We start from the raw sequence: 46921 nt of genomic DNA, 5'->3' as shown, positions 1-46921 counted from the left end.
GCGGCGCGGGCCTGCTCGACGGCACGGGCGACCCGTAAGGCGTCGGCGGTGGCGCGGACCTCGTGCACGCGCACCGCCCACGCGCCGGCGTGCGCCGCGAGTGCGGAGACGGCGGCCGTGGCGGCGTCGCGCTCCCGCGCGGGCGGCGGCGCGCCCTCGGGGCCGGCCAGCACCCGGCCGAGGAACCGCTTGCGGGAGGCGGCGACCAGCACCGGGTGGCCGAGGTCCAGCAGACTGTCGAGGCGGGCCAGCAGGGCGAGGTCGTGCTCGGCGTCCTTGGAGAAGCCGAGTCCGGGGTCGACGACGACGCGGTCCGGGGCGACGCCGCCCGCCAGGACGGCCTCCACGCGCGCGTGCAGCTCGTCGGCGACCTCGGAGACGACGTCGGCGTAGACGCCCTTGACGTTGCCGCCCTCCAGGAAGCCGCGCCAGTGCATCACGACGAACGGGGCGCCGGTGGCCGCGACGACCGGGATCATGTCGGGGTCGGCGAGACCGCCGCTGACGTCGTTGACGAGGACCGCGCCGACGGCGAGGGCCTGCTCGGCGACGCGGGCGCGCATGGTGTCGACCGAGACCGTGACGCCCTCGGCGGCCAGGCCGCGCACCACCGGGACGACCCGCCGCAGCTCCTCGGCCTCGTCCACGCGGGCGGCGCCGGGGCGGGTGGACTCGCCGCCGACGTCGACCAGGTCGGCGCCCTGCGCGACCAGGTCGAGACCGTGCTTGACGGCGGTGGTCGTGTCGAACCAGCGGCCGCCGTCGGAGAAGGAGTCGGGGGTCACGTTCACGACTCCCATGACCGCGCAGCGGTCCCATGCCGGAAGGCCCGCCACTCGGCCGCGCCCGCTCTGGTTGCTCATACGTTCAGCCTAGGCCCAGCAGAGGAACGAGGAGGCCCGCGGCCCAGCGGCAGGACGGCACTCCGGCCACCCCGACAAGCCCCGAAGCCGAACCCCGACCGGAGCCCGGCGAGCCCCGAAGCCGGGCCCAGGGCGGAGCCCCGGCCAGCTGTCGGCCGGAGCTCGGCGAGCCTCGAAGCCAGCCGTCGGCGGAGCCAGGTCAGCCCTCGGCCGGAGCCCGGCCGGACCTCGGCTGGCCCCCGGCCGGAGACGGGCGGGAAGCGGGTGGAGCCGCGGCGCCGGAGGGGCGGCAGGGGAGAGCGCTCGGCACCGGTCGTGCGGCGCGGACGCTCCGCTCGGCCACCGTGCGCACGCCGGCCGTGGGCGGGGGCGTACGGCGGGGTGCGCCCAGTCGGTGCGGGGCGGGTCCGGAGGACGTCCGGGTACGGGTCGCCCCCGGCGCCGGAGGGGCGTCGGGGGCCTGGGTGGGGTGGGGCGCTGGTCGCGCCGTGCGGGGCTGAGAGCCGGTTATCCCGTGCGGGACCGAGAGCCGGTTGCCCCGCGCGGGGCGAGGGCCGGTCGTCCCGCGTAGGCGGGGGCCGGTCACCTCGCGTGGGCCGAGGCGGCGGTGGCTCCGCGTGGGCCGGGGAGGGCGGTTATGCCGCGCGGACGTCGCGTTCGGTGATCGTGTGCGGGCACGCGGTGCGGGCGGCACGGCGGCGGCGCAGGAAGCGCGGCATCGGCAGGGCGAGGTCGACGAAGCCCTCCGCCTGCATGGTGGCGAAGCCGATCCGCGGCAGGTCCGAGGAGGCGCGGTAGACGATGTACCGCGGCTCCCAGCGGGGCTGGAACTTGGCGTTGAACTTGTACAGCGACTCGATCTGGAACCAGCGGGAGAGGAACACCAGCAGCCCCCGCCAGGCCCGCAGCACCGGCCCCGCGCCGATCTTCTCGCCGCGCGCCAGCGCGGAGCGGAACATCGCGAAGTTCAGCGAGATCCGCTCGACGCCGAGCTTGGGCGCGGCCTGGAGCGTGGCGACGATCAGCAGTTCGTTCATGCCGGGGTCGGCCGAGCGGTCGCGCCGCATCAGCTCGAGGGAGGCGCCGTCCGGCCCCCAGGGCACGAAGTGGATGATCGCCTTCAGGTCGCCGTACTCGCCGGGCTCGTCGTCCCGCTTGTGCGCGGTCGCTATCAGGCAGTCGCCGTCGGAGGGGTCGCCGATCCGGCCGAGCGCCATGGAGAAGCCGCGCTCGGTGTCGGTGCCGCGCCAGTCCTCGGCGGCCCGCCGGACCCGCTCCAGCTCGGCGTCGCCGAGGTCACGGATGCGCCGCACGCGGGTTTCGTAGCCGGCCCGTTCGATGCGCTTGACCATCTGGCGGACGTTGCGCATCGCGCGTCCGGCGAGCGAGAAATCCGCGACGTCGACCACCGCCTCGTCACCGAGTTCCAGGGCGTCCAGACCGGTCTCGCGGGTCCACACCTCGCCGCCGGTCTCGGAGCAGCCCACGACGGCGGGCGTCCAGGAGTGGGCCTTGGCCTCGTCCATGAAGCGTTCGATGGCGCCGGGCCAGGCCTCCACGTCGCCGATCGGGTCGCCGCTGGCGAGCATCACCCCGGAGACGACGCGGTAGGTCACCGCGGCCTTGCCGCTGGGGGAGAAGACGACCGCCTTGTCGCGGCGCAGCGCGAAGTGGCCCAGCGAGTCGCGGCGGCCGTGCCTGGCCAGCAGGTCGCGCAGCCGGCCCTCGTCCTCCTCCGACAGCCGGGCGGCCGGGTGTTCGGGGCGGAAGGCGAGGTACGCCGTGGTGACCGCGGTGAGCCAGCCGAGGGCGCCGAGGGAGTAGGCGACGGTCCAGGAGGTGTTGCCCTGGTAGTCGACCGGGCCCTCGAAGCCGACCAGGCCGTAGAGCACGTGGGTGAGCCGGTCGGCCAGACCGGGGTTGCCGACCACGCGGTGCGGGTGGGTGCTGACGATGAGCATGCCCAGCGCCACCGAACCGGCGCTCATCAGCACGAAGTTGGTCAGCGCCCGCCACCGGCTGCGCGGGTCGGGCAGGGCCGAGAACTCCTTGCGGTGCATCAGCAGCGGCGCCAGCAGCGCGAGCGAGATGACGACGCCGATGACGGAGTGCCGGTAGCCGAACTCGGCCGCCGCGCCCGCCGGGAGCAGCACCACGGCGGCGCGCCAGGCCCGCCGCTTGCGCCGCCTCAGACCGTGCGCGAGGAGCAGCAGCAGGACGCCCGCGCTGAGCGAGAGCGCCGCCACGAACGGTCCGAAGGACCCCGGCAGCACCTCGACCATGGTGTGCATCCGGCTGTGCCGGAAGCGCGGGAAGACGGCCGCGGCGATGTCGAGGAGGCCGACGACCGCGCAGGCCCTGCCGATCAGCGTGGGGACGACCTCCGGCCGGGGCCCGCGGAGTATGCGTCGCATCCGATCTGAGCGGCCCGGAACCCCGTCCGACATTTCCCCATCTACCCTGACAGACATCGCATCCCGTAGTTCTGCGAGAGACCTTGAATCCGGTGCCGATCGGGCATCCGGCGACATTGCGCCCTCTAGGACGGTGTCTAGGGGAGAGAGGTTCACTCCTCGTCGGAAATCCGGTTCAAAGGCCGGGGAAAGCTCGGGGCAAGTCCGCGCCAAGAGGCGGGGGCGGCCCAGGGCGCGGAGAGCAGGCAGGAAAGAGCGCCCATGGGTCTCACGAGCAAGAAGGTGCTGGTACTGGCGATCGTGTTCGCCGTACTGCTGTTCATCGCCACGGTGTGGCTGTGGCCGCGGCTGGCCCGCCGCAACTGGCTGGCCGTCGGCGGGCGGGTCGGCATCCTGCTGGCCACCCAGACGGCGCTCTTCGCCTGCGTCGGTCTCCTCGCCAACCAGACCTTCGGCTTCTACGCCAGCTGGGCGGACCTGTTCGGGCAGGAGACCGACCAGGGCGTCGTCATAGACCACGCGGCGGGCGGCGGCACGGGCGGACCGCTCCAGGTGGTCGGCACCCAGCAGGTGCAGGCGACGAACGGGTCGCGGCCGCAACTGACCGGGCAGATCCAGAAGGTGGACATCGTGGGCCGTACGACCCACATCGCCTCGCCCGCGTTCGTGTACCTGCCGCCGGAGTACTTCCAGCCGCAGTACCGCACGCGCGCCTTCCCGGCGACCGTCGTCCTCACCGGCTACCCGGGCACCGCCCAGGCGCTGATCAGCAAGCTCAACTACCCCCGTACGGCGCAGAGCCTGGCCAAGAGCGGCCGGATGCAGCCGATGATCCTGGTGATGCTGCGGCCGACCGTGGCGCCGCCCCGCGACACGGAGTGCGTGGACGTCCCGGACGGGCCGCAGACCGAGTCCTTCTTCGCCAAGGACCTGCCCGACGCCCTGCTCGCCCACTACCGGATCGGCAAGAAGCCGGGCGGCTGGGGCATCGTCGGCGACTCCACCGGCGGTTACTGCGCGCTGAAAATCGCCATGCACCACCCTCAGGTGTACGCCGCCGCGGCGGGACTGTCGCCGTACTTCAAGGCGCCGATCGACCCCACGACGGGTGATCTCTTCCACGGCCGGCGGAATCTGGAGAATCGCGCCGACCTGATGTGGAGCATCAAGCACGCGCCCGCTCCGGACACTTCACTGCTCGTCACCAGCAGCAGGCACGGCGAGAAGGACTACAAGAACACCCTGAAGTTCATCGACGCGGTCAAGGCGACGAACAAGACCCGTATCTCGTCGATCATCCTGGACAGCGGCGGGCACAACTTCAACACCTGGAAGCGCGAGATCCCGGGGACGCTGCAGTGGCTGAGCCAGCGGCTGGGCGAACGCTGAAAATGATCTTGAGGGAAGTGGCCGGCGGAAAGGACGCCGGAACTCGGGCGGAACTCGGACGGGTGGCGGGCGTACTGAGGGCGGAACTCCTCATGTCCGGTGAAGATTTCGGTACGGCCGTCTTTTTGCGGGCCGGGCACCCATGTTTCGCCTACGCGCGGTAAGTTTCTGGCCATGCCACGTGGACGTCACCGCCATTCCCCTCCTTTGCACAGGCTGTTGCCGCCCTCGGCGATCGCCGGCGTCTCCCTCGTCTGCGCCGTGGGCCCCTGGGTGTTCACCGCGCCCGCGCTGCTGCGGGTCCTCGCGGCGGCGGCCGCGGTGACGGCGATCGGCGGAGCGATCATCATGCGCCGCTGGGACGCCCAGGCGGGCCGGCAGGTCGCCGACCTCACGCGCGCGCGGGCGAGCGACGAGTGGCGCTTCGAGGAACGGGTCGCCGAACTCGAATCCGATCTGGAGGAGTCGCGGGAGCTGCGCGGCCGGCTCGAACAGAAGCTGCGGGCCAAGCGGACCGAACTCGCGGGCCTGCGCAACGAGCACGCGGCGCTGCTGCGGAGGTACGCCACGGCGGAGACCGAGCGGGCGAGCGCCCTGGAGGGGCGCCGGCTGCTGGAGATCGAGGCGGCGCCGGACGCCCGGGCCCTGCCGGCGGCGCTTGCCGCGTCCGCGGTGTCCGTCCCGCCCGCGGGGCTCGTCCCGTCCGCCAAGACCGGCTCGTCCGCCGCGTCCGGTGCGGCCGCCGCGTCCGGTACGGCGCGGACCGACGCGCCGGAGGGCGCGAACGCCGTCGCCGCGACGGCCGAGACGTCGGCGACCGAGACGTCGGCGACCGAGAAGTCCGCGGGCGAGACGTCGGCGGGCGTGGCTCCCGCGGTGTTCTCCCCTGAGGGGGTCAAGCTGTTCCAGCGGGCGCAGGCCGCACTGGCGCGCCTCGGCGCGGACGGCGGGCCCACCGAGCCCACCGAGTCCGCGCAGGAGCCGGCCGCCGAGCCCGTCGCCGCGGCGGACACCGAGGCGACGGCCGAGGCGAGCACCGACGCGACCGCCGAGTCCGTCGCCGACGAGACCACCGAGCCGGCCGACGAGCCGAGCGCCGAGCCGGACACCGATCCGAGCCCCGAGCCCGGCACCGAACCGTCCGCCGACGTGGCCCCTGACGCCTCCGAAGCCTCCGCCGCGCCGTCCGCCGACACGGCCCCCGAAGCCCCGGCCGCCCCGCCGGTCCCCAGGGACGGCATCGCCACCGATGTATCCCCCGCGCGGGAGGGCGACGAGGCCGACGAGACCGACGTGGTCCAGGGGCGGCCCGAGGCCGCCGACGGGCACGAGCCGGCGGCCGGCCGGCCCGCGCAGCGGCCCGCCGGGCACTTCACCGTGCCGACCGCCGTGGCCGTCGTACCGCCCACGCCCGTGCGGCGGCCCTCGGTCGAGGGCGGGTTCGACTTCTTCGGCACGAAGAACGGCGCTCAGCCCGCCGCCCTGGAAGCCGTGCAGAACGAGGACCTGGCGGACGTCGTGGGTCAGGAGGCCCTCGCCCTGCACAAGGCGGAGGCCGAGTCGCAGTACCGTCCGGCCGACGCCGGGACGCGGGCCGTGGGCCAGGTCATCGACCTGACGGCGCACGACGAGACGGAGCAGATCGACGTACAGAACCTGCGCAGCGCGGCGTCCTGACTGCCGGACTGCCGGACTGCCGGACAGTCGGACACGGCCCGTGCGTGGGTGGCAGTGGTGAGGGGCGCGGCCTGCGACGGCCGCGCCCCTCACCGCTTCCACGGCGCCTGCCCGCCGTACCCCTCACCGTCGCCCGGGTGCGCCGGAGCCGTCCTCGGCCGTCATCCAGCGGTCCGGCCGGGCCCGCCGGCGTCCCGTCCGGAGCGCTCGGCCTGGTCGCGGAGCAGCCGGGCCGCCTCGTCGGCGTCCCGCAGGCGCGCCGTGACCGTCTTGTTCGCCCCGGTGTCCACGTGCACGTCGGCGACCCGCCACACCCGGTGCCACGGCCCTCGGGTGAGCCGTACGCTCTGCACCTTGGCGTGCGGCACCAGGGCGAGGCGCCGGCGCAGCAGTCCGTGCCGGGCGGCGAACACCGTGTCGGTCACGGCAATCCCGTCCCCCCGCCACCACACCGGCGCGCACCACCGGGCGCGCCGCGGCGGCCGGGCCAGGTCGGCGGTCCGCGGCACCGTCACGCCGGGCAGCACCCGGGCGACCACCGCCTCGGCGATGTGCCGCGGGGCGACCGGGAGCAGCACGGAGTTCGAGGAGCCGGCCACGTCCAGTTCGACCCGGACCCAGCCGAACCGCCGCCACAGCAGCGGTTCCACGATCCGCACGGTCTGCACCCGGCCGGGCGGCACCGTCTCGTGGGTGCGGTCCAGCAGTCCCCGGTCGATGCGCAGCCCGTCGGGCGACTCGCTCACCGTCCAGTCGTAGGCGCCGAGGAAGCGCCCCGCGCTGCTGGTCACGGCGCCGCCGAGCAGCGGCACGGCGGCGGCGAGCACCGTCCACAGGCTGTGCGTGGCGATCCACAGCAGCGGCGGCACCACGACGGCGGTGAGCAGCGAGCCCCAGGTCGCGCCGATCAGCAGCAGTGAGAGCGCGATCACGCGCGCGGGCACGCGCACCAGCTCCCGCGCGGGCGCCTCGCCCACCTCCTGAGCCGTGTCGGGGGCGAAACCGGCGGCGCGGGCGAGCAGTTCGGCGCGCAGGGCGCACGCCTCGGCCTCACCGAGGAAGGCGAGTTCGTCCTTCTTGTCGGCGCCTATGACGTCGAGCTTCAGCTTGGCCACGCCCGCGACCCGGGCGAGCAGCGGTCGGGTGACGTCGACGGCCTGGATGCGCTCCAGCCGGATGTGCGCGGTGCGGCGGAACAACAGGCCGGTGCGGATGCGCAGTTCGGCTCCGGTGACCGCGTAGTGCGTGAACCACCAGGACAGGAAGCCGTAGAGCGCGGCGGCCAGGACGAGCGCCGCGAGCCCGAGCAGCAGGGTGGTCGTCGTCAGCCGGGTCAGCTGCCGCTGCGTCTGGTCGGGGTCGTGCACGGCCCAGCCGGCGAGGACGGTGACCGGCGCCCAGGCGCGCCGCAGCGGCGTCACGGGGTGCAGCCGCCGCTCGGTCACGCCGGCCGGCTCCTGCACGGCGCGCTCCCCGGCGAGAACCTCGCCCGCGGCCGTTCCGTCGTCCGGCGTCGTCACAGCCCCGCCGATCGGGCCTCGCCCAGCTCGGTGAGCCGGTCGCGCAGGCGTTCCGCCTCGGCCGGGTCCAGGCCGGGGATGGTCGCGTCGGTCGCGGCGGCGGCCGTGTGCAGTTGCACGGTGGCCAGCCCGAACCGCCGTTCGACCGGCCCGGAGGTCACCTCGACCAGCTGCATCCGCCCGTACGGCACGACGGTCTCCTCGTGCCACAGCACGCCCCGGCTGATCAGCAGGTCGTCGGCGCGCTCGGTGTACCGCCAGGAGCGCCAGTTGCGGCCCAGCAGCACCCAGCCCCAGGCCGCCGCCGCCACCGGCGTCAGCGCGCACGCCGACCAGAGCGGTCCGGCCGTCATACCGAGCGCCACGCCCGCGGCCACGGCGATCAGCCCCAGCCACACCACCAGCAGCAGGCGCCGCATCCGCAGCAGGCCCGGCGGCAGTGCGGTCCACACCGGCACGCCCCCCGCCGCCCGGTCCTCCGCCCGGCCCTCTTCCACGCTCCCCGTTTCCATGGGGCAAGCGTACGTAGGGGAAACTGGGGCCATGACTCCTACGACGGAGACCATGGTCGGGATCGGCGGCGCCGCGGAGAGCACCGACATGGTGCTCAACATCGGGCCTCAGCACCCCTCCACACACGGCGTGCTGCGGCTGAAGCTGCTGCTGGACGGGGAGCGCATCAGGCGCGCGGAGCCGGTGATCGGCTATATGCACCGCGGCGCGGAGAAGCTGTTCGAGGCGCGCGACTACCGGCAGATCATCATGCTGGCCAACCGCCACGACTGGCTCTCCGCGTTCTCCAACGAGCTGGGCGTGGTCCTGGCCGTGGAGCGGATGCTCGGCATGGAGGTCCCCGAGCGCGCGGTGTGGACGCGCACGCTGCTCGCGGAGCTGAACCGGGTGCTCAACCACCTGATGTTCCTCGGCTCCTATCCGCTGGAGCTGGGCGGCATCACGCCGGTCTTCTACGCGTTCCGGGAGCGGGAGGTCCTCCAGAACGTGATGGAGGAGGTCTCCGGCGGCCGGATGCACTACATGTTCAACCGGGTCGGCGGGCTCAAGGAGGATCTGCCGGCCGGGTGGTCCACGCGCGCGCGGGCCGCGGTCGCCGCGGTGCGCTCCCGGATGGACGTCTTCGACGACCTGGTGCTCGGCAACGAGATCTTCCGGGGGCGTACGCGGGGCGTGGGCGCGCTCTCGCCGCAGGCCGTGCACGCCTACGGCGTGAGCGGACCGATCGCGCGCGCCTCCGGGGTCGACTTCGACCTGCGGCGCGACGAGCCGTACCTCGCGTACGGGGAGCTGGCGGACGTGCTGAAGGTGGTCACGCGGGGTGAGGGCGACTGCCTGGCCCGCTTCGAGTGCCTGCTGGAGCAGACCCACAACGCGCTCGACCTCGCCGACGCGTGTCTGGACCGGCTGGCCGGGCTGGCGCCGGGCCCGGTCAACCAGCGGCTGCCCAAGGTCCTCAAGGCGCCCGAGGGGCACACCTACGCGTGGACCGAGAACCCGCTCGGCATCAACGGCTACTACCTGGTCAGCAAGGGCGAGAAGACCCCGTACCGGCTGAAGCTGCGGTCCGCGTCGTACAACAACATCCAGGCGCTGACCGAGCTGCTGCCGGGGACGCTGGTGGCGGACATGGTGGCGATCCTCGGGTCGATGTTCTTCGTGGTCGGGGACATCGATAAATAGGGGATAAGTAGGGCCAAGCAGGAACATAGGGACAGGGGGCAAGCGGGCCGGACGCCCCTACGAGAGGCCCGGTACCTCCGGGAACAGGTCCGGCAGCTTCAGCCGGCCCGGGTTCCCCTCCGGTCCGGCCGGCTGGAGCAGCCAGCCGAAGTCGCCGAGGCCGCCGGGCGCGGTCAGCTCGGCGGCCTCCCCGGCGCTCGCCAGCGCGCGGACGTACTGGGCGGGGTCGGTGGAGGCGAGCGTGAGCGGGGGGCGTACGCCGGTGATGCCCAGGGCGTGCAGTGCCGCGCGCTGGGTGAGCACGCGGGCGTGCGCGGGCTCGGGAGCGTGGGCGGCGCACGCGTCCAGGGCCACGTGCGCCGTGATGTCGCGGGCGCCGTCCGGCACGGGCGCCGTCTCGCGCCCCTCCCGGAAGCCGGTCAGCGTCCCGAAGGGCGGCCGGGCCGCGGCCGTGTGGGCGTAGTCGACGGCGACCGCGAGGCCGTGCCGCAGCCGGGAGACGGCGCCGGCCCAGGCGGTGTCCCGGAGCAGCCCGATCTCCGCGCGCAGCCCCGGCTCGCCGGGCAGCGGCCACCACCGCGCCAGCCAGTCGGCCGCCGCCCCGGTGACCGGCTCCCCGAGCCGTTCGGCGCCGTCGCGCCGTACGAGCACCCGCCGGGGCACGCCCGCCGCGTCCACCTCGGCGACGTCGACGGGGACGTTGTCCAGCCACTCGTTGGCGAACAGCAGTCCGGTGACGCCCTCCGGGGGCTCGGACCGCCACTCGATCCGCTCGTCCAGGCCGTCGGGCCGGCCGGCGATCTCGACGGCGTAGACCCGCGTGCGGGCGGCCACCTCGGCGGGCAGTGCGCCGAGCACCCCGGCCGCAAGCTCGCCCCGGCCGGCCGCCATGTCCACGAAGCCCAGCTCCGCCGGCCGCCCCAGCGCCCCGTCCACGCGGCACAGCAGCCGCGCCACCGCCACCGCGAACAGCGGCGAGGCGTGGACGGAGGTGCGGAAGTGCCCGGCCGGTCCCTCGGGCCGCCGGTAGAAGCCCGCGGGCCCGTACAAGGCGTCCTGCGCCGCGTCCCGCCAGCCGCGCCACACCCGCGCCGTCGCGCCGCCCGCCCGCCGCGTCCCGCCCTCGTCCACCGTGTCGTCCGCCACGTCGCCAGGGTAGGCGGACGAGTGATCACAGCCTCCACCTTGCGGAGTACGAGGGGTGGGCGGGGATCGGACCTCCGGTTGACCCGTGCACCTATCGGGTGTCCCTACTCTGGGTTACGTGCAGCGTCTCTATGACTTCCTCCGCAGACACCCGATGTGGGTCGACGGCTTCTGGGCCCTTGTCCTGCTCGGGCTCTCCATCGTGAGCGCGGCGGCTGTCGACGGGGCGCCGAACCACCACGGATCGCTCGCCGCCGCTGTCGCGATCTCCGTCGTCCTGTGCCTGACCGTCGCGCTGCGCCGCCGGGCGCCGGAGCGGATGGTGCTGCTCGCGGCGGCGGCCGGACTCGCGCAACTCGCCCTGGACGTCGAGACGATGGCCGCCGACTTCGCGATGCTGGTGATCGTCTACACGGTCGCCGCGGTCGGCGCCCGCTGGGCCTCCCGGTTCGCGCTGGCCGGCGGGATGTGCGCGGCGGCGCTGGCGCAGATCCGCTGGCCGGAGCAGAAGGCGAGCACGTTCGGCGAGATCGCGCTGGCCGTCTTCCAGACGGTGCCGTTCGCGCTGGCCTGGGTGCTGGGCGACTCGATGCGCACCCGGCGCGCCTACTTCGCCCAGCTGGAGGAGCGCGCGGCCCGGCTGGAGAAGGAGCGCGAGGCGCAGGCCCAGGTCGCGGTCGCCGCCGAGCGCGCCCGGATCGCGCGCGAGCTGCACGACGTGGTCGCGCACAACGTGTCGGTGATGGTGGTGCAGGCCGACGGCGCCGCCTACGTCCTCGACGCCTCGCCGGACCAGGCGAAGAAGGCCCTGGAGACGATCTCCTCCACCGGCCGTCAGGCGCTCGCCGAGATGCGCCGCCTGCTGGGCGTGCTGCGCACCGGCGAGCACCAGGAGGGCGGCGAGTACGTCCCGCAGCCCGACGTCGAGCAGATCGAGGAGCTGGTCGAGCAGTGCCGGAAGTCCGGGCTGCCCGTCGACTTCCGGGTCGAGGGCACCCCGCGCCCGCTGCCCAGCGGGGTCGAGCTGACCGCGTACCGGATCGTGCAGGAGGCGCTCACCAACACCCGCAAGCACGGCGGGCCGAAGGCGGGCGCGAGCGTGCGGCTGGTGTACTTCGACGACGGCCTCGGCCTGCTCGTCGAGGACGACGGCAAGGGCGCCCCGCACGAGCTGTACGAGGACGGCGGCGTCGACGGGCAGGGGCACGGCCTGATCGGCATGCGCGAACGGGTCGGTATGGTCGGCGGCACGCTGGACGCGGGACCGCGCCCCGGCGGAGGCTTCCGCATCAGCGCCCTGCTGCCGCTCAAACCGGCGCACTGACCGCCGCCGCACGCCCCCTGTTGACACCTGTCACGCCCCCACCGCACGCCCCCACCGCACGCCCCGGGCGGCCGGTCGCCCGACCCGCCACCTGCTCGACGGAACCCATGGACCATGGACAGGGAAGAGGACCCCCGATGACGATCCGCGTGATGCTCGTCGACGACCAGGTGCTGCTGCGCACCGGATTCGGGATGGTGCTCGCCGCCCAGCCGGACATGGAGGTCGTCGCCGAGGCGGGCGACGGCGTCGAGGCCCTCCAGGTGCTGGCGGCGACCGCCGTCGACGTGGTGCTGATGGACGTGCGCATGCCCAAGCTGGACGGCGTGGAGGCCACCCGCCGCATCTGCGCCGGGCCGAACCCGCCCAAGGTGCTGATCCTGACCACCTTCGACCTCGACGAGTACGCCTTCTCCGGGCTGAAGGCGGGCGCCTCCGGCTTCATGCTCAAGGACGTGCCGCCCGGCGACCTGCTCACCGCGATCCGCGCCGTGCACAGCGGTGACGCCGTCGTCGCGCCGTCCACCACGCGCCGTCTGCTCGACCGGTTCGCGCCGATGCTGCCCACCACCGACCGGACCCCGCAGCACAAGGAGCTGCAACGGCTCACCGAACGCGAGCGCGAGGTCATGACCCTGGTCGCGCAGGGCCTGTCGAACGGCGAGATCGCCGCCCGTCTGGTGCTGTCGGAGGCGACCGTGAAGACGCACGTGGGCCGCATCCTGACCAAGCTCGAACTGCGCGACCGGGTGCAGGTGGTGGTGCTCGCCTACGAGACGGGCATCGTCCGCGCGGGCGGCGGCCGCGGCTGAACGGCCGGCGGCGCCGGGGTCAGGAGGCCCGGCCGCGCCGAAGCCGGGACGCCCGGCCGCGCCGGCGTCTACAGTCGCCCGCATGCTGCTGTGGATCAACGGTCCCTTCGGGGGCGGCAAGACGCAGACCGCGCACGAGATCCGGCGCCGGCTGCCGGGCAGCGTCATCTGCGATCCGGAGCACGCCGGCTTCGGCCTGCGCCGCATGTTCCCGCCGCACCTGCGCGGGGACTTCCGTGAGCTGACCGCCTGGCGGCAGGGCGTCGCGGAGGTCCTGGACCTGGTCCTCTCCCGGCACGACGGCGTGGTGATCGTCCCGATGACCGTCACGGACCCCGGCCACTTCGCCGAGACCGTCGGACGGCTGCGCGAACGGGGCCACGACGTACGGCACTTCACCCTGCTCGCGCAGCGCGAGACCGTACTGCGGCGGCTGCGCGAACGCGGCTTCGGACACCTCCTCCAGTACGTCGCCGGCAAGAACCCCGGCCCGGCGCGGGAGAGCTGGGCCGTGGGGCAGCTCGACCACTGCCTCCGGCAGCTCGCCCTGCCGGAGTTCGCCGAGCACCTGTGGACCGACCACTCGACCGTGCCGAGGACCGCGGAGCGGATCGCGGTCCTGTCCGGACTGACCCTGCGGCCCAGCACGGAGGGGGCGCTGCGGACCCGGCTGCGGCAGGCGGGCGTCGGCATCCGGCACATCCGCTTCGACTGATCGCCTCGATCGCCTGATCGACCGAGGCGGCGCGCGCTGCCTACCGCAGGACGCTCTCCAGGAAGTCGCTGCCCAGCCGGGCCACCGTCGTCACGTCCAGCTGGTGGTAGACGTACCGGCCCCGGCGCCGGGTGCTGACCAGCCCCGCCTTCTTCAGCACGCTCAGGTGCCGGGATATCTCGGGCGCGGACATGCCGTGCGCGTGGGTCAGCTCGCTGGTGGTGAAGGCGCTGCGGGCCAGGCTGCGGCACAGGCGCATCCGCACCGGATGGGACAGGGCCGACATGCGCAGCGTGAGCTGGTCCAGCGAGGGCGGGGCGGCCGGCACCGCGGGCCCGGCCGGGTAGTGCAGCACCGGGTGCCAGCCGTAGCGGTGCAGGACCATCAGATGGGGCCGGCCCAGACTGGTCGGCACCAGCAGCAGACCGCTGTCCGCCGTCGCCGTACGGCCCTCGCCGAGCTTGTCGACGGTGATCCGGCGCGCCGCATCGTCCAGCGAGAGCGCGGGCGACACCGCGGCCAGCGCCTCGGCCAGGCCCTTGTGGCGCAGCAGCTCCGTCTTGTGCCGGGCGTCGGCGGCGAGCTGGTGGCGCAGCCGGGACCAGGTCTCCGCGAAGAAGGCCTCGTCGCAGTCCGTGAGGAACTGCCGCAGCCAGGCCCGGATCAGCGGCGGGTCGGTCAGCAGCCGCTCGCTGAAGCGCACCTGCTGCGGTCCGCGCGCGGCGGCCAGTTCCAGGGCGCGGCGGCGCAGGGCCGCGTCGGCGAGCGGGCCCGGGCCCGGGTCGCTGTAGGGCAGGGCGCAGGTGAACTCCAGGGCCGCGGCCACGAACTGCTCGTCGGACAGCTTGTCGAGCAGGTCGAGCTCCTCGGCGAGCGTGGCGCCGGGCAGCGCGGTCGCGCCGGGCAGGCCCGCGTACGGCAGGAAGAGGTCGGAGAACGTCGTCCGCCACAGGAAGTCGGCCTCGCACATCCGGTCCGCCAGGTGCGCTTCGAGCCGGGCGGTGACGCCCGTGACCCAGCCCTGGAGCCCCGGATGGTGCTGCGGCTCGGCCAGCGTGTGCAGCGCCATGCCCAGCTCGGCCAGGGGCGAGGGCACGACGGCGACCTGGTCCGGCCGCAGCCCCGTGATGTCGATGCGCACGCTCATGGCACCCATGGTGCACGCCACCACCGACAACGCCGTCCCGATTGACGGCCCCCGTCAATCGGGACGACTCCGGCCGGGCGGCCGGCGCAGGCTGGGAGCACGGCCGGGGCGGCGGAAGTGAGCCCCCGGCTCCCTTCCCCTCCCGTGTCCCCGCGCCCCGCGGGCGCCCGTTCTCCCCTTCCGGAAGAGGCTTCGGCATGAGCATCACGCAGCAGTACGCCCTCGACGTGTACCGCGCCCGGCTGCACGGCGAGCCCGCCCCGCCCGCGCCGGGCCGCGACGACTGGCAGGTGGTGCGCGAACTCGGCGAGTACCGGCGGTTCCGGGCGGTCCTGGCGGGCCGCCCCGCCCGCCGACGGCCGCGGCCGCTGCGACTGCTGCGGCGGCTGTGGTCCCGCCGGACCCGCCCTCACCCGCACGCCACCTGCTGACGCCCAGCGGGCCCACGCGCCGCCGCCGCGCTCCGGCGGGCGGCTACGCCACTCGCACGCGCCCCGGTGCTCCCTTCTCGCGCAAGCTCTCCAGTTACGCGCCGCCCGCACGCCCCAGCTCTCCCGTTACGCGCCGTCCGCGCGCCCCGCCTTCTCCGTCAGCCGGGCGGCGAACTCGGCGACCGCCGTCCGTACGTCGTCCGCCGTCCACCGGAGACCGTCGGAGCGTACGGACACCTCGGTCCGGGCGAGTGCGGGGCCGGCGGCGTCCCAGGCGCCGGCGAACAGCATCGTCCCGGTCTCCTCGGCCGTCCGGATCGCCGCACCGGCGACGACGTCCGGGTCGTACGGGAGCCAGAGCTGGAACTCGTGGGTGTGCGGCGCCCCGGGGTGCACACGGGCCCAGGGCAGTCCGGCCGCCGCGAACCCCTCGCGCAGCGCGGCGGCCACCACGCGCGCGTGCCGCACGTAGTCCGGCAGCCGGGGCAGCTCCTCGTCGAGCCCGATCAGCGCCGACAGAGCCGTCGGGAACTGCTGGAAGACCGTGCCGCCGTACCGGTGCCGCCAGGCCCTGGCCTCCTCGATCAGCTCCGCGGGACCGGCCAGGGCCGCGCCGCCGTACCCGGCCAGGGACTTGTAGAACGACACGTACACGCTGTCGGCCAGGTCCGCGATCTCCGGCAGCTCACGGCCGAAGCGCACGGTGGACTCCCACAGGCGCGCGCCGTCGAAGTGCACCACCGCCTCGCGCTCGCGCGCCGCCTCCACGACCTCGGTCAGCTCCTCCCAGGAGGGCAGGAGGAAGCCCGCGTCGCGCAGCGGCAGCTCCAGCATCAGCGTCCCGAACGGCTCGTCCAGGCCGCGCACCTCGGCGGCGGTCGGCAGCCGGGGCTCGCCGGTCACCCGGATGGGGCGCAGCCCGCTGACCTGGCTCAGCGCCTGCCGTTCGTGCACTTCGGGATGGGACAGGGCGTGCAGCGCCACGGCCGGGTTCCCGGTCCGGGCCGCCCAGCAGCGCAGGGCGACCTGCTGGGCCATCGTGCCGGTCGGGAAGAAGGCGGCGGCCTCCTTGCCGAGCAGCCCGGCGACCTTCTCCTCCAGGGCGCCGACGACGCCGCTCCCGTACATGTCGGACGCCTCGTCGAGGTCGTACACGTCCGCGGCCCGGTCCAGCAGCGCGATCCGCTCCCGGAGCGTGCCGAGGAAGCCGGGGCGCGAGAGCACCCGTTCCGCACGCCGGTACGCGCCGATGCGCCGTTCCCTCAGGCGCTTGCGCCGCTCCTCGTCGGACAGCTCCTCCGCCGTCCGCTCGTCCCGCCCGGGTTCCTGCTCCGCCGTATCGCTCATACCGCGGATCATCCCGCGCGCCGGCGCACGCGGGCACGCGCTTTTCACCGCCGCAGCTCCCTGCCGGGCCCATGGCCTGTGGACGGCCGGACGCCCGCCGACCCGATAGCGTTAACATGACGAGAAATCGTCCGGTACCCGGAGCGGACTGGAACGGGAAGGCCACCCTCGCGTGAGTAGCAGCCAGCAACCAGACCCCAGGGACCGTCCGGCACGGCTCACCGTCGGCGTCGTCGGCGCCGGCCGGGTGGGACCCGCGCTCGCCGCGTCCCTCCAGCTCGCCGGGCACCGCCCGGTCGCCGTCTCGGGAGTCTCCGACGCCTCCCGGCGCCGCGCCGGACTGCTGCTCCCGGGCGTGCCCCTGGTGTCGCCCGCCGAGGTCCTGGACCGCGCCGAGCTGGTGCTGCTGACCGTCCCCGACGACGCGCTGCCCGGCCTCGTGGCGGGCCTCGCCGAGACCGGCGCGGTACGGCCCGGCCAGCTGCTCGTGCACACCTCCGGGCGGTTCGGCGCGAAGGTGCTCGACCCCGCCCTGCGCGCGGGCGCGCTGCCGCTGGCCCTGCACCCGGCGATGACCTTCACCGGCACCCCCGTGGACGTGCAGCGGCTGGCCGGCTGCTCCTTCGGCGTCACCGCCCCCGAGGAACTGCGGATGGCCGCCGAGGCCCTCGTCATCGAGATGGGCGGCGAACCGGAGTGGGTCGCCGAGGACCGGCGCCCGCTCTACCACGCGGCCCTCGCCCTGGGCGCCAACCACCTGGTCACCCTGGTCGCCCAGGCCATGGAGCTGCTGCGCGAGGCCGGCGTCGAGGCTCCGGACCGGATGCTCGGCCCGCTGCTCGGCGCCGCCCTGGACAACTCGCTGCGCTCCGGCGACGCGGCCCTCACCGGTCCCGTCGCGCGCGGCGACGCGGGCACGGTCGCCGCGCACGTCGCCGAACTGCGCCGGTACGCCCCGCAGACCCTCGCCGGCTACCTGGCGATGGCCCGCGCCACCGCCGACCGCGCCCTCGCCCACGGCCTGCTCAAGCCCGAACTGGCCGAAGACCTGCTGGTCGTCCTCGCCGACAGCGCGAGCGACGGCACGACCGGCGGCACGACCGGAGGCCCCGGCGCCGACGGTCCGGACGCCGACGGCCCCGACGAGGCGCAGGGGGGTACCCGATGACCCGCACGGGGCACTCGGCACAGGCCGGCGTCCGTACGAAGCGCCCCGCAGGGTCCGGCGCCCGCGCGGGAGCCGCCCGCCCCACCGGCGCCGCCTCCACCCGCGCCGCCGCCCCCACCCGCACCGCAGGCCGCACCCGTACCGCCGCTCCCGCGCCGACCGCGTACGCGACGGCCCGGACGGCGCCCGGGAACGCGGCACAGGGCCGCCCGGCGATACCGGCGCCCGAGAACGGAGACGTCCGATGACCACAGCCCTGCTGCGCACCGCCGACGAGCTGCACGCGCGCGTGCGCGGCGGCCGCCGTGCCGTCGTGATGACCATGGGCGCCCTGCACGAGGGCCACGCCACCCTGATCCGGGCCGCCCGCGAGATCGCCGGCCCCGACGGCGAGGTCGTCGTCACCGTCTTCGTCAACCCGCTCCAGTTCGGCGCGGACGAGGACCTCGACCGCTACCCGCGCACCCTGGACGCCGACCTGAGGATCGCCGAACGGGCGGGCGCCGACGTCGTGTTCGCGCCCTCGGCGGACGAGGTCTACCCGGGCGGCGAGCCGCAGGTGCGGATCACCGCCGGCCCCATGGGGGAGCGCCTGGAGGGCGCCTCGCGGCCCGGCCACTTCGACGGCATGCTCACCGTCGTCGGCAAGCTGCTGCACCTCACCCGCCCCGACGCCGCCCTCTACGGCCAGAAGGACGCCCAGCAGCTCGCCCTGATCCGCCGCATGGTGCGCGACCTGAACTTCGGCGTGGAGATCGTCGCCGTGCCGACCGTGCGCGAGGACGACGGCCTGGCCCTGTCCAGCCGCAACCGCTACCTCTCCGTACCCGAGCGGCGCACCGCGCTCGCCCTGTCCCAGGCGCTGTTCGCGGGCCGCGACCGGCACGCCGCGCAGGAGGCGCTGCGCGCGCGGGCCCGCGAGGTGCCCGCCACCCGCGCGCGTGCCGAGGCGCTGAGCGCGCTCGGGGAGTCCCGCGCGGCGGCCGACGCCGCGGCCGTCGCCAAGGCCGTCCCCGGCGCGGCCGCCGGGGTGCGCGCCGCCGCCCGGCTGGTCCTGGACGAGGCCGTCCGCCTGGACCCGCCGCTCGTCCTGGACTACCTGGCCCTGGTCGATCCGTCCGACTTCACCGAGATCGACGACGACTTCACCGGCGAGGCCGTCCTCGCCGTCGCCGCCCGGGTCGGCGCGACCCGGCTGATCGACAACCTGCCCCTCGCCTTCGCCGCCGACGAGGCACAGGCCGCCGACGAGGCACAGAACACTCCCGAGCCACACGGCACGCCGGGCGCCCTGGAAGCCCACCGCACCCAGGACACTCCCGAAGCCCGGACGACGCCGGACGCCTCCGCCCCGCACGCCGCCCCCGCCCCGCACGCGACCCACGCGACCCACGAAACCCCCGGAGCCGCCTCGTGACCAGCACAGGCATACGACTGCACGCGCCCGCGCCCGGGTGGTCCATCGACGCGGACGTCGTGGTCGTCGGCTCCGGCGTCGCCGGCCTCACCGCCGCGCTGCGCTGCGCGGCGCACGGCCTGGACACGGTCGTCGTCACCAAGGCCCGCCTGGACGACGGCTCCACCCGCTGGGCGCAGGGCGGCATCGCCGCCGCCCTCGGCGAGGGCGACACCCCCGCACAGCACCTGGACGACACCCTCGTCGCGGGCGCGGGCCTGTGCGACGAGGAGGCGGTACGGATCCTCGTCACCGAGGGCCCCGACGCGGTACGGCGGCTGATCGCCACCGGCGCCCACTTCGACACCGACGACGCCGGCTCCATCGCGCTCACCCGTGAGGGCGGCCACCACCGCCGCCGCATCGCCCACGCGGGCGGCGACGCGACCGGCGCCGAGATCTCCCGGGCGCTGGTGGCGGCCGTCCGGGCGGGCGGGCTGCGCACGATCGAGAACGCGCTCGTCCTCGACCTGCTGACCGACGCCGAGGGCCGCACCGCCGGGGTGACCCTGCACGTCATGGGCGAGGGCCAGCACGACGGCGTGGGCGCGGTGCGCGCGCCCGTGGTGGTGCTGGCGACCGGCGGCATGGGCCAGGTGTTCTCCGCGACCACCAACCCGCCGGTGTCCACCGGCGACGGCGTCGCCCTCGCCCTGCGCGCGGGCGCGGAGGTCTCCGACCTGGAGTTCGTCCAGTTCCACCCGACCGTGCTCTTCCTCGGCCCGGACGCCGAGGGGCAGCAGCCGCTGGTCTCCGAGGCGGTGCGCGGCGAGGGCGCCCACCTGGTGGACGCCGACGGCGTGCGCTTCATGGTGGGCCAGCACGAACTGGCCGAGCTGGCGCCGCGCGACATCGTCGCCAAGGGCATCACGCGCCGCATGCAGGAGCAGGGCGCCGAACACATGTTCCTGGACGCCCGGCACTTCGGCGCCGAGATGTGGGAGCACCGCTTCCCGACCATCCTGGCCGCCTGCCGGGCACACGGCATCGACCCGGTCACCGAGCCGATCCCGGTCGCCCCGGCCGCCCACTACGCCTCCGGCGGCGTGCGCACCGACTCCCACGGCCGCACCACCGTGCCCGGCCTGTACGCGTGCGGGGAGGTCGCCTGCACCGGCGTGCACGGCGCCAACCGGCTCGCCTCCAACTCCCTGCTCGAAGGGCTCGTCTACGCCGAGCGGATCGTCGCCGACATCGCGCGCGAACAGGCCGCCGGCCGCCTCCACGCGCGCGTGCCGCGGCCCGCGCCCCGCGCCGGGCAGCCCGAGCACCCGCTGCTCGCCCCGGAGACCCGGTTCGCGATCCAGCGGATCATGACCGAGGGCGCCGGCGTCCTGCGCTCCGCCGGGTCCCTGGCCACCGCCGCCGACCGGCTCGAACAGCTCTACGCCGAAGCGCGCGGCGCGCTCGCCGACGACGGCAAGACCGCCGAGCCCGGCGTCGACACCTGGGAGGCCACCAACCTCCTGTGCGTGGCCCGCGTCCTGGTCGCCGCCGCCCGGCTGCGCGAGGAGACCCGCGGCTGCCACTGGCGCGAGGACCGTCCCGAGCGCGACGACGCGCACTGGAGCCGCCACATCGTCGTACGGCTGACCGCGGACCGGACGCCCGACGTGCACACCACCGACACCGCGGACTTCCCCCCGACCCGTCCCGAGGCCCCCGCGCCCCGCCGTCCCCAGGAGCAGTGACCCAAGTGAGCACCGACGACCTTCCCCTCGCCCCCACCGGCGGCTGCGGCGACGGCTGTGCCTGCGGCGCGGAAGCCGACGAGGAGTACGCGGAGTGCGGGCTCGACCCCGCGCTCGCCGAACTGCTGGCCGACGCCGGACTCGACCCGATCGAGGTCGAGGACATCGCCAACGTCGCCATCCAGGAGGACCTCGCCCACGGGGAGGACGTGACGACCGTCGCGACCATCCCCGAGGAGGCCGTGGCCACCGGGGACTTCACCGCGCGCGAGGCCGGCGTGGTGGCCGGCCTCCGGGTCGCCGAGGCCGTCCTCTCGGTGGTCTGCACCGACGAGTTCGAGGTCGAGCGGCACGTCGAGGACGGCGACCCGGTGGAGGCCGGACAGAAGCTGCTGTCGGTCACCACCCGCACCCGCGACCTGCTGACCGCCGAGCGCAGCGCGCTGAACCTGCTGTGCCGCCTGTCCGGCATCGCCACCGCCACGCGCGCGTGGGCGGACGTCCTGGACGGCACCAAGGCGAAGGTGCGCGACACCCGCAAGACCACGCCGGGCCTGAGGTCCCTGGAGAAGTTCGCGGTCCGCTGCGGCGGCGGCGTCAACCACCGCATGTCGCTGTCGGACGCGGCGCTGGTCAAGGACAACCACGTGGTCGCGGCCGGCGGCGTCGCGGCGGCCTTCAAGGCCGTGCGCGAGACCTTCCCCGAGGTGCCGATCGAGGTCGAGGTCGACACCCTGCACCAGCTGCGCGAGGTCGTGGACGCCGGCGCCGACCTGATCCTGCTGGACAACTTCACGCCCGGCGAGTGCGAGGAGGCCGTGGCCATCGTCGACGGCCGCGCGCTGCTGGAGGCGTCGGGCCGGCTCGCCCTGGACAACGCCCGGGCGTACGCGGAGACCGGCGTCGACTTCCTGGCCGTGGGCTCCCTGACCCACTCCTCGCCGATCCTGGACATCGGCCTGGACCTGCGCGAAGCGGAGTAGGGCGGCCATGCTCCTGACGATCGACGTAGGCAACACGCACACCGTCCTCGGGCTGTTCGACGGGGAGGACATCGTCGAGCACTGGCGCATCTCCACCGACGCCCGCCGCACCGCCGACGAGCTGGCGGTGCTGCTCCAGGGCCTGATGGGCACGCACCCGCTGCTCGGCGACGAACTCGGCGACGGCATCGACGGCATCGCGATCTGCGCCACCGTGCCGTCGGTGCTGCACGAACTGCGCGAGGTGACCCGCCGCTACTACGGCGACGTGCCGGCCGTCCTGGTCGAGCCGGGCGTCAAGACGGGCGTGCCGATCCTGTTCGACAACCCCAAGGAGGTCGGCGCCGACCGCATCATCAACGCGGTCGCCGCCAACGAGCTGTACGGCGGCCCGGCGATCGTCGTGGACTTCGGCACGGCCACCACCTTCGACGCGGTCTCCGCGCGCGGGGAGTACGTCGGCGGGGTGATCGCGCCCGGCATCGAGATCTCCGTCGAGGCGCTCGGCGTCAAGGCCGCCCAGCTGCGCAAGATCGAGGTGGCCCGGCCGCGCAGCGTCATCGGCAAGAACACGGTCGAGGCGATGCAGGCGGGCATCGTCTACGGGTTCGCCGGCCAGGTCGACGGCGTGGTGAGCCGCATGGCCCGCGAACTCGCCGACGACCCCGACGACGTCACCGTGATCGCCACCGGCGGCCTGGCCCCGATGGTTCTCGGCGAGTCCACGGCCATCGACGAACACGAGCCCTGGCTGACCCTGATCGGCCTCCGCCTGGTCTACGAGCGCAACGTCACCCGCATGTGAGCAGGACCGCCCCGCCCGCGGCCCGCACCCACCCGGGTGCGGGCCGCGGGCGCGATGGACCGCTCGTGTCATCGCCACGCGCCACTTTCGCCGCTTATGTCGAATTTGTCTGATTAGCGCGTATGGTCGGCCCATGCCCACGCCATACGGAACCCGCGGCGGCATCGCCTTCGGCGCGGAGGAGCTGCGCGTGCTCCGCCGCGCCCTGGCCGCCGCCCTTCATCCGCGTCCCGCCCGCGCCGAGGACGTGCAGGACTGCCGCCGCCTCGCCGAGTCGCTCGACGAGGCGCTGCGCGAGGGCGCCAGGCTGCGCGCGTTCCTGGTGGCCGACCTGGCCCGCTACCGCGCCGCCCTGCCCGGCACGGCCGCCGGGTACTTCACCCTTCTGGGCGAGGCGCTGGACGCCGGCCACCGGCCCGGCCCCGACGACCTCGCCGCCCTGCGCGCCCTGCGCGGCAACCCCGCCGCCGCCGCCCTCCTGCGCCGCTGCGGTGCGTGGACCGGCGGCCCCTCGGTCCCGGCCTCCCGCAGCCCGCTGCGCCCCGTCCCGACGCCCGTCGCGGCGCTGCCCGCCGGCCATTCCGGGCAGGGCGGCGAACCCGCCCGGAAGCCCGCGCCGAAGCCCGCCGAGCGCCCCGCCGGACCCGCTCCAGCTCGGCCGGCGCCCGCCTCTCCGGGACCCGCGCCCGCCCCCGGCGCGCCGCGGCCCGGCCGCCGTCCCGTCCCCACGCCGGGCGAGGTCTTCCCGCGCCGCAAGCCGTCCCCGCCCGCGGGGCGGTCGCAGCGGCGGCTCGCCGCCGTGTGACACCCAGGACCACCCCGCCCCTGTTTGTCCGGTAGGCGTGGCTACCCTGGAGCCATGGACTACGTCGCCGCACTCGTTCCGCCGGTCGTCATGGCCGTGTTCTTCATCGCGCTGGTCCGGGTGATCGTGAAGACCCAGGGCGGTGCCGCCAAGGCCAAGGAGGACGCGGCCGTGGACGCCGCCCTCGCGCGCACCCAGACCGGCCAGGGCGCCGCCGCCTCCTCCACCGAGGCCTGACGCCCCACCGCCCCGCACCGCACCGCCGGACCGCTCGTAGGGCCCCGGCGGTGCGCGCGCGTGCTCGCCGCGCCCCCGAACCGCGCCCCCGGACCACGCCCGTCCGGCACGCGATGGGGCGGTTTTCCTACTAAGGTCTGAGTTGTGCCTCGTCCCTTGGGAGAACTCGAGAACTCGGTCATGACGCGGGTGTGGAAGTGGAACCGCCCGGTGACCGTTCGAGAAGTCCTGGAAGACCTCCAACAGGAACGGTCCATCGCGTACACCACGGTGATGACCGTTTTGGACAATCTCCATCAGAAGGGCTGGGTGCGGCGCGAGGCGGAGGGCCGCGCCTATCGATATGAGGCGGTCTCCACTCGGGCCGCGTACGCCGCCGCACTGATGAACGACGCCTGGTCGCAGAGCGACAACGCCGCTGCCGCTCTCGTCGCCTTCTTCGGCATGATGAGCGAGGAACAGCGACGGGCGCTGCGCGACGCCGTAAGGATCGTCGAGGGCACCACGGAAGCCGTCACCCGGCCCGCCGCCGAAGCCGCCGGGGAAGAGAACGCGGCGGGCGGACTTCCGGATACCGCCGCGGCCGCGGACGTCTCCGAAACCGGCGGACAGAACCCCGGCTCGGCGCACGGCGGCGCCGGGCGATAGCGTCCGCTCATGTCCGCAGAGCGTTCCGAAGTCTCCGCAAAAGCCATCACCGTACGGCGGGCCCGGACCGGCGATGTGCCGGCCGTACGCCGACTCCTGGACGACTACGCCCGTGACCGTATCCTGCTCGACAAAGCGACCGTGACGCTTTACGAGGACATCCAGGAGTTCTGGGTCGCCGAACGGGACGACAACGCCGAGGTCGTCGGCTGCGGCGCACTGCACGTGATGTGGGAAGACCTGGCGGAAGTGCGCACACTCGCCGTGCAGACGGGGCTGCGCGGCGCCGGCGTCGGGCACCGGGTGCTGGAGAAGTTGCTCCAGACCGCGCGATGGCTCGGCGTTCGCCGCGTATTCTGTCTGACCTTCGAAGTCGACTTCTTCGGCAAGCACGGCTTCGTGGAGATCGGTGAGACGCCCGTCGACACCGATGTCTACGCGGAGCTCCTGCGTTCCTATGACGAGGGCGTCGCGGAGTTCCTGGGTCTCGAACGAGTGAAACCGAACACCCTGGGCAACAGTCGGATGCTTCTGCATCTGTAGATCGCCGGCGGCGGCCCGAAGGGGCCCTATGTCCGAAACGCGCATGTTTCCGGTCGCAGTTGAGGGTCGGGTCTTCCCCAGGGGTTTGTGTTTTTTCCGCAAACGCGGTTTGCTTTCCGGCGTAGTGCAGTACTGCATATAACAAGGGGCAGTGGCTAAACGGCGGAAGCCGACCCACGCCGGCCCGCACGTTATCGATGAAAGGAAATCCGGTGGCACAGAAGGTTCAGGTCCTTCTTGTCGATGACCTCGACGGCGGCGAGGCGGACGAGACCGTGACGTTCGCGCTGGACGGCAAGACGTACGAGATCGATCTCACCACCGCCAATGCGGACAAGCTCCGTGGCCTTCTCGAGCCCTACCTGAAGAACGGCCGGCGTACCGGTGGCCGTGCTTCGGGCGGCCGAAAGGCGCGGGCCACGTCCGGCGGCAGCCAGGACACCGCGCAGATCCGCGCCTGGGCGAAGGAGAACGGCCTGGAGGTCAATGACCGCGGCCGAGTTCCCGCGAGCATCCGCGAGGCCTACGAAACGGCCAACGGCTGACCCAGGCCCACGTGAAAAGCCCCGACGACCGGCACCGGCCCGCCGAAGGGCCGGAAGGCGTCGTCCCCCTCCCATGACGGCCCCCGGCCGGGCCGGGGCGTCATAGCCGTACCGGTCGCCGGGTGGCCGTTCCGCGCAGGCGGAGACGGTGGCACTCGGTCGCCGCGGTGGTCACCAGGCGGACGAGGTCGGGGGCGTCCCCCGCGCCGCCCAGGGCCGACAGCGCCGGCAGCGAGGACTCCACCTCGCGGCCGGGCACCGGCGGCCGGACCCACACGGCGGCCCCCCGCGGACCGCGGCCCCCCACGAGCGGCGTCCCGGGAGGCAGCGGCGCGTCCATCAGCGTGCCGGCGCCCAGGCCCACCAGGCCGAGGTCGAGCGCCCCCCACTCCAGCCACTCCAGCAGCCCGGGCAGCTCCTCCGCCCCGCCCACCGCGACGGGCAGCCGCATCCGGTCGCCCTGCGCGGCCGCCGGGGACGCCGGACCCAGATGGCGCAGCGCCGCGAGACCCGCCGCCAGCGGCATGTCCAGCACGTCGAAACGGTCGCCCAGCACCAGCCGTACCGGAGCCCCCGGCGCCGTCGCCCAGCCCAGCCCGTCCTCGTACCAGCGCCGGACCCGGCGCCGGCCCCGGTCCTCGGACGCGAGCGGCCTGCGGGGCGGGGGAAGCGGAACGGGGACCTGGAAGGGCACGGAAAGGGGGACGGCGGGGACGGTGGGGACGGTGGGGGTACCGGGGAGAGAGGGGCTGCCGACCATGCCGGATGCAACCCCCCGGAGTGCGCGAAAGTCACGCTGGGTGGCGCGGCGTACGCGTATGGTGTCGAACGGGGACGGCCGCGCGGTGCGGGTGAGGCGCAAAGTTGTTCGCCCATAGCGGAGGCGGAACCGGCGTGCGCCGCATGGAGTGTCAGTCCCAGCGGGTAAGAGATGCCTAGTGGGAGGGGGCGACACGCAGGACGCACCCGGGAAAAGGAGTCTCACGTTCGCCATCGGCGTACTGGCGACTGGGGTAACTGCCTGGCCTGCGGGAACATCGTCTCGCACCATCGGGTTGGGACATATGTCGGCGTTCGGGGTCAGGAGGCCATCGAGGGTGTCGGCAGTTGGAATGAGCGGTCCCCGCTTGCGGGACTAAGCTGCGGAAGGACAGGGAGGGGAAGTTCCCCCCACTGCCTGACCGCTCTGAGGAGCGATTAACGATGTTCGAGAGGTTCACCGACCGCGCGCGGCGGGTTGTCGTCCTGGCTCAGGAAGAAGCCCGGATGCTCAACCACAACTACATCGGCACCGAGCACATCCTCCTGGGCCTGATCCACGAGGGTGAGGGTGTCGCCGCCAAGGCCCTTGAGAGCCTCGGGATTTCGCTCGAGGCGGTCCGCCAGCAGGTGGAGGAGATCATCGGCCAGGGCCAGCAGGCCCCGTCCGGGCACATCCCCTTCACCCCCCGTGCCAAGAAGGTCCTGGAGCTGTCGCTCCGCGAGGCCCTTCAGCTGGGCCACAACTACATCGGCACGGAGCACATCCTGCTCGGCCTGATCCGCGAGGGCGAGGGCGTCGCCGCCCAGGTCCTGGTCAAGCTGGGCGCCGATCTCAACCGGGTGCGGCAGCAGGTGATCCAGCTGCTCTCCGGCTACCAGGGCAAGGAGACCGCCACCGCCGGCGGCCCTGCCGAGGGCACCCCCTCGACGTCCCTGGTCCTCGACCAGTTCGGCCGGAACCTCACCCAGGCCGCTCGCGAGTCCAAGCTCGACCCGGTGATCGGGCGCGAGAAGGAGATCGAGCGGGTCATGCAGGTGCTGTCCCGCCGCACCAAGAACAACCCGGTGCTGATCGGCGAGCCCGGCGTCGGCAAGACCGCCGTCGTCGAGGGCCTGGCCCAGGCCATCGTCAAGGGCGAGGTGCCCGAGACCCTCAAGGACAAGCACCTCTACACCCTCGACCTCGGCGCCTTGGTCGCCGGCTCCCGCTACCGCGGTGACTTCGAGGAGCGCCTGAAGAAGGTGCTCAAGGAGATCCGCACCCGCGGCGACATCATCCTGTTCATCGACGAGCTGCACACGCTGGTCGGTGCGGGCGCCGCCGAGGGCGCGATCGACGCCGCCTCCATCCTGAAGCCGATGCTGGCCCGCGGTGAGCTCCAGACCATCGGCGCCACCACGCTGGACGAGTACCGCAAGCACCTGGAGAAGGACGCGGCCCTGGAGCGCCGCTTCCAGCCCATCCAGGTCGCCGAGCCGTCCCTGCCGCACACCATCGAGATCCTCAAGGGCCTGCGCGACCGGTACGAGGCGCACCACCGCGTCTCGATCACCGACGAGGCGCTGGTCCAGGCCGCCACCCTGGCCGACCGGTACATCTCGGACCGCTTCCTGCCGGACAAGGCGATCGACCTGATCGACGAGGCCGGTTCCCGGATGCGCATCCGCCGGATGACCGCGCCGCCGGACCTGCGCGAGTTCGACGAGAAGATCGCCGGCGTGCGCCGGGACAAGGAGTCCGCGATCGACTCGCAGGACTTCGAGAAGGCCGCCTCCCTGCGGGACAAGGAGAAGCAGCTCCTGGCCGCCAAGGCCAAGCGGGAGAAGGAGTGGAAGGCCGGCGACATGGACGTCGTCGCCGAGGTCGACGGCGAGCTGATCGCCGAGGTCCTCGCGACCGCGACGGGCATCCCGGTCTTCAAGCTCACGGAGGAGGAGTCCTCGCGCCTGCTGCGCATGGAGGACGAGCTCCACAAGCGGGTCATCGGCCAGGTCGACGCCGTCAAGGCGCTGTCGAAGGCGATCCGCCGCACCCGCGCCGGTCTGAAGGACCCCAAGCGTCCCGGTGGCTCGTTCATCTTCGCCGGCCCGTCCGGTGTCGGTAAGACCGAGCTGTCCAAGGCGCTCGCGGAGTTCCTCTTCGGCGACGAGGACGCGCTGATCTCCCTCGACATGTCGGAGTTCAGCGAGAAGCACACGGTCTCCCGTCTCTTCGGTTCGCCCCCCGGCTACGTGGGCTACGAGGAGGGCGGCCAGCTGACGGAGAAGGTGCGCCGCAAGCCGTTCTCGGTCGTCCTGTTCGACGAGGTCGAGAAGGCCCACCCGGACATCTTCAACTCGCTGCTGCAGATCCTGGAGGACGGTCGCCTGACCGACTCCCAGGGCCGGGTCGTGGACTTCAAGAACACGGTCATCATCATGACGACCAACCTCGGCACCCGGGACATCTCCAAGGGCTTCAACCTGGGCTTCGCGGCCACGGGCGACACGAAGACCAACTACGAGCGCATGAAGAACAAGGTCTCGGACGAGCTGAAGCAGCACTTCCGGCCCGAGTTCCTCAACCGTGTGGACGACGTGGTCGTCTTCCCGCAGCTCACGCAGGCCGACATCCTGCGGATCGTCGACCTGATGATCGGCAAGGTGGACGAGCGCCTCAAGGACCGGGACATGGGCCTGGAGCTCTCCCAGTCCGCCAAGGAACTGCTGGCCAAGAAGGGCTACGACCCCGTCCTGGGCGCCCGGCCGCTGCGCCGGACCATCCAGCGCGAGGTCGAGGACACGCTCTCGGAGAAGATCCTCTTCGGCGAGCTGCGTCCCGGTCACATCGTGGTCGTGGACACCGAGGGCGAGGGCGACGACAAGACCTTCACCTTCCGCGGTGAGGAGAAGTCGGCGCTGCCGGACGTGCCTCCGATCGAGCAGGCGGCCGGCGGTGCTGGCCCGAACCTGAGCAAGGACGCGTAAGCGGCCTTGCGCCCGGCCTGACCGGCCGAGAACAGCGAGAAGGGGCCTGCCCCGGGACTTCGGTCCCGGGGCAGGCCCCTTTTTCGTCTCTCTGTTGCCTTGCCGGTGTCAGGAGAGCTGGCCGTCGTAGTCGGGCAGCTTGAAGGTCTGCTCGGCGTGGCCGCCGGAGAGGTCGGTGGCGCTGTTGCCGATGTTCGCGATGATCGTGTAGCCGTCCTTCTCGATGGCGGTGCGCTGGGCCGTCTTGTAGGCGGCCATGTCCTTGAAGAGGTCGAGCAGGCCGCGCACCCGCAGCCCGGTGACCTGGTAGCCGTCGTGCTCCAGGTTCCACTCGGTGGGGGCCGCGACGATGCCCGGGCGGGCGGTCACGAAGAACAGCGCCACCCCGTGCTCCTGGGCGTACCGGGCGGCCGTCAGCACGGGCTTGTTGGCCGGCTGCGGGAAGCTGAAGCCGAAGTCGGTCTCCAGGGCCGTGTTGTCCACGTCCAGCACGATGGCCTGCTTCTCGCCGGGCCGGGCGTGCGCGATCCGCTGCTCCAGATAGGGCAGCGCCCGGTCCATCACGGCCTGGCAGTCCTGCTGCCAGGTGGCGTAGCCGACCTTCCCGGACGCGGCGCCGACGGCCTTGACGGCGCTCGCCGGGGCGGCGGCCGTGGGGGCGGGGGCCGGGGTGCCCGTCGCCGCCTGTGCGCCCACGGGGGCGGCCAGCGCGGTGACGGCGACGGTGGCGACGGCGGTCATGCCGGTGCGGCGCGCCCAGGTGGCTGTGGTCATGGGAAGCGGGGTCCTCTCGCGTACGGGACATGCGGGGTGTGGTGAGCATGCTCGTCGCGCAGGGTGGCGGGAGGGCAACTGTCCGATTACCAGTCGGTAACCCTGCTGAGACGGGCACCACATGAAGCCCGTCACAGCAAGAGGGGGTTCGACCCCCCTCCGTGGTGACAAGCGGCACAAGCGCCCCGTGCCGTACTACGCCGCCTAGTAGGGGACAGGAACTAACAAAGCGGACATTCACCCCATTGAAATGGCGGTATATAGGGTCTCTACAGGTCTTTTGTCCTAATTGGGTGGAGTGTCAAGAGATCTGGGCCACTATCCACCCTTACTAGGTTTCGTCGTAGTAGGGGTGCTTGAGGGCGGCTGTTCGGCGGGGTTACCAAGGTGGAGCCCGCCCGACGAAGGCATCAGGTCTTCCGGGTGGTTCATCTGTCCCCCACCCGTAGAGGTTTCGATGTTCCAGCGCGCCACGTCCCGTACCGCCCGTCCGGCCAAGCTCCGCACCCGTGCCGCCGTCCTGGCCGCCGGCCTGGGAGTCACCGCCGCGATGAGCGCGGGAGTAGCGTCCGCCGCCGAGACCGCGGCGGCCCCCACCGCCACCACCGCCGTCGCCAAGTCGGCCGCTGCCTGGGTCGACCCGGTGAAGCAGTACACCCTCACCGCCAGCTTCGACCAGGGCGGCAGCCACTGGATGCACAAGCACAGCGGCCAGGACTTCGCGGTGCCGGTCGGCACCGAGGTCGTCGCCGCGCACGGCGGCACGGTCGTCAAGGCCGGCCCCAACGGCGGCGGCGACGGTCCGGCGTACGGCAACGCCATCGTCGTCAAGCACGGCAACGGCACGTACTCCCAGTACGCCCACCTCTCCCGCATCGACGTGAAGGTCGGCCAGGTCGTCGCCACCGGTCAGCACATAGCCCTGTCCGGCAACACCGGCAACACCACCGGCCCGCACCTGCACTTCGAGATCCGCACCACGCCGAACTACGGCTCCGCGGTCAACCCGGTCGTCTTCCTGCGCGCCCACGGCGTGAAGGTCTGACCCGACCGGCCCGAGAACGGAACGCGGCCGGTGGCCGGCCGGCTCACGCACCGGTCGGCCGGCTGATCGGTTGAACGTTTCCCCCCGCACCGCCGCCCGCTGACCCCAGCGGGCGGCGGTGCGCTGCGTTTCCAGGGCCTACCGGGACCCGCGCGTCCGTGTGCGCCCTCAGGCCCCGTGCGCGCCCTGGTGCGCCTGGGTGACCAGATCGATGGCGACCTCCAGGACGGCCTTGCGCTTGTCGTCGGGGTCGCCTTCGAGGTCCCGCATCACGAACATGCCGGCGTGCAGGGTGAAGAGGGCGCTCAGGCACCGGACCTGGTCCGTCAGACTGGAGTCCGGGTCGATGATGATCTCCCGCAGACCGGTCATCCGGTCCTTGAAGGTCTCGCCGATCCGCAGTTCGCGCACCGTCGCCTGGTTCTCCTGCATGAAGCGGAACAAGGGGGCCGCGCCGCCGAGCGCCTCGTCGTAGCGGCGGACGATCTCCTGCTTGGTCGCCAGGGTGTGCGGCTGGCTCCGGCCCCACTCGATCAGTTCCTCGATCGGCTGCGTCAGATCCGCGAAGAGACTGACGATGATCTCTTCCTTGGTCTTGAAGTGGTAGTAGAGCGCCGCCTTCGTGACATCGAGGCGCTCGGCGATCTCGCGCAGGGAGGTCTTCTCGTAGCCCTGCTCGGCGAAGAGTTCGAGGGCCACGTCCTGGATGCGCTGGCGGGTGTTTCCGCGGCGCTGCTGCTTGGTGCCGTCCATCGTGCCGCCCATCCTCTTGCTCCTCGTTCTCACCGAAAACTTACCTGCCGACCGGTCGGCGGAAACTTACTTGACGCCCGGCTAGTAAACCTCTACCTTCCGGAGTGTAACGACTTGCCGGGCGGCAAGTAAGTACCAGGCCCAGCTGGGGGAGTAGGGAACGATGGCGGACGCATCGATAGCCGGGACGGACACCGCGCCGGCCGGGAAACAGCCTAAGAGCGTGCGGGTCGTCCTGCTCGCACTCATGATCGCGATGATGCTCGCGATGCTCGACAACATGATCGTGGGCACCGCGATGCCGACCATCGTCGGCGAGCTGGGCGGCCTCCAGCACCTGTCGTGGGTGGTGACCGCCTACACCCTGGCCACGGCCGCGGCCACGCCGCTGTGGGGCAAGCTCGGCGACATGTACGGGCGCAAGGGCGCCTTCATGACGTCGATCGTGCTCTTCCTGCTCGGCTCCGCGCTCAGCGGCATGGCGCAGGACATGGGCCAGCTGATCGGCTTCCGCGCGGTCCAGGGTCTGGGCGCCGGCGGTCTGATGGTCGGCGTCATGGCCATCATCGGCGACCTGATCCCGCCCCGGGAGCGGGGCAAGTACCAGGGCATGATGGCCGGCGTCATGGCGCTGGCGATGATCGGCGGCCCGCTGGTCGGCGGCACCATCACCGACAACTGGGGCTGGCGCTGGGCCTTCTACATCAACCTGCCGCTCGGCGCGGTGGCACTCGTCGCGATCAGCATCGTGCTGCACCTGCCCAACAAGCGCTCGCAGGCGCGGGTCGACTATCTGGGCGCCGTCCTGCTCACCGTCGGCATCAGCTCGATCGTGCTCGTCACCACCTGGGGCGGCTCGGAGTACGCGTGGACCTCCGCGCGGATCATGGAGCTGATCGCCATCGGCGTGGTCGCGCTGATCGCGTTCGTGTTCTGGCAGACCAGGGCCGCCGAGCCGATCGTGCCGCTGCACATCTTCCGCAGCCGCAACTTCACCCTGATGTCGGTGATCGGCTTCGTCACCGGTTTCGTGATGTTCGGCGCGGTGCTGTTCCTGCCGCTGTACCAGCAGGCGGTGCAGGGCGCCTCCGCGACCAACTCCGGTCTGCTGCTGCTGCCCATGCTGGGCGCGATGCTGGTCGTGTCGATGATCGCGGGCCGGGTCACCACCAACAGCGGCCGCTACAAGATCTTCCCGATCGCCGGCGGCGTCCTGATGGTCGTCGGCCTCTACCTGCTGTCCCTCATGGACACCGACACCACCCGGGTCACCTCCGGCCTCTACATGGCGGTGCTCGGCGCGGGCATGGGCTGTCTGATGCAGATCACCATGCTGGTCGCGCAGAACAGCGTGGAGATGAAGGACATGGGCGTGGCCTCTTCCTCCACCACCCTCTTCCGTACCCTCGGCTCGTCCTTCGGCGTGGCGATCATGGGCGCGCTGTTCAACAACCGGGTCCAGCACGTGATGGCCGAGCGGGCCGGCGCGCTGGGCTCCAAGGTGACCGAGCAGTCCGCGCAGCTGGACGCCAAGAGCCTGGAGAAGCTGCCGGCCGCGGCCCGCGAGGCCTACCAGCACGCCGTCTCCTCCGGTACGCACTCCGCGTTCCTGCTGGGCTCGGTGATCGGCGTGATCGCGCTGGTCCTGGCGCTGTTCGTCAAGGAAGTGCCGCTCAAGGGCACGGGCCCGGCCGCGCCGAAGCCCAAGGACGGCGGCGCCACCGCCCTCGAAGGCATGGCCGAGACGGTCTGAGCCGCCTCCGCGCGCATCCGAAGGGCCCCCGGCGACGCCGCCGGGGGCCCTTCGGTCAGCTGTCCTGCCGCTACGGCAGCATCGGGTAGCTGCCGGTGTTCGTCGGGGCGTGCTCCGGCAGCCACAGGACGGCGACCGCGCCCTCGGCCGGCACGCCCTCGGGGGCGCCGGCCGGACGTACGTTGCGGAAGGTGAGCCGGGCGCCGAGGACGCGCGCCTGACCGGCCGCGATGGTCAGGCCGAGGCCGTGCCCGCGCCCGGCCCGGTCCGCGCTGCCGGTGCGGAAGCGGCTCGGCCCCTCGGCGAGCAGGTTCTCCGGGAAACCGGGCCCGTGGTCGCGCACCCGGATCACCCGGCCCTCCACGGTCACCTCGATCGGCGGTCTGCCGTGCCGGGCGGCGTTGGCGAGCAGGTTGAACAGCACCCGCTCCAGCCGCCGCGGATCGGTGGTGACCATCGACTCGTGCACCACCCGCACCTCGATGGCCGGGTCCTTGGCCGCCACCCGCCGGGCGACGAACTCGCCGAGCAGGAGGTCCTGCAGTTCGGCCCGCTCGGAGGCGCCGTCGAGCCGGGCCACCTCCAGGACGTCCTCCACCAGCGTGCGCATGGCCTTGGCCCGGTCCAGGACCAGTTCCGTCGGCCGGCCCGGCGGCAGCAGCTCTGCGGCGGTCAGCAGTCCGGTCACCGGGGTGCGCAGCTCGTGCGCGATGTCGGCGGTGACCCGCCGCTCCGCCTCAAGCCGCTGCTGCAACGCGTCCGCCATCGCGTCCACCGCCCGGGCCAGATCGTCCGTCTCGTCGCGTACGACACCGCCGATGGCGTCCCGCACCCGGACGTCCGGCTCGCCCTTGGCGACCTGGTTGGCGGCGGCGGCCGCCTTGCGCAGCCGGCCGGAGAGCTGCCCGCCGATGAGCACCCCCAGGGCGCTGCCGCCCAGGACGGCCGAGATGGAGCCGATCACCAGGGCCTGGTCGAGGTCCTTGAGGATGTTGGCGCTGCGGTCGGTGAAGTGCGTGTGCAGGGAGAGCACGTGCCCGCCCTTGATCGGCATGGCCGCCCAGATGTCGGGGGCGCCGCCCGGACGGTCGGTGACGTAGGTGGCCCGCCGGCCCTCCTGGACCTTGCGCTGGAGCTCGGGCGGCAGCAGCGGGTCGTCGACCTTGAAGACGGAGGAGGCCGGCCGCCGGCCCGGCCGCTCGTAGATCGGCTGGGCGAGCGTGAGCCGGGTGTCGGCGAGGTCGCGCGCGTTGTCGAGCATCGACACCCGGGCGGCGTCGTGCACCACCAGGCTCAGCGCGATCGCCACCAGCGCGCCCACCAGCGCGATGGCCGCACTGAGCTTCCAGCGCAGCCCGGTACGGATGCTCGGCCGCCCGGGACGCCCCGGCAGCCACTTGGGCGGCAGACGCCGCGTGATCCCCCGCATGACCGCCCCGCTCAGGCCTTCAGCTTGTAGCCGAAGCCACGGACCGTCTCGATGCGGTCCTGGCCGATCTTCGTGCGCAGCCGCTGCACATGGACGTCGACGACCCGGGTGTCGCCGCCCCAGCCGTAGTCCCACACCCGTTCCAGCAGCTTGTCGCGGGACAGGACGGAGCCCGGCGCGGTGGAGAACTCCAGCAGCAGCCGCATCTCGGTCGGGGTGAGCGCCACCGGCCGCCCGGCCCGGCGCACCTCCATGCCGTCGGTGTCCACCTCCAGGTCGCCGAAGGTCAGCACCCCGCCGTGCACCTCGTCCGGCCCCGCCTCGGCCCGCGCGCCGCCGGCGTGCCCGAAGCGGCGCAGCACCGCGCGGATCCGGGCCACCAGCACGGCGCCGTCGAACGGCTTGGTCACGTAGTCGTCGGCGCCGGCCTCCAGGCCGAGGACGACGTCGATGGAGTCGGCGCGCGCCGACAGCATGATCACCGGGACCGTCGACTCGTCGCGGATCCGGCGGCACAGGCTGACGCCGTCGAGGCCGGGGACCATCACGTCGAGCAGCGCGATGTCGGGGCGGTCCGCCCGGAACGCCTCCAGACCCGACAGCCCGTCGGGCATCGCGGTGACCGCGAAGCCGTCCCGCTCCAGGGCGAGCTGCGTGGCCTCGCGGATGACGTCGTCGTCCTCGACGAACAGGACGTGGGTCTGCTCTGCCATCCCGGTGCTCTCAGTCCTCGTCTGCTTCGAATGGTGCGCTCACGGTGCGGCGCGCAGTGCGCTCACCGTGCGGCGCGGGTGCGCTCACTGGGTGGACGCGCCGGCCGCGCGCCGCGTTCCTTCCGCGCGGCGGCGTACGGCTCGTCCACCACTGCATCGGATCGGCGGCCCCGGTCGGTTCACACCGCTCCGGAAATCGTCCCGCGGTCAGTTGTCCGGATCCGGGACCGGCGTCGGCGACGCGCCCCCGCCGACGGCCTTGCTGTACTCGTTGCGGGTGGTGAACGCCTTGGTGAACGCCGTGCCCGACCAGCGGTAGGTGATCACGTCCTCGCCGGACGGATCCGCCACCGGGTCGTCCTTCTCGTACACCTGTTTGGTGACCACGAGGTCGCCGCGGTCGATCTCGGCGTAGACCGGGGGCTCCTCGGCGCCGAACACGTTCTCGTACCGGTCGCCCCGTTCACGGTACACATACGCGCCGACGCCGACCGCGTCCCCGCAGGTCAGCACGTTGATGACGATGTCGTCCACGGAGCCGCCGGTCAGCTTGCCGTAGGACACGTCGACCGGGTACTCGTCGGCGGAACACGGCTTGAGGTCGTGCTTGACCGTCGCCGAGACCTTCGGGTCGTCCTTGATCAGCCGGACCGGGTCCACCGCCGGCTGCGGCGTGTCGCTCGCGGCGGGGGAGGCGGAGGCCACCGCGCCCGCCACCGAGCTGCTCGTGTGGGCCGGGCCCTCGTCACGGGCGCCGGTGCCGCCCGTGCCGCAGGCGGACACCAAAAGGCCGAGGGCGGCGAGCACGGCCACCGCCGTGAACGCCGCCTGCAAGGTGCCCCGTGCCCCACCGGGCTCCGGATCGGCACCGGCCTCGCCGGTCAGGCCGCGCAACGCTCCCGCTCCTCACGCTCCAGCGCGCGTGCGTCCAGGTCGCGGGCCTCCAGCTCCTCGCGGAGCCGGGCGAGCGCCCGGTGCAGCGTGCTCTTGACCGTGCCCGCGGACATGCCGAGGGCCGCGGCCGTCTCCTCCGTGGACATCTGCTCCCAGTGTCGCAGCACGACGACACTGCGCTGCTTCGGAGCGAGAACTTTCATGATGTCCATAAGAAGCGCGCGGTCGGCGTGCTGCTCGGTGGAGTCCTCGACGCACGCGTCCGGGAGCTGCTCGGTGGGGACCTCCTCCAGCTTCCGGGCCCGCCACCACTCGGTCCGCGTGTTGATCATGACGCGGCGCAGGTAGGCGTCCGCGAGCCGCTTGTCCGCGATGCCGTCCCAGCGGCCGTACGTCCGCACCAGCGCCGTCTGGAGCAGGTCCTGGGCGTCGATCGGGTCCGGTACCAGCCGGCGCGCACTGCGCAGCAGCGCGTCCTGCCGGGTACGCACGTACTCCTCGAACTCGAGCACCTCGCCCTGCGCCATGATCAACCGCCTCCGCTCCCCGTTTTCCGGCCGGTGTTCCGCCGGATACCAAGCTGTGCCGCGGACGGGCTGTGGTCGGCAGCCGTCCGGTGCCCGTCGGGCACGCAACTGAAGGTACGGAGGGGTTGTCACGGCGTTGTCCGAAGCAGCCTTCGGTCAGCCCTCGGCTGTACGTCGGTTGTGTAACGGACGAAGGGGAGGGGTAAGGAGGCGGTCCATATTCGCACCATTTAATGGGTATTTGCACCCCTGCTGAAGACGTGATCCTGTGACACAAAGCCTCCGCACCACCCGTGAGGCTGTCACCCGCCTGTGTGCTGACGTGGCGTCAGCCGTGGGCCGGGCGACCGGAGCCGGGGAGTGCGGAGGCTTCGGAATCGAGGGTGTCTGATATGTCGGAAACGTCGGGAGTGGGGCCGGTCGGGTCAGGTTCAGGTGAGGGGCAGCCGGTACAGGGCGCCCGGCAGCGGCTCCACCAGACCGTCGGCGACCAGCCCGTCCAGGGCGCGGGCCCGCTGGACCGGCTCGTGCCACACCCGGTCGAGCATCGCCTGCGGCACCGGCGTGTGGGCCTCCCGCAGCACGGCGAGCAGCTTGCCGCGCACCTGCCGGTCCGTACCGGCGTAGGTCTGGCCCCGGCGCGGCGGCCCGTCGTGCGCCGGCTTGCCGGCCAGCCGCCAGGCGCAGTGCCCGGAGATCGGGCACTGGTGGCAGGACTCGTTCTTCGCCGTGCACACCAGCGCGCCGAGTTCCATGGAGGCGGCGGCCCAGCGGGCGGCGGTCTCCTCCTCCTCGGGCAGCAGGGTGCGGGCGAGCCGGCGTTCGGCCGCGGTGGTGGCGTTCGGCGGGTACTGCACACCGGTGACCGCGCGCGCCAGGACGCGCCGGACGTTGGTGTCGAGCACGGCGTGCCGCTGTCCGTAGGCGAAGGAGGCGACCGCCGCCGCGGTGTACTCGCCGATGCCGGGCAGGGCGAGCAGCTGCGCGTGCTCGGTCGGCACGTCGCCGCCGTGCCGTTCCGTTATGGCGACCGCGGCGCCGTGCAGGCGCAGGGCGCGGCGGGGGTAACCGAGCCGGCCCCAGGCGCGGACGGCTTCGCCGGGCGCCTCCTTGGCGAGGTCGGCGGGGCGGGGCCAGCGTGCGAGCCACTGCTCGTAGACGGGCAGCACGCGGTTGACGGGCGTCTGCTGGAGCATGAACTCGCTGACCATCACACCCCAGGCGCCGGCGTCGGCGCGCCGCCAGGGCAGGTCTCGGGCGTTGCCGTCGAACCAGGTGATGACCTGGGTGTGCAGGGTCTCGCCGAGCGGGACGCCGGAGGCGTCGGCGGGGCCGTCGGTGGCGGGGGCCGGGGCAGTGGGGCTGCTGTGCGGGGGCAGTGTGGGCGCAGTCATGACCCTCCCGATCCTGCCACGTGACGGCCCGCCCCCGCGTGAGGTGGCACCAGGCGGTGGGTCGCCCCGGCCGGGCGGGGCGCGGGGACGCTGCCGGGCGGGGGCGCGGGTGCGGTGCCCGGCGGGGCGGACGCGGGGGTGGTGTGCGGTGCCCGGCAGGGCGGGCGCGAGAGGGCGATGTGCCCTGGTCGGATGGTGGCGCGACCGCCGGGCCGGGGTTCCACCCGAGGCCGCTGCCGGGTCAAGGTTCCGCCCCCGAGTCCGCCCGGCAAGGGTCTTGCCCCGGAGCCGCCCGGCAGGCGCACCGCTCCTGCGTGGGCCGGGTCCTGCAGCGAGGCGTGACGGCTTCGTCGCGTCGCCGTGCGCGCGTGTTCTCACCGTCAGGCGCGCCGAGTCCAAGGGGCGCGCCGGAGTCGGCGGTGGAACTCCCGGGCGGCGGCGGACACTTCACGCGCCGCGCTCGACGCTTCGTCACCCGACGTACCGCGAGCGCGCATTCGATCACACTGTGCGACCGGAGGGCGTCGCGGCTGCCGGGGACGGTGAGTTGCGCGAGGTTTCCGGAATGATGATCCGGAAAAGTTGTGGTCGGCGCGGCGGGTGGCGCGGGGTAAGTCGACGATCTCTCGTACAGTTTGGGCCGTGGGATCTCTGCGCAATCCGATCGGGCCGCTTCCCGCCTCCATCTACTGGCGTCGGCGGGTATTCATGCTGTCCGGAGTCGCCCTGCTGGCCCTGCTGATCGTCTGGATCACCACATCGGGCGGCGGTGGCGGGCACCAGAACAATGGCGGCGGGTCCGACGGCAAGAATCCCAGCCCCTCCACCATCACCCCCGGCCCCTCCGAGTCGGGCCCCGCGATCAGCCAACGCCCCGGCGGCCGCGACGAGTCGGGCGGCGGTGACTCCGCCGCGTCCGGAAGCGGAACGGGTTCCGGGTCGGCCTCCGGCGGCGCGGACGGCTCCGGCGGCGGCTCCGGAAGCGGCGGCGGCACCGGCGGGGACACCGGCGGCGCCGGCAGCGGCGGCGCCAACGGGTCCGGCGGCACGGGCGCCGTCCTGCCGGCCGGCAGCTCCCTGCCCGACTGCGCCACCGGCGCGGTCCAGGTGAGCCTGCGCAGCGTGCGCAACTCCTACGGCCCCGGCGAGACGCCCACCTTCGAGCTGGTCGCCAAGAGCACCGCCGGCAACGACTGCAAGGTCGACCTCGGCCCCAAGTCCGCCGTGCTGACGGTCACTCCGGCCAACAGCAGCGACGACTACTGGTCCTCGGCCGACTGTCCGAAGACGGCCGGGAGCCTGCTGTTCCGGGTGCCGGCGAAGAGCGCGATCACCCACACCGTGCGCTGGGACCGCAAGCCGAGCGCCGCCCAGTGCGCCACGCCTCCGGCGGGTACGGCCGCGCCGGGCACCTACCTGGTGCAGGCGAAGGTGCCGGGCCACGGCAAGCTGCAGACCTCGTTCGTCCTGTCGGCGGACTGACCTCCGGCCGCGTCCGGAGACCGCGCGGCCACCGCAGGACCGGACACCGCGCGGCCACCGCGATACCGGACCCCGCGCGGCCGACCACAGGGCTGGATACCGGGCGGGCAACCGCAGGGTCACGGGCCGCGCCGCCGCCGCAGGGCGAGGCATCCACGCGGCGATCGCGGGGCCGCCGGGCACCTGGGCCGCCCCCGCAGCGCCGGCCCCCGCAGGACCGGCCCCGCAGGACCAGGACCGGCCCCCGCAGGGTCAGACGTACCGCTCCAGGATCGACGACTCCGCCAGCCGCGACAGTCCCTCGCGCACGCTCCGCGCCCGCGCCTCGCCGACGCCGTCCACCGTCTGGAGGTCGTCCACACTGGCCGCGAGCAGCTTCTGCAGACCGCCGAAGTGCTCGACCAGCCGGTCGATGATCGCGCCGGGCAGCCGCGGCACCTTGGCCAGCAGCCGGAAGCCGCGCGGGGAGACCGCCGAGTCCAGGGTCTCGGGCGAGCCGGTGTAGCCCAGCGCGCGGGCGACGGTGGAGACCTCCAGCAGATCGGCCTGGGAGAGCTTGTCGAGTTCGGCGAGCGCCTCGTCGACCGTGCGGGAGCGCTTGGCGGTGGGCTCGGGGACGTAGTCCCGGACGACGAGTTCCCGCTCGGGCTCCACGCCCGCGATCAACTCGTCCAGCTGGAGGGCGAGGAGGCGTCCGTCGGTGCCCAGCTCCACCACGTACTCGGCGATCTCGGTGGCGATGCGGCGCACCATCTCCAGGCGCTGCGCGACCGCCGAGACGTCCCGGACCGTCACCAGGTCCTCGATCTCCAGCGCCGACAGCGTGCCCGCCACCTCGTCCAGGCGCAGCTTGTACCGCTCCAGCGTGGCCAGGGCCTGGTTGGCGCGGGAGAGGATCGCCGCGGAGTCCTCCAGGACGCGGCGCTGGCCGTCGACGTAGAGGGCGATCAGCCGCATCGACTGGGAGACGGAGACCACCGGGTAGTTGACCTGCTTGCTGACCCGGTCCGCGGTGCGGTGCCGGGTGCCGGTCTCCTCGGTGGGGATCGTCGGGTCGGGCACCAGCTGCACGCCGGCCCGCAGGATCTTCGACAGGTCCGAGGACAGCACGATGCCGCCGTCCAGCTTGCACAGCTCGCGCAGCCGCGTCGCGGCGAACTCGACGTCCAGGACGAAACCGCCCGTGCACATCGACTCGACCGTCTTGTCGGAGCCCAGCACGATCAGTCCGCCGGTGTTGCCGCGGAGCACCCGCTCCAGTCCGTCCCGCAGGGCGGTGCCGGGCGCCACGGCGCTCAGCGAGGCGCGCATCAGGCGATCGGCGCCGGAACTCCCACCGGACTTTCCGGGAGCTGCTGCCCGGTCGTTGGCTGCCACTGCACTCCTCCGGTCGCGGGTTCTTCAGGCGCCCCCGTTTCGCACACACGGTTCGTACGGACGGGCGAGACCAGGGCAAAGTCTACCGGCGGTCCTCCTGCTCCCGTGGGGCCTCTCGGCGACGGGAGCGGGGCAGCACCCGCAGCGCGTCCCCGATGTCGGCCACTTCCAGCACCTTCATCCCCGCCGGGACCTTGCCCGGGTCGCCCGGTACGAGGGCGTGCGTGAAGCCCAGGCGGTGCGCCTCCGACAGCCGCCGCTGGACGCCGGTGACCCGTCTGACCTCGCCCGCGAGGCCCACCTCGCCGATCGCGACCAGGTTCTTCGGCAGCGGGGTGTCGCTGGCGGCGGAGGCCAGGGCGAGGGCGACGGCGAGGTCGGCGGCCGGCTCGGACAGCTTCACGCCGCCGACGGTGGCCGAGTAGATGTCCCGCTTGCCCAGCGCGCTGATCTGGCCGCGCTGCTCCAGCACGGCCAGCATCATCGAGACGCGGGAGGTCTCCAGGCCCGAGGTGGTGCGGCGCGGGGAGGGGATCTGGGAGTCGACGGTGAGCGCCTGGACCTCGGCGACCAGCGGGCGGCGGCCCTCCAGGGTGACGGTGAGGCAGGTGCCGGGCACCGGCTCGGCGCGCCGGGTCAGGAACAGGCCGCTGGGGTCGGCCAGGCCCGTGATGCCCTCGTCGTGCAGTTCGAAGCAGCCGACCTCGTCCGTCGCGCCGTAGCGGTTCTTGACGCCGCGCACCAGGCGCAGCCGCGCGTGCCGGTCGCCCTCGAAGTGCAGCACCACGTCCACCAGGTGCTCCAGCAGCCGCGGCCCGGCGATCGCGCCGTCCTTGGTGACGTGGCCCACCAGCAGCGTGGACATGCCGCGTTCCTTGGAGGCGCGGATCAGCGCGCCGGCGACCTCGCGCACCTGGGCCATGCCGCCGGGCGCGCCGTCGATCTCGGGCGAGGCCACCGTCTGCACCGAGTCCATGATCAGCAGCGAGGGCTTGACCGCGTCCAGGTGGCCGAGGACGGCGGCGAGGTCGGTCTCGGCGGCGAGGTAGAGGTGGTCGTCGAGGGCGCCGATGCGGTCGGCGCGCAGCCGGACCTGGCTCGCGGACTCCTCGCCCGTGACGTACAGCGTGCGGTGCTCGTCGCTGGCTGCCTTGGCGGCCACGTCCAGCAGCAGCGTGGACTTGCCGACGCCGGGTTCGCCCGCGAGCAGGACGACCGCGCCGGGGACGAGTCCGCCGCCGAGCACCCGGTCCAGCTCGGGCACGCCGGTGGAGCGGGCGGTGGCCTGCCGGCCGTCCACCTGGCCGATGGGCACGGCGGAGGTGGTGACCCGGCCGGGCGCCGTGGTGCGGACCGCGGGCGCGCCGTACTCCTCGATCGTGCCCCAGGCCTGGCACTCGGGGCAGCGGCCGAGCCACTTGGCCGTCTGCCAGCCGCACTCGGTGCAGCGGTAGGACGGGCGGTCCTTGGTGGTCTTGGTACGGGCAGCCATGGGGGAAACCGTAGCCGCCGCCACTGACAACGCCGTTCACCACATTCGAACGCACTCGAACAGAAGAGTCGCGGAATGAACCCATCCGCTTATACGGAAGACGCCGCTCCTCTTTTGAGGGATCGTTTCACCCGTACGGATTAAAAGTGCGCAACGGGGGAGAACGGACGAACCTCGGCCGCCTACGGTCGCACGGGTGATGAGCAGCAGTCCGGAGACCTCGACCCGCACGGCCGGTGCGCACCGGGCCCACCGCGAGGCGCGCGACCGCGCCGCCGCGCGCGCCCTGGCCGGACACCCGCCCGCCTGCTACGAGCCCCATCTCGACGGCCTGTTCACCTACTGCATGTCCGTGCTGTGCGACCACGAAGCGGCGACGGCAGCCCTCGGCGAGGCGCTCGCGTGCGCCGAACGGCGCGCACAGCGCGGCCCGGAGCGCGCGCCGGAGCGCAGGGCCTGGCTCTACGCGCTGGCCCGCTGGGCGTGTCTGCGCCGGCTGGCCGCGGCCCGGCAGCAGCGGCAGGCCGCGCACGCCGCCGGCCGCCCCGGCGACCACCGGCGCCGCCCGGACCGGACCGGCGCGCCCGTGCCCGAGGACGTCCAGGAGGCCCGGCGGCGCGAACTGTCCCTGCTGGCCTGGCCGGAGGCCGCCGGCACCACCCCGGAGCAGCGCGAGGCCCTGGAACTGGCCGTGCGCCACCGCCTGACCGGCCACGAGGTCGCCGCGGTCCTCGGCATGAGCCCGGCCGCCGCCCGCGATCTGCTCGCCTCCGCCGCCTGCGAGGTCGAGCGCACCCGCGCCGCGCTCGCCGTCGTGGAGTCGGGTGGCTGCCCGGGCGTGGCCGTGCTCGCCGGACCCGACGGCTTCGTGCTCAGCACGGCGCTGCGGCGCGAACTCGTCCGGCACGTGGACGACTGTCCGCGCTGTCGCCGTACCGCCGAGCGCGCGGTCCCCGGCCGGTGGCCGGGCGCCAGCGTCACCCCGGCCGCGCTGCCCGTGCTCACCGCGCCCCGCACGGCCCTGCGCGTCGCCATGGCGCACCCCCCGCGCGCGCGGAGCGCGGTGCCGCGCTTCGACCGGCGGGGCTTCCCCATGGACCCCAAGGACCGCGCCGCCCGCCGGGACCGGCTGCGCGCGCGTGCCGTCACCACGACCGTCGTCGCCACCGTGGTCGCCGCCCCCGTCCTGGCCCTGTGGGCCGCCTACCGGGGCACCCCGACCGGCGAGGGCCGGGGCGGGCCGTCGGCGACCGCGCGCGAGGCGAGCGATCCGGCCGCCCTGGCCGGCGCCGTCCCGGGCGGCGGCTACGTGAACACCGCCGACACCGGTCCGGGGCCCGGCGGCGGCCCGCGCGCGAGCGGCCGCCCGGAGGTCTCGGTGAGCGTCACCGGAGCCGACGGCGCCGCGCACGAGGACGGCCGCCTGTCCGTCGCGGCGGCGAGCGCGGGCGACACCACCCTCGTCACCCTGACCGCGTCCGGCCCCGCCGCCGTCCACTGGTCGGCGGCCACCGACGCCCCCTGGCTCCACCTCAGCCGCTCCTCCGGGACGCTGAAGCCGGGGGAGACGGTGACCGTGCGGATCTACGTCGACCATCTGCGCGAACCGTCCGGCCACTGGAGCGCCCGCGTCACGATCGCCCCGGCCCGCACGGTGATCACCCTCGACGGCCACGGCGCCGCACCGGTCCCCGCCGCCACCCCGGCCGGCCCGACACCGCCCGGCGACCCGCGCCCGACCCCCACCGCGACCGCGACCCCGAACCCGTCCCAGCCCCCGCCGACCACCTCGGCCACCCCCACCCCGAGCCCCACCGCGCCCTCCCCGACCACCTCGGCCGACCCGTCCCCCTCGCCCCCCGAGAACACCGGCGCCCCGTCCCCGTCGACCAGCTAGGAACAGCCGGACGACTCGGGACGGGGCACAGGCGGAACGACGGGGTCGGAGCGGCAGAAGCAGAACAGCCGGGTCAGGGCAGGAGCGTCAGGCCAGGCGGGGCAGGACAGGCGGGTCAGGCCAGGCGCGTCAGGCCAGGCGCGTCAGGCCGACGGCGGAGTCGGGTCCGCCGGGTGCGCCGCCAGCAGCGGCAGCCGCGCCGCCAGCCGCTCCTCGCACAGCTCCACCAGCCGGTCGTAGCCGGCCTTGCCCATCAGCTCGGTCAGCTCGGCCCGGTAGGAGACGTACACCGGGTCGCCCGCGCCGTGCGCCGACGTCGCCGAGGTGCACCACCAGTGCAGGTCGTGCCCGCCCGGACCCCAGCCCCGGCGGTCGTACTCGCCGATCGAGATCTGGAGCACCCGCGTGTCGTCGGGGCGGTCGATCCACTCGAAGGTCCGCCGGATCGGCAGCTGCCAGCACACGTCCGGCTTGGTCTCCAGCGGCTCCCGGCCCTCCCGCAGCGCCAGGATGTGCAGCGAGCAGCCCATGCCGCCGGCGAAGCCCGGCCGGTTCTGGAAGATGCACGACCCCTGGAAGGGACGCGTCTGGCGCGAGCCCTCCTCGTCCTCGGACACCCAGCCGTCACGGGTGCCCTCCGCGTGGTTCTGCCAGATGTCCGGCGTGAGCCGGGCCACGTGCCCGGCGACCCGCTGCTCGTCCTCCTCGTCGGAGAAGTGGGCGCCGAGCGTGCAGCACCCGTCCTCCGCGCGACCCTCCTGGATGCCCTGGCAGCCGCTGCCGAAGATGCAGTTCCAGCGCGAGGTCAGCCACGTCAGATCGCAGCGGAAGACCTGCTCGTCGTCCGCCGGGTCGGGGAACTCCACCCACGCGCGCGCGAAGTCGAGCCCCTTCTCGTCGGCCGGCGCAGCCGAGCCCTTCCGGCCCGGCCGCACCGCCTTCGCCGGGTCCGCCGATTTATCGGTCTTCGCCTTTTTCGTCTTTGGCACGCGTCCAGGGTAAGTCGCCGGGCGACCGAGCCGGGCCCGCCGCGGACCAGGGACCGTGGGGCGAGCCGGAATGCGCGATCCGGACGACCGGGGCGGACGGCGGCCCAGGTGGCAGTAGCGTTTCCCGCATGAGACTCGGTGTCCTCGACGTGGGTTCGAACACGGTGCATCTGCTGGTGGTCGACGCGCACCCCGGCGCGCGCCCGCTGCCCGCGCACTCGCACAAGGTGGAGCTGCGCCTCGCCCAACTCCTCGACGCGGACGGCGCGATCGGCGCCGAGGGCGTCGACCGGCTGATCGCGGTCCTGCGCGACGCCCTCCAGGCCGCCGAGGACAAGGGCGTGGAGGACCTGCTCCCGTTCGCCACCTCCGCCGTGCGTGAGGCGGGCAACGCCGACGACGTCCTCGCCCGCGTGCGCGAGGAGACCGGCGTACGGCTCCAGGTGCTCAGCGGCGCGGAGGAGGCCCGCCTCACCTTCCTCGCCGCCCGCCGCTGGTTCGGCTGGTCCGCGGGCAAGCTGCTGGTCCTGGACATCGGCGGCGGCTCGCTGGAGATCGCCTACGGCATCGACGAGGAACCCGACGCCGCGGTGTCGCTGCCGCTCGGCGCGGGGCGGCTCACCGCGGGCTGGCTGCCCGGCGACCCGCCCGACCCCGAGGCCGTCCGGGCGCTGCGGCGGCACGTCCGTACGGAGATCGCGCGGACGGTCGGCGAGTTCAGCCGGTTCGGGGCGCCCGATCACGTGGTCGCCACGTCGAAGACGTTCCGGCAGCTCGCCCGGATCGCCGGGGCGGCGCGCTCCGCCGAGGGGCTCTACGTGCAGCGGGAACTGAAGCGGGAGTCGCTGGAGGCGTGGGTGCCGAGGCTCGCGGCGATGACGGCGGAGGAGCGGGGGGAGCTGCCGGGGGTGTCCGACGGGCGGGCCACCCAGCTGCTGGCCGGGGCGTTGGTCGCCGAGGCGGCGATGGATCTGTTCGGGGTGGAGCGGCTGGAGATCTGCCCGTGGGCACTGCGGGAGGGCGTGATCCTCCGGCGCCTGGACCTCATGGGCTCCGCGTAAGGGTTTCCTCGGGGGCGCGTGAGGGGGTGGGGGGCTTTCGTTTCGGGGGCGGGTGCGGGTCGGTGGGGGCTGGGCGCGCAGTTCCCCGCGCCCCTTACGGGGCTCGCGCCCCGATGCAGGGCGCAGCCCTGCGAAAAGGGGCGCGGGGAACTGCGCGCCCGGCCACAACGCACCCGCACCCGCCGAACGAACCGCACCCACCCCCACAGAAGGCGCCCCCCTCAGCCCGCCGCAGGCGACTCCGCCGAGGC

40 protein-coding genes and 1 pseudogene are annotated in these 46921 nt (G+C 73.5%); 23 read left to right on the top strand and 18 right to left on the bottom strand.

Features of this window, described 5'->3' with window-relative positions; all coding sequences use genetic code 11:
• A partial coding sequence (folP, locus tag ABEB07_RS25140; RefSeq protein WP_345670413.1) for a dihydropteroate synthase occupies positions 1–863 on the bottom strand: 863 nt, incomplete at its 3' end.
• A 635-nt stretch (positions 864–1498) separates the two neighbouring features.
• A complete protein-coding gene (locus tag ABEB07_RS25135; RefSeq protein ID WP_176149965.1) occupies positions 1499–3310 on the bottom strand; it encodes a phosphatidylglycerol lysyltransferase domain-containing protein in 1812 nt (603 codons plus the stop codon).
• A gap of 228 nt (positions 3311–3538) precedes the next feature.
• Between ABEB07_RS25135 and ABEB07_RS25130 the strand changes: the two genes are divergently transcribed.
• A complete protein-coding gene (locus ABEB07_RS25130; RefSeq protein WP_176149966.1) occupies positions 3539–4666 on the top strand; it encodes an alpha/beta hydrolase in 1128 nt (375 codons plus the stop codon).
• A gap of 174 nt (positions 4667–4840) precedes the next feature.
• Positions 4841–6343: a hypothetical protein gene (locus ABEB07_RS25125; RefSeq protein ID WP_345670411.1), complete on the top strand. Its 1503-nt coding sequence runs from the start codon at positions 4841–4843 to the stop codon at positions 6341–6343.
• 123 nt (positions 6344–6466) lie between these two features.
• Here ABEB07_RS25125 and ABEB07_RS25120 read toward each other — a convergent pair.
• Positions 6467–7863, bottom strand: a pseudogene (locus ABEB07_RS25120) (PH domain-containing protein).
• On the bottom strand, positions 7860–8375 hold the full coding sequence (locus tag ABEB07_RS25115; RefSeq protein ID WP_345670410.1) for a PH domain-containing protein: 516 nt from the start codon (positions 8373–8375) through the stop codon (positions 7860–7862). The pseudogene ABEB07_RS25120 and the gene ABEB07_RS25115 overlap by 4 nt, the downstream one beginning before the upstream one ends.
• A 31-nt stretch (positions 8376–8406) precedes the next feature.
• Here ABEB07_RS25115 and ABEB07_RS25110 point away from each other — a divergent pair, with 31 nt between their 5' ends.
• Positions 8407–9558, top strand: a complete 1152-nt coding sequence (locus tag ABEB07_RS25110) for an NADH-quinone oxidoreductase subunit D (protein WP_176149969.1) — start codon at positions 8407–8409, stop codon at positions 9556–9558.
• Between the two features lie 57 nt (positions 9559–9615).
• Here ABEB07_RS25110 and ABEB07_RS25105 read toward each other — a convergent pair whose 3' ends face one another.
• On the bottom strand, positions 9616–10704 hold the full coding sequence (locus ABEB07_RS25105; protein WP_425589073.1) for an SAM-dependent methyltransferase: 1089 nt from the start codon (positions 10702–10704) through the stop codon (positions 9616–9618).
• Between the two features lie 118 nt (positions 10705–10822).
• Here ABEB07_RS25105 and ABEB07_RS25100 point away from each other — a divergent pair, with 118 nt between their 5' ends.
• The 3 genes from ABEB07_RS25100 (at position 10823) to ABEB07_RS25090 (ending at position 13555) form a co-directional block, all read left to right on the top strand.
• The gene (locus ABEB07_RS25100; RefSeq protein WP_176149971.1) at positions 10823–12028 is read left to right on the top strand and encodes a sensor histidine kinase; all 1206 of its coding nucleotides are present in this window, start codon (positions 10823–10825) and stop codon (positions 12026–12028) included.
• A 137-nt stretch (positions 12029–12165) separates the two neighbouring features.
• Positions 12166–12840, top strand: a complete 675-nt coding sequence (locus tag ABEB07_RS25095; protein WP_164589002.1) for a response regulator — start codon at positions 12166–12168, stop codon at positions 12838–12840.
• Between the two features lie 82 nt (positions 12841–12922).
• Positions 12923–13555: an AAA family ATPase gene (locus ABEB07_RS25090; RefSeq protein WP_345670409.1), complete on the top strand. Its 633-nt coding sequence runs from the start codon at positions 12923–12925 to the stop codon at positions 13553–13555.
• 40 nt (positions 13556–13595) lie between these two features.
• Here the strand turns inward: ABEB07_RS25090 and ABEB07_RS25085 are convergent, their stop codons facing one another.
• A complete protein-coding gene (locus tag ABEB07_RS25085; protein WP_345670408.1) occupies positions 13596–14702 on the bottom strand; it encodes a DUF5937 family protein in 1107 nt (368 codons plus the stop codon).
• Positions 14703–14899: 197 nt separating this feature from the next.
• Between ABEB07_RS25085 and ABEB07_RS25080 the strand changes: the two genes are divergently transcribed.
• Positions 14900–15133: a hypothetical protein gene (locus tag ABEB07_RS25080; protein WP_176149974.1), complete on the top strand. Its 234-nt coding sequence runs from the start codon at positions 14900–14902 to the stop codon at positions 15131–15133.
• Positions 15134–15259: 126 nt separating this feature from the next.
• Here ABEB07_RS25080 and ABEB07_RS25075 read toward each other — a convergent pair whose 3' ends face one another.
• Positions 15260–16480: a threonine aldolase family protein gene (locus tag ABEB07_RS25075; RefSeq protein WP_345670407.1), complete on the bottom strand. Its 1221-nt coding sequence runs from the start codon at positions 16478–16480 to the stop codon at positions 15260–15262.
• Between the two features lie 172 nt (positions 16481–16652).
• Between ABEB07_RS25075 and ABEB07_RS25070 the strand changes: the two genes are divergently transcribed.
• From ABEB07_RS25070 to ABEB07_RS25025, 10 genes are all read left to right on the top strand, one after another.
• On the top strand, positions 16653–17648 hold the full coding sequence (locus tag ABEB07_RS25070; protein ID WP_345670406.1) for a Rossmann-like and DUF2520 domain-containing protein: 996 nt from the start codon (positions 16653–16655) through the stop codon (positions 17646–17648).
• Positions 17649–17892: 244 nt separating this feature from the next.
• The gene (gene panC / locus ABEB07_RS25065) at positions 17893–19065 is read left to right on the top strand and encodes a pantoate--beta-alanine ligase (protein ID WP_345670405.1); all 1173 of its coding nucleotides are present in this window, start codon (positions 17893–17895) and stop codon (positions 19063–19065) included.
• Positions 19062–20795 (top strand): L-aspartate oxidase, encoded by a 1734-nt coding sequence (locus tag ABEB07_RS25060; RefSeq protein WP_176149977.1) that lies wholly within the window; start codon positions 19062–19064, stop codon positions 20793–20795. The genes panC and ABEB07_RS25060 overlap by 4 nt, the downstream gene beginning before the upstream one ends.
• 5 nt (positions 20796–20800) lie before the next feature.
• Entirely contained in the window at positions 20801–21778 is a 978-nt protein-coding gene (gene nadC, locus ABEB07_RS25055; RefSeq protein WP_345670402.1) for a carboxylating nicotinate-nucleotide diphosphorylase, read from the top strand.
• A 7-nt stretch (positions 21779–21785) separates the two neighbouring features.
• Entirely contained in the window at positions 21786–22583 is a 798-nt protein-coding gene (locus ABEB07_RS25050) for a type III pantothenate kinase (RefSeq protein WP_176149979.1), read from the top strand.
• Positions 22584–22716: 133 nt separating this feature from the next.
• The gene (locus ABEB07_RS25045) at positions 22717–23388 is read left to right on the top strand and encodes a hypothetical protein (RefSeq protein WP_345670401.1); all 672 of its coding nucleotides are present in this window, start codon (positions 22717–22719) and stop codon (positions 23386–23388) included.
• A 54-nt stretch (positions 23389–23442) separates the two neighbouring features.
• Positions 23443–23625, top strand: coding sequence for a hypothetical protein (locus ABEB07_RS25040; protein ID WP_345670400.1), 183 nt, complete (start codon positions 23443–23445; stop codon positions 23623–23625).
• 180 nt (positions 23626–23805) lie between these two features.
• Entirely contained in the window at positions 23806–24273 is a 468-nt protein-coding gene (locus ABEB07_RS25035) for a BlaI/MecI/CopY family transcriptional regulator (RefSeq protein WP_239146572.1), read from the top strand.
• Positions 24274–24282: 9 nt separating this feature from the next.
• Positions 24283–24816, top strand: coding sequence for an amino-acid N-acetyltransferase (locus ABEB07_RS25030; RefSeq protein WP_164585984.1), 534 nt, complete (start codon positions 24283–24285; stop codon positions 24814–24816).
• 212 nt (positions 24817–25028) lie between these two features.
• Positions 25029–25361, top strand: a complete 333-nt coding sequence (locus ABEB07_RS25025; RefSeq protein WP_164585986.1) for a histone-like nucleoid-structuring protein Lsr2 — start codon at positions 25029–25031, stop codon at positions 25359–25361.
• 100 nt (positions 25362–25461) lie between these two features.
• Here the strand turns inward: ABEB07_RS25025 and ABEB07_RS25020 are convergent, their stop codons facing one another.
• On the bottom strand, positions 25462–26121 hold the full coding sequence (locus ABEB07_RS25020; RefSeq protein WP_345670399.1) for an SCO3374 family protein: 660 nt from the start codon (positions 26119–26121) through the stop codon (positions 25462–25464).
• A gap of 443 nt (positions 26122–26564) precedes the next feature.
• Between ABEB07_RS25020 and ABEB07_RS25015 the strand changes: the two genes are divergently transcribed.
• The gene (locus tag ABEB07_RS25015) at positions 26565–29090 is read left to right on the top strand and encodes an ATP-dependent Clp protease ATP-binding subunit (RefSeq protein WP_164585992.1); all 2526 of its coding nucleotides are present in this window, start codon (positions 26565–26567) and stop codon (positions 29088–29090) included.
• A 108-nt stretch (positions 29091–29198) separates the two neighbouring features.
• Here the strand turns inward: ABEB07_RS25015 and ABEB07_RS25010 are convergent, their stop codons facing one another.
• Positions 29199–29864: an HAD family acid phosphatase gene (locus ABEB07_RS25010; RefSeq protein ID WP_345670398.1), complete on the bottom strand. Its 666-nt coding sequence runs from the start codon at positions 29862–29864 to the stop codon at positions 29199–29201.
• 457 nt (positions 29865–30321) lie between these two features.
• On the opposite strand from ABEB07_RS25010, the gene ABEB07_RS25005 reads away from it, so the two are divergent.
• On the top strand, positions 30322–30909 hold the full coding sequence (locus tag ABEB07_RS25005; protein WP_345670397.1) for a M23 family metallopeptidase: 588 nt from the start codon (positions 30322–30324) through the stop codon (positions 30907–30909).
• Positions 30910–31077: 168 nt separating this feature from the next.
• Here the strand turns inward: ABEB07_RS25005 and ABEB07_RS25000 are convergent, their stop codons facing one another.
• Entirely contained in the window at positions 31078–31674 is a 597-nt protein-coding gene (locus ABEB07_RS25000; RefSeq protein WP_345670396.1) for a TetR/AcrR family transcriptional regulator, read from the bottom strand.
• 151 nt (positions 31675–31825) lie between these two features.
• On the opposite strand from ABEB07_RS25000, the gene ABEB07_RS24995 reads away from it, so the two are divergent.
• Positions 31826–33415 carry an MDR family MFS transporter gene (locus tag ABEB07_RS24995; RefSeq protein WP_345670395.1) on the top strand — a complete coding sequence of 530 codons (1590 nt, stop codon included), beginning with the start codon at positions 31826–31828 and terminating at the stop codon, positions 33413–33415.
• Positions 33416–33485: 70 nt separating this feature from the next.
• Here the strand turns inward: ABEB07_RS24995 and cseC are convergent, their stop codons facing one another.
• The 5 genes from cseC to ABEB07_RS24970 all read right to left on the bottom strand — a co-directional run bounded on the left by cseC (position 33486) and on the right by ABEB07_RS24970 (position 38372).
• The gene (gene cseC / locus ABEB07_RS24990) at positions 33486–34844 is read right to left on the bottom strand and encodes a two-component system sensor histidine kinase CseC (protein WP_164586002.1); all 1359 of its coding nucleotides are present in this window, start codon (positions 34842–34844) and stop codon (positions 33486–33488) included.
• Positions 34845–34855: 11 nt separating this feature from the next.
• Positions 34856–35557, bottom strand: coding sequence for a two-component system response regulator CseB (gene cseB / locus ABEB07_RS24985; RefSeq protein ID WP_345670392.1), 702 nt, complete (start codon positions 35555–35557; stop codon positions 34856–34858).
• A 207-nt stretch (positions 35558–35764) separates the two neighbouring features.
• Entirely contained in the window at positions 35765–36451 is a 687-nt protein-coding gene (locus ABEB07_RS24980; protein WP_176149988.1) for a hypothetical protein, read from the bottom strand.
• Positions 36439–36978 carry a SigE family RNA polymerase sigma factor gene (locus tag ABEB07_RS24975; RefSeq protein ID WP_164586009.1) on the bottom strand — a complete coding sequence of 180 codons (540 nt, stop codon included), beginning with the start codon at positions 36976–36978 and terminating at the stop codon, positions 36439–36441. Before ABEB07_RS24975 ends, ABEB07_RS24980 begins: the two co-directional genes overlap by 13 nt.
• Positions 36979–37409: 431 nt before the next feature.
• Positions 37410–38372, bottom strand: a complete 963-nt coding sequence (locus tag ABEB07_RS24970) for an HhH-GPD family protein (protein WP_345670391.1) — start codon at positions 38370–38372, stop codon at positions 37410–37412.
• A gap of 642 nt (positions 38373–39014) precedes the next feature.
• Here ABEB07_RS24970 and ABEB07_RS24965 point away from each other — a divergent pair.
• Positions 39015–39854 (top strand): hypothetical protein, encoded by an 840-nt coding sequence (locus ABEB07_RS24965; protein ID WP_345670390.1) that lies wholly within the window; start codon positions 39015–39017, stop codon positions 39852–39854.
• Between the two features lie 252 nt (positions 39855–40106).
• Here ABEB07_RS24965 and disA read toward each other — a convergent pair whose 3' ends face one another.
• Together disA and radA are read right to left on the bottom strand one after the other, a co-directional pair.
• A complete protein-coding gene (disA, locus tag ABEB07_RS24960; RefSeq protein WP_164582084.1) occupies positions 40107–41231 on the bottom strand; it encodes a DNA integrity scanning diadenylate cyclase DisA in 1125 nt (374 codons plus the stop codon).
• Between the two features lie 82 nt (positions 41232–41313).
• Positions 41314–42723, bottom strand: coding sequence for a DNA repair protein RadA (gene radA, locus ABEB07_RS24955; RefSeq protein WP_345670389.1), 1410 nt, complete (start codon positions 42721–42723; stop codon positions 41314–41316).
• 199 nt (positions 42724–42922) lie between these two features.
• Between radA and ABEB07_RS24950 the strand changes: the two genes are divergently transcribed.
• Positions 42923–44620: a BACON domain-containing protein gene (locus ABEB07_RS24950; protein WP_345670388.1), complete on the top strand. Its 1698-nt coding sequence runs from the start codon at positions 42923–42925 to the stop codon at positions 44618–44620.
• 143 nt (positions 44621–44763) lie between these two features.
• Here ABEB07_RS24950 and ABEB07_RS24945 read toward each other — a convergent pair whose 3' ends face one another.
• The gene (locus ABEB07_RS24945) at positions 44764–45609 is read right to left on the bottom strand and encodes a hypothetical protein (protein WP_176149992.1); all 846 of its coding nucleotides are present in this window, start codon (positions 45607–45609) and stop codon (positions 44764–44766) included.
• 128 nt (positions 45610–45737) lie between these two features.
• Between ABEB07_RS24945 and ABEB07_RS24940 the strand changes: the two genes are divergently transcribed.
• Entirely contained in the window at positions 45738–46670 is a 933-nt protein-coding gene (locus ABEB07_RS24940) for a Ppx/GppA family phosphatase (RefSeq protein WP_164583988.1), read from the top strand.
• Positions 46671–46921: the final 251 nt, after the last annotated feature.

This window comes from Streptomyces similanensis, assembly GCF_039543625.1.
GTDB lineage: Bacteria > Actinomycetota > Actinomycetes > Streptomycetales > Streptomycetaceae > Streptomyces > Streptomyces similanensis.
Note: the sequence above shows the minus strand (reverse complement) of the source record. Positions and strands in the feature narration are given on the sequence as shown.

Coding starts and splice junctions, on each gene's coding strand:
- ABEB07_RS24950 (WP_345670388.1), top strand. CDS start 42,923: ATGAGCAGCAGTCCGGAGACCTCGACCCGCACGGCCGGTGCGCACCGG.
- ABEB07_RS25045 (WP_345670401.1), top strand. CDS start 22,717: ATGCCCACGCCATACGGAACCCGCGGCGGCATCGCCTTCGGCGCGGAG.
- ABEB07_RS24975 (WP_164586009.1), bottom strand. CDS start 36,978: ATGGCGCAGGGCGAGGTGCTCGAGTTCGAGGAGTACGTGCGTACCCGG.
- ABEB07_RS25015 (WP_164585992.1), top strand. CDS start 26,565: ATGTTCGAGAGGTTCACCGACCGCGCGCGGCGGGTTGTCGTCCTGGCT.
- radA (WP_345670389.1), bottom strand. CDS start 42,723: ATGGCTGCCCGTACCAAGACCACCAAGGACCGCCCGTCCTACCGCTGC.
- ABEB07_RS25030 (WP_164585984.1), top strand. CDS start 24,283: ATGTCCGCAGAGCGTTCCGAAGTCTCCGCAAAAGCCATCACCGTACGG.
- ABEB07_RS24995 (WP_345670395.1), top strand. CDS start 31,826: ATGGCGGACGCATCGATAGCCGGGACGGACACCGCGCCGGCCGGGAAA.
- ABEB07_RS25080 (WP_176149974.1), top strand. CDS start 14,900: ATGAGCATCACGCAGCAGTACGCCCTCGACGTGTACCGCGCCCGGCTG.
- ABEB07_RS25005 (WP_345670397.1), top strand. CDS start 30,322: ATGTTCCAGCGCGCCACGTCCCGTACCGCCCGTCCGGCCAAGCTCCGC.
- ABEB07_RS25050 (WP_176149979.1), top strand. CDS start 21,786: ATGCTCCTGACGATCGACGTAGGCAACACGCACACCGTCCTCGGGCTG.
- ABEB07_RS25135 (WP_176149965.1), bottom strand. CDS start 3,310: ATGTCGGACGGGGTTCCGGGCCGCTCAGATCGGATGCGACGCATACTC.
- ABEB07_RS25040 (WP_345670400.1), top strand. CDS start 23,443: ATGGACTACGTCGCCGCACTCGTTCCGCCGGTCGTCATGGCCGTGTTC.
- cseC (WP_164586002.1), bottom strand. CDS start 34,844: ATGCGGGGGATCACGCGGCGTCTGCCGCCCAAGTGGCTGCCGGGGCGT.
- ABEB07_RS25085 (WP_345670408.1), bottom strand. CDS start 14,702: ATGAGCGTGCGCATCGACATCACGGGGCTGCGGCCGGACCAGGTCGCC.
- ABEB07_RS25075 (WP_345670407.1), bottom strand. CDS start 16,480: ATGAGCGATACGGCGGAGCAGGAACCCGGGCGGGACGAGCGGACGGCG.
- ABEB07_RS25020 (WP_345670399.1), bottom strand. CDS start 26,121: ATGGTCGGCAGCCCCTCTCTCCCCGGTACCCCCACCGTCCCCACCGTC.
- panC (WP_345670405.1), top strand. CDS start 17,893: ATGACCACAGCCCTGCTGCGCACCGCCGACGAGCTGCACGCGCGCGTG.
- ABEB07_RS25010 (WP_345670398.1), bottom strand. CDS start 29,864: ATGACCACAGCCACCTGGGCGCGCCGCACCGGCATGACCGCCGTCGCC.
- ABEB07_RS25095 (WP_164589002.1), top strand. CDS start 12,166: ATGACGATCCGCGTGATGCTCGTCGACGACCAGGTGCTGCTGCGCACC.
- ABEB07_RS24970 (WP_345670391.1), bottom strand. CDS start 38,372: ATGACTGCGCCCACACTGCCCCCGCACAGCAGCCCCACTGCCCCGGCC.
- ABEB07_RS25115 (WP_345670410.1), bottom strand. CDS start 8,375: ATGGAAACGGGGAGCGTGGAAGAGGGCCGGGCGGAGGACCGGGCGGCG.
- ABEB07_RS25130 (WP_176149966.1), top strand. CDS start 3,539: ATGGGTCTCACGAGCAAGAAGGTGCTGGTACTGGCGATCGTGTTCGCC.
- ABEB07_RS25110 (WP_176149969.1), top strand. CDS start 8,407: ATGACTCCTACGACGGAGACCATGGTCGGGATCGGCGGCGCCGCGGAG.
- ABEB07_RS25090 (WP_345670409.1), top strand. CDS start 12,923: ATGCTGCTGTGGATCAACGGTCCCTTCGGGGGCGGCAAGACGCAGACC.
- cseB (WP_345670392.1), bottom strand. CDS start 35,557: ATGGCAGAGCAGACCCACGTCCTGTTCGTCGAGGACGACGACGTCATC.
- ABEB07_RS25125 (WP_345670411.1), top strand. CDS start 4,841: ATGCCACGTGGACGTCACCGCCATTCCCCTCCTTTGCACAGGCTGTTG.
- ABEB07_RS25035 (WP_239146572.1), top strand. CDS start 23,806: ATGACGCGGGTGTGGAAGTGGAACCGCCCGGTGACCGTTCGAGAAGTC.
- ABEB07_RS25000 (WP_345670396.1), bottom strand. CDS start 31,674: ATGGGCGGCACGATGGACGGCACCAAGCAGCAGCGCCGCGGAAACACC.
- ABEB07_RS24940 (WP_164583988.1), top strand. CDS start 45,738: ATGAGACTCGGTGTCCTCGACGTGGGTTCGAACACGGTGCATCTGCTG.